The organism is Solibacillus silvestris, from assembly GCF_051967575.1.
GTDB classification, from domain to species: domain Bacteria; phylum Bacillota; class Bacilli; order Bacillales_A; family Planococcaceae; genus Solibacillus; species Solibacillus silvestris_B.
This window is the reverse complement of record NZ_JBQCJW010000008.1, coordinates 1-57,671: the sequence shown is the minus strand read 5'-3', so window position 1 is coordinate 57,671 and position 57,671 is coordinate 1. Positions and strand designations below refer to the sequence as shown.

65 protein-coding genes, 1 pseudogene and 1 other annotated feature (1 of these 67 running past the window's edge) are annotated in these 57,671 nt (G+C 40.9%); of the genes and pseudogenes, 59 read left to right on the top strand and 7 right to left on the bottom strand.

Going from position 1 to position 57,671, the window contains the following annotated elements:
• The 13 genes and pseudogenes from rplA to ACTHOQ_RS07270 all read left to right on the top strand — a co-directional run.
• A protein-coding gene (gene rplA, locus ACTHOQ_RS07330) for a 50S ribosomal protein L1 (RefSeq protein ID WP_440495161.1) crosses the window boundary here: on the top strand, nt 1–460 show its 3' portion. Its footprint begins 239 nt before the window's first position; only the last 460 of its 699 coding nucleotides appear in the window; its start codon lies off the left edge, out of view; it ends in the stop codon at nt 458–460.
• Nucleotides 461–535: 75 nt separating this feature from the next.
• Nucleotides 536–681: a sequence feature (ribosomal protein L10 leader region), on the top strand.
• Between the two features lie 32 nt (nt 682–713).
• Nucleotides 714–1,214, top strand: a complete 501-nt coding sequence (gene rplJ, locus ACTHOQ_RS07325; protein WP_440495159.1) for a 50S ribosomal protein L10 — start codon at nt 714–716, stop codon at nt 1,212–1,214.
• Between the two features lie 73 nt (nt 1,215–1,287).
• Entirely contained in the window at nt 1,288–1,650 is a 363-nt protein-coding gene (gene rplL, locus ACTHOQ_RS07320) for a 50S ribosomal protein L7/L12 (protein ID WP_440495158.1), read from the top strand.
• 195 nt (nt 1,651–1,845) lie between these two features.
• A complete protein-coding gene (locus ACTHOQ_RS07315) occupies nt 1,846–2,448 on the top strand; it encodes a class I SAM-dependent methyltransferase (RefSeq protein WP_440495157.1) in 603 nt (200 codons plus the stop codon).
• A gap of 254 nt (nt 2,449–2,702) precedes the next feature.
• Nucleotides 2,703–6,260: a DNA-directed RNA polymerase subunit beta gene (gene rpoB / locus ACTHOQ_RS07310; protein WP_440495156.1), complete on the top strand. Its 3,558-nt coding sequence runs from the start codon at nt 2,703–2,705 to the stop codon at nt 6,258–6,260.
• Nucleotides 6,261–6,416: 156 nt separating this feature from the next.
• The gene (gene rpoC, locus ACTHOQ_RS07305; RefSeq protein ID WP_440495155.1) at nt 6,417–10,097 is read left to right on the top strand and encodes a DNA-directed RNA polymerase subunit beta'; all 3,681 of its coding nucleotides are present in this window, start codon (nt 6,417–6,419) and stop codon (nt 10,095–10,097) included.
• Nucleotides 10,098–10,276: 179 nt separating this feature from the next.
• A complete protein-coding gene (locus tag ACTHOQ_RS07300) occupies nt 10,277–10,528 on the top strand; it encodes a ribosomal L7Ae/L30e/S12e/Gadd45 family protein (protein ID WP_440495154.1) in 252 nt (83 codons plus the stop codon).
• Between the two features lie 100 nt (nt 10,529–10,628).
• Nucleotides 10,629–11,048: a 30S ribosomal protein S12 gene (rpsL, locus tag ACTHOQ_RS07295; RefSeq protein ID WP_008406983.1), complete on the top strand. Its 420-nt coding sequence runs from the start codon at nt 10,629–10,631 to the stop codon at nt 11,046–11,048.
• A 41-nt stretch (nt 11,049–11,089) separates the two neighbouring features.
• Nucleotides 11,090–11,560, top strand: coding sequence for a 30S ribosomal protein S7 (gene rpsG / locus ACTHOQ_RS07290; protein ID WP_191701146.1), 471 nt, complete (start codon nt 11,090–11,092; stop codon nt 11,558–11,560).
• 81 nt (nt 11,561–11,641) lie between these two features.
• The gene (gene fusA, locus ACTHOQ_RS07285; protein ID WP_440495153.1) at nt 11,642–13,720 is read left to right on the top strand and encodes an elongation factor G; all 2,079 of its coding nucleotides are present in this window, start codon (nt 11,642–11,644) and stop codon (nt 13,718–13,720) included.
• Nucleotides 13,721–13,856: 136 nt separating this feature from the next.
• On the top strand, nt 13,857–15,044 hold the full coding sequence (gene tuf / locus ACTHOQ_RS07280) for an elongation factor Tu (RefSeq protein WP_440495152.1): 1,188 nt from the start codon (nt 13,857–13,859) through the stop codon (nt 15,042–15,044).
• Between the two features lie 969 nt (nt 15,045–16,013).
• The gene (locus ACTHOQ_RS07275; protein ID WP_440495151.1) at nt 16,014–18,188 is read left to right on the top strand and encodes a malate synthase G; all 2,175 of its coding nucleotides are present in this window, start codon (nt 16,014–16,016) and stop codon (nt 18,186–18,188) included.
• A 630-nt stretch (nt 18,189–18,818) separates the two neighbouring features.
• A pseudogene (locus tag ACTHOQ_RS07270) lies at nt 18,819–19,440 on the top strand (methyl-accepting chemotaxis protein); the annotation flags it as partial.
• A 227-nt stretch (nt 19,441–19,667) separates the two neighbouring features.
• Here the strand turns inward: ACTHOQ_RS07270 and ACTHOQ_RS07265 are convergent.
• Nucleotides 19,668–20,555, bottom strand: coding sequence for a LysR family transcriptional regulator (locus tag ACTHOQ_RS07265; RefSeq protein WP_440495149.1), 888 nt, complete (start codon nt 20,553–20,555; stop codon nt 19,668–19,670).
• A 91-nt stretch (nt 20,556–20,646) separates the two neighbouring features.
• On the opposite strand from ACTHOQ_RS07265, the gene ACTHOQ_RS07260 reads away from it, so the two are divergent.
• The 40 genes from ACTHOQ_RS07260 to rpsI all read left to right on the top strand — a co-directional run bounded on the left by ACTHOQ_RS07260 (nt 20,647) and on the right by rpsI (nt 46,159).
• A complete protein-coding gene (locus tag ACTHOQ_RS07260) occupies nt 20,647–21,327 on the top strand; it encodes a response regulator transcription factor (RefSeq protein WP_440495148.1) in 681 nt (226 codons plus the stop codon).
• The gene (locus tag ACTHOQ_RS07255) at nt 21,324–22,295 is read left to right on the top strand and encodes a sensor histidine kinase (RefSeq protein ID WP_440495146.1); all 972 of its coding nucleotides are present in this window, start codon (nt 21,324–21,326) and stop codon (nt 22,293–22,295) included. Before ACTHOQ_RS07260 ends, ACTHOQ_RS07255 begins: the two co-directional genes overlap by 4 nt.
• Nucleotides 22,296–22,392: 97 nt before the next feature.
• Entirely contained in the window at nt 22,393–23,154 is a 762-nt protein-coding gene (locus ACTHOQ_RS07250) for an ABC transporter ATP-binding protein (protein WP_440495144.1), read from the top strand.
• The gene (locus tag ACTHOQ_RS07245; RefSeq protein ID WP_440495143.1) at nt 23,144–25,135 is read left to right on the top strand and encodes an FtsX-like permease family protein; all 1,992 of its coding nucleotides are present in this window, start codon (nt 23,144–23,146) and stop codon (nt 25,133–25,135) included. The genes ACTHOQ_RS07250 and ACTHOQ_RS07245 overlap by 11 nt, the downstream gene beginning before the upstream one ends.
• 115 nt (nt 25,136–25,250) lie before the next feature.
• On the top strand, nt 25,251–26,570 hold the full coding sequence (locus tag ACTHOQ_RS07240) for a Na+/H+ antiporter family protein (RefSeq protein WP_440495142.1): 1,320 nt from the start codon (nt 25,251–25,253) through the stop codon (nt 26,568–26,570).
• A 364-nt stretch (nt 26,571–26,934) separates the two neighbouring features.
• Entirely contained in the window at nt 26,935–27,243 is a 309-nt protein-coding gene (gene rpsJ, locus ACTHOQ_RS07235) for a 30S ribosomal protein S10 (protein ID WP_008406970.1), read from the top strand.
• 51 nt (nt 27,244–27,294) lie between these two features.
• Nucleotides 27,295–27,924, top strand: coding sequence for a 50S ribosomal protein L3 (gene rplC, locus ACTHOQ_RS07230; protein WP_440495141.1), 630 nt, complete (start codon nt 27,295–27,297; stop codon nt 27,922–27,924).
• 27 nt (nt 27,925–27,951) lie between these two features.
• A complete protein-coding gene (gene rplD / locus ACTHOQ_RS07225; RefSeq protein WP_440495140.1) occupies nt 27,952–28,575 on the top strand; it encodes a 50S ribosomal protein L4 in 624 nt (207 codons plus the stop codon).
• Nucleotides 28,575–28,859: a 50S ribosomal protein L23 gene (gene rplW, locus ACTHOQ_RS07220; protein WP_008406966.1), complete on the top strand. Its 285-nt coding sequence runs from the start codon at nt 28,575–28,577 to the stop codon at nt 28,857–28,859. Before rplD ends, rplW begins: the two co-directional genes overlap by 1 nt.
• Before the next feature lie 43 nt (nt 28,860–28,902).
• Nucleotides 28,903–29,733, top strand: coding sequence for a 50S ribosomal protein L2 (gene rplB / locus ACTHOQ_RS07215; RefSeq protein WP_440495139.1), 831 nt, complete (start codon nt 28,903–28,905; stop codon nt 29,731–29,733).
• A gap of 60 nt (nt 29,734–29,793) precedes the next feature.
• Complete coding sequence (gene rpsS / locus ACTHOQ_RS07210; protein ID WP_004233637.1) at nt 29,794–30,072, top strand: 30S ribosomal protein S19; 279 nt, start codon at nt 29,794–29,796, stop codon at nt 30,070–30,072.
• Nucleotides 30,073–30,094: 22 nt separating this feature from the next.
• On the top strand, nt 30,095–30,439 hold the full coding sequence (gene rplV / locus ACTHOQ_RS07205; RefSeq protein ID WP_340777383.1) for a 50S ribosomal protein L22: 345 nt from the start codon (nt 30,095–30,097) through the stop codon (nt 30,437–30,439).
• A gap of 3 nt (nt 30,440–30,442) precedes the next feature.
• Entirely contained in the window at nt 30,443–31,099 is a 657-nt protein-coding gene (rpsC, locus tag ACTHOQ_RS07200; protein ID WP_440495137.1) for a 30S ribosomal protein S3, read from the top strand.
• 1 nt (nt 31,100) lies between these two features.
• Entirely contained in the window at nt 31,101–31,535 is a 435-nt protein-coding gene (gene rplP, locus ACTHOQ_RS07195; RefSeq protein WP_066542810.1) for a 50S ribosomal protein L16, read from the top strand.
• Nucleotides 31,525–31,725 (top strand): 50S ribosomal protein L29, encoded by a 201-nt coding sequence (rpmC, locus tag ACTHOQ_RS07190; protein ID WP_004233646.1) that lies wholly within the window; start codon nt 31,525–31,527, stop codon nt 31,723–31,725. Before rplP ends, rpmC begins: the two co-directional genes overlap by 11 nt.
• Before the next feature lie 18 nt (nt 31,726–31,743).
• Nucleotides 31,744–32,007: a 30S ribosomal protein S17 gene (rpsQ, locus tag ACTHOQ_RS07185; RefSeq protein ID WP_079523483.1), complete on the top strand. Its 264-nt coding sequence runs from the start codon at nt 31,744–31,746 to the stop codon at nt 32,005–32,007.
• Between the two features lie 46 nt (nt 32,008–32,053).
• Nucleotides 32,054–32,422 (top strand): 50S ribosomal protein L14, encoded by a 369-nt coding sequence (gene rplN / locus ACTHOQ_RS07180; RefSeq protein ID WP_008406955.1) that lies wholly within the window; start codon nt 32,054–32,056, stop codon nt 32,420–32,422.
• Nucleotides 32,423–32,562: 140 nt separating this feature from the next.
• Nucleotides 32,563–32,871, top strand: coding sequence for a 50S ribosomal protein L24 (rplX, locus tag ACTHOQ_RS07175; protein ID WP_057986278.1), 309 nt, complete (start codon nt 32,563–32,565; stop codon nt 32,869–32,871).
• Nucleotides 32,872–32,899: 28 nt separating this feature from the next.
• Entirely contained in the window at nt 32,900–33,439 is a 540-nt protein-coding gene (rplE, locus tag ACTHOQ_RS07170) for a 50S ribosomal protein L5 (RefSeq protein WP_440495134.1), read from the top strand.
• A gap of 23 nt (nt 33,440–33,462) precedes the next feature.
• Complete coding sequence (locus ACTHOQ_RS07165; protein WP_079523481.1) at nt 33,463–33,648, top strand: type Z 30S ribosomal protein S14; 186 nt, start codon at nt 33,463–33,465, stop codon at nt 33,646–33,648.
• Nucleotides 33,649–33,678: 30 nt separating this feature from the next.
• Nucleotides 33,679–34,077, top strand: a complete 399-nt coding sequence (gene rpsH / locus ACTHOQ_RS07160) for a 30S ribosomal protein S8 (RefSeq protein WP_079523480.1) — start codon at nt 33,679–33,681, stop codon at nt 34,075–34,077.
• Nucleotides 34,078–34,108: 31 nt separating this feature from the next.
• A complete protein-coding gene (rplF, locus tag ACTHOQ_RS07155; RefSeq protein WP_440495131.1) occupies nt 34,109–34,648 on the top strand; it encodes a 50S ribosomal protein L6 in 540 nt (179 codons plus the stop codon).
• A 41-nt stretch (nt 34,649–34,689) separates the two neighbouring features.
• A complete protein-coding gene (rplR, locus tag ACTHOQ_RS07150; protein WP_440495130.1) occupies nt 34,690–35,049 on the top strand; it encodes a 50S ribosomal protein L18 in 360 nt (119 codons plus the stop codon).
• 21 nt (nt 35,050–35,070) lie between these two features.
• Entirely contained in the window at nt 35,071–35,571 is a 501-nt protein-coding gene (gene rpsE / locus ACTHOQ_RS07145) for a 30S ribosomal protein S5 (RefSeq protein WP_251690860.1), read from the top strand.
• Between the two features lie 13 nt (nt 35,572–35,584).
• The gene (rpmD, locus tag ACTHOQ_RS07140) at nt 35,585–35,764 is read left to right on the top strand and encodes a 50S ribosomal protein L30 (protein ID WP_008406936.1); all 180 of its coding nucleotides are present in this window, start codon (nt 35,585–35,587) and stop codon (nt 35,762–35,764) included.
• 33 nt (nt 35,765–35,797) lie between these two features.
• Complete coding sequence (gene rplO / locus ACTHOQ_RS07135; protein WP_440495129.1) at nt 35,798–36,238, top strand: 50S ribosomal protein L15; 441 nt, start codon at nt 35,798–35,800, stop codon at nt 36,236–36,238.
• On the top strand, nt 36,238–37,533 hold the full coding sequence (gene secY, locus ACTHOQ_RS07130; protein WP_440495128.1) for a preprotein translocase subunit SecY: 1,296 nt from the start codon (nt 36,238–36,240) through the stop codon (nt 37,531–37,533). Before rplO ends, secY begins: the two co-directional genes overlap by 1 nt.
• 64 nt (nt 37,534–37,597) lie before the next feature.
• The gene (locus tag ACTHOQ_RS07125; RefSeq protein ID WP_440495126.1) at nt 37,598–38,251 is read left to right on the top strand and encodes an adenylate kinase; all 654 of its coding nucleotides are present in this window, start codon (nt 37,598–37,600) and stop codon (nt 38,249–38,251) included.
• A gap of 416 nt (nt 38,252–38,667) precedes the next feature.
• On the top strand, nt 38,668–38,886 hold the full coding sequence (gene infA / locus ACTHOQ_RS07120) for a translation initiation factor IF-1 (protein ID WP_016839390.1): 219 nt from the start codon (nt 38,668–38,670) through the stop codon (nt 38,884–38,886).
• Between the two features lie 37 nt (nt 38,887–38,923).
• Nucleotides 38,924–39,037, top strand: coding sequence for a 50S ribosomal protein L36 (gene rpmJ / locus ACTHOQ_RS07115; protein WP_000868344.1), 114 nt, complete (start codon nt 38,924–38,926; stop codon nt 39,035–39,037).
• 24 nt (nt 39,038–39,061) lie between these two features.
• Nucleotides 39,062–39,427, top strand: coding sequence for a 30S ribosomal protein S13 (gene rpsM / locus ACTHOQ_RS07110; protein WP_440495122.1), 366 nt, complete (start codon nt 39,062–39,064; stop codon nt 39,425–39,427).
• 26 nt (nt 39,428–39,453) lie between these two features.
• Nucleotides 39,454–39,843 (top strand): 30S ribosomal protein S11, encoded by a 390-nt coding sequence (rpsK, locus tag ACTHOQ_RS07105; RefSeq protein ID WP_008406718.1) that lies wholly within the window; start codon nt 39,454–39,456, stop codon nt 39,841–39,843.
• A gap of 145 nt (nt 39,844–39,988) precedes the next feature.
• Nucleotides 39,989–40,933 (top strand): DNA-directed RNA polymerase subunit alpha, encoded by a 945-nt coding sequence (locus ACTHOQ_RS07100; protein WP_440495119.1) that lies wholly within the window; start codon nt 39,989–39,991, stop codon nt 40,931–40,933.
• 56 nt (nt 40,934–40,989) lie between these two features.
• A complete protein-coding gene (gene rplQ / locus ACTHOQ_RS07095) occupies nt 40,990–41,367 on the top strand; it encodes a 50S ribosomal protein L17 (RefSeq protein WP_008406715.1) in 378 nt (125 codons plus the stop codon).
• A gap of 453 nt (nt 41,368–41,820) precedes the next feature.
• A complete protein-coding gene (locus tag ACTHOQ_RS07090; RefSeq protein WP_440495117.1) occupies nt 41,821–42,666 on the top strand; it encodes an energy-coupling factor ABC transporter ATP-binding protein in 846 nt (281 codons plus the stop codon).
• Complete coding sequence (locus ACTHOQ_RS07085; RefSeq protein WP_440495115.1) at nt 42,642–43,514, top strand: energy-coupling factor ABC transporter ATP-binding protein; 873 nt, start codon at nt 42,642–42,644, stop codon at nt 43,512–43,514. Before ACTHOQ_RS07090 ends, ACTHOQ_RS07085 begins: the two co-directional genes overlap by 25 nt.
• A complete protein-coding gene (locus ACTHOQ_RS07080; RefSeq protein ID WP_440495113.1) occupies nt 43,511–44,308 on the top strand; it encodes an energy-coupling factor transporter transmembrane component T family protein in 798 nt (265 codons plus the stop codon). The genes ACTHOQ_RS07085 and ACTHOQ_RS07080 overlap by 4 nt, the downstream gene beginning before the upstream one ends.
• 12 nt (nt 44,309–44,320) lie before the next feature.
• Nucleotides 44,321–45,070: a tRNA pseudouridine(38-40) synthase TruA gene (gene truA / locus ACTHOQ_RS07075; protein ID WP_440495111.1), complete on the top strand. Its 750-nt coding sequence runs from the start codon at nt 44,321–44,323 to the stop codon at nt 45,068–45,070.
• A gap of 229 nt (nt 45,071–45,299) precedes the next feature.
• Nucleotides 45,300–45,737, top strand: coding sequence for a 50S ribosomal protein L13 (gene rplM, locus ACTHOQ_RS07070; RefSeq protein WP_440495109.1), 438 nt, complete (start codon nt 45,300–45,302; stop codon nt 45,735–45,737).
• Between the two features lie 29 nt (nt 45,738–45,766).
• Entirely contained in the window at nt 45,767–46,159 is a 393-nt protein-coding gene (gene rpsI, locus ACTHOQ_RS07065; protein ID WP_440495107.1) for a 30S ribosomal protein S9, read from the top strand.
• 395 nt (nt 46,160–46,554) lie between these two features.
• Here rpsI and ACTHOQ_RS07060 read toward each other — a convergent pair whose 3' ends face one another.
• The 4 genes from ACTHOQ_RS07060 to ACTHOQ_RS07045 form a co-directional block, all read right to left on the bottom strand.
• A complete protein-coding gene (locus ACTHOQ_RS07060; protein WP_440495105.1) occupies nt 46,555–47,211 on the bottom strand; it encodes a GAP family protein in 657 nt (218 codons plus the stop codon).
• Between the two features lie 33 nt (nt 47,212–47,244).
• A complete protein-coding gene (locus ACTHOQ_RS07055; protein ID WP_440495103.1) occupies nt 47,245–47,982 on the bottom strand; it encodes a MerR family transcriptional regulator in 738 nt (245 codons plus the stop codon).
• A 17-nt stretch (nt 47,983–47,999) separates the two neighbouring features.
• On the bottom strand, nt 48,000–48,143 hold the full coding sequence (locus tag ACTHOQ_RS07050) for a hypothetical protein (protein WP_440495101.1): 144 nt from the start codon (nt 48,141–48,143) through the stop codon (nt 48,000–48,002).
• Nucleotides 48,144–48,391: 248 nt separating this feature from the next.
• Complete coding sequence (locus ACTHOQ_RS07045) at nt 48,392–49,216, bottom strand: methyl-accepting chemotaxis protein (protein ID WP_440495099.1); 825 nt, start codon at nt 49,214–49,216, stop codon at nt 48,392–48,394.
• Between the two features lie 190 nt (nt 49,217–49,406).
• On the opposite strand from ACTHOQ_RS07045, the gene ACTHOQ_RS07040 reads away from it, so the two are divergent.
• From ACTHOQ_RS07040 to salA, 5 genes are all read left to right on the top strand, one after another.
• On the top strand, nt 49,407–49,682 hold the full coding sequence (locus ACTHOQ_RS07040) for a 2-keto-3-deoxygluconate kinase (protein WP_440495097.1): 276 nt from the start codon (nt 49,407–49,409) through the stop codon (nt 49,680–49,682).
• Nucleotides 49,683–49,807: 125 nt separating this feature from the next.
• Nucleotides 49,808–51,547 carry an ABC transporter ATP-binding protein gene (locus tag ACTHOQ_RS07035; RefSeq protein WP_440495095.1) on the top strand — a complete coding sequence of 580 codons (1,740 nt, stop codon included), beginning with the start codon at nt 49,808–49,810 and terminating at the stop codon, nt 51,545–51,547.
• A complete protein-coding gene (locus ACTHOQ_RS07030; RefSeq protein WP_440495093.1) occupies nt 51,540–53,345 on the top strand; it encodes an ABC transporter ATP-binding protein in 1,806 nt (601 codons plus the stop codon). The genes ACTHOQ_RS07035 and ACTHOQ_RS07030 overlap by 8 nt, the downstream gene beginning before the upstream one ends.
• A gap of 61 nt (nt 53,346–53,406) precedes the next feature.
• Nucleotides 53,407–54,120 (top strand): N-acetylmuramoyl-L-alanine amidase, encoded by a 714-nt coding sequence (locus tag ACTHOQ_RS07025; protein ID WP_440495090.1) that lies wholly within the window; start codon nt 53,407–53,409, stop codon nt 54,118–54,120.
• 72 nt (nt 54,121–54,192) lie between these two features.
• Nucleotides 54,193–55,248: an iron-sulfur carrier protein/transcriptional regulator SalA gene (gene salA, locus ACTHOQ_RS07020; protein WP_440495088.1), complete on the top strand. Its 1,056-nt coding sequence runs from the start codon at nt 54,193–54,195 to the stop codon at nt 55,246–55,248.
• A gap of 47 nt (nt 55,249–55,295) precedes the next feature.
• Here salA and gerD read toward each other — a convergent pair whose 3' ends face one another.
• Nucleotides 55,296–55,910, bottom strand: a complete 615-nt coding sequence (gene gerD / locus ACTHOQ_RS07015) for a spore germination lipoprotein GerD (protein ID WP_440495086.1) — start codon at nt 55,908–55,910, stop codon at nt 55,296–55,298.
• 148 nt (nt 55,911–56,058) lie between these two features.
• On the opposite strand from gerD, the gene ACTHOQ_RS07010 reads away from it, so the two are divergent.
• Nucleotides 56,059–56,739, top strand: a complete 681-nt coding sequence (locus ACTHOQ_RS07010; RefSeq protein WP_440495084.1) for a KinB-signaling pathway activation protein — start codon at nt 56,059–56,061, stop codon at nt 56,737–56,739.
• A 79-nt stretch (nt 56,740–56,818) separates the two neighbouring features.
• Here the strand turns inward: ACTHOQ_RS07010 and ACTHOQ_RS07005 are convergent, their stop codons facing one another.
• Entirely contained in the window at nt 56,819–57,463 is a 645-nt protein-coding gene (locus tag ACTHOQ_RS07005) for a hypothetical protein (protein ID WP_440495082.1), read from the bottom strand.
• Between the last annotated feature and the right edge of the window lie 208 nt (nt 57,464–57,671).

Sequence of the window (57,671 nt, the reverse complement as noted above, 5' to 3'; positions counted from 1 at the left end):
AGGCGAAAAACTTAAAGAAGCGGAAGCTGCTGGCGCTGACTATGTAGGCGATGCAGAATACATCCAAAAAATCCAACAAGGTTGGTTTGATTTCGATGTAATCGTTGCAACTCCTGACATGATGGGTGAAGTTGGTAAATTAGGTCGTGTATTAGGTCCTAAAGGTTTAATGCCAAACCCTAAAACAGGCACAGTTACATTTGACGTAACAAAAGCAATCGAAGAAATCAAAGCTGGTAAAGTAGAATACCGTGCTGAAAAGTCTGGTATCATCCACGCTCCAATCGGTAAAGTTTCTTTCGATACAGAAAAATTAGTAGAAAACTTCTTAGCTGTATTTGAAGTAGTTCAAAAAGCTAAGCCAGCTGCAGCAAAAGGTACTTACATGAAGTCTGTAAACGTTACAACTACAATGGGCCCTGCTGTAAAAGTTGACGCTGCTAACGTTACAATCAAGTAATTTCCGATTTTTTTTAAAATCGTAAAATAAAATTTGTTGACAACACGCCCCTTACTTGGTAAGATGAGTGCTGTTGTGAATCATCCATTTGTACCGTAGACAGTAGGAGTGCCATATGCACTTAATATTCCTACCGAGGACATAGGAGTTCGGATTCTTTTTAAGATGATGTACTTTCAGCCTCTATGTCTATTTTGATGTAGAGGCTTTTCTTTGTCGGTATAAATGACTCATTCTAATAGGAGGTGTCATCATGAGCAAAGCAATCGAATCTAAAAAAGTTCAAGTTCAAGAAATCGCTGACAAATTCTCAGCTGCTGCATCTGTAGTAGTAGTAGATTACCGTGGTTTAACTGTAGCGCAAGTAACAGAATTACGTAAGCAATTACGTGAAGCTGGTGTAGAGTTCAAAGTTTACAAAAATACTTTATCTCGCCGTGCTGCCGAAACTGCTGGTTTAGAAGGAATCAATGAATTCTTAACTGGTCCAAATGCTATCGCATTCTCTAACGAGGACGTAGTAGCTCCAGCTAAAATCATCAACGAATTCGCTAAGAAAAACGAAGCGTTAGAAATTAAAGCTGGTATCATTGAAGGTACTGTGGCATCAGTTGAAGACGTTAAAGCTCTTGCAGAACTTCCATCACGCGAAGGTCTATTATCAATGCTTTTATCTGTACTTCAAGCTCCAGTGCGCAACTTCGCACTTGCAACAAAAGCAGTTGCAGAACAAAAAGAAGAGCAAGGTGCTTAATATTAGCCTCTTAACTTCAACAATCAGGCAAATCGCCTAAAACTAATAAAACATTCCATAGGAGGAAATTAAAATGAACAAAGAGCAAATCTTAGAAGCTATCAAAGCTATGACAGTTCTAGAATTAAACGATTTAGTAAAAGCAATCGAAGAAGAATTCGGTGTAACAGCTGCTGCTCCAGTAGCAGTAGTTGCTGGTGGTGCTGCTGGCGCTGCTGAAGAAAAAACTGAGTTTGATGTAGTATTAGCTTCTGCTGGTGCAGAAAAAATCAAAGTAATCAAAGTGGTTCGTGAAATCACTGGTTTAGGTTTAAAAGAAGCTAAAGAGGTTGTTGACAACGCTCCTAAAGCTCTTAAAGAAGGCGTTTCTAAAGATGAAGCTGAAGAAATCAAGTCTAAACTTGAAGAAGTTGGCGCTTCAGTAGAAGTTAAATAATTTCAGTTTAACTTTAATGGCTAAGTTTCGCGCTTAGTTTAATAAGGTAAGCTCGTCACAATTTTGCGGCGGGCTTTTCTTTATTTCAAATTCTTTAGTCGATAAGAAAGTATAATTTTTTAGAAAATCCATATAAAAAGGACATCATTTCGCGCTGATTGGCGCAAAATGCGTTTTTCTAAGGAGGCGTGTCGCATGTCTGAACATTATTATTCAAATAAGCCTCAAACTGAGAGTAAACCACGCCAATGGAAATTTACTTTATTAGGCAATACATTTACGTTCGAAACGGATGCGGGTGTATTCAGTAAAAGCGAAGTAGATTTTGGTTCCCGTGTGTTAATTGATGTGTTTGAAATGCCTGAAATTGAAGGTGTTTTACTTGATGTTGGCTGTGGCTATGGACCAATCGGATTGTCGGTTGCAAAAAACAACCCTGATCGTGAAGTATTTATGATGGACATTAATTCACGCGCAGTTAGTTTGTCTCAAAAAAATGCCCAACTAAACGGGGTTCAAAATGTACGTATTTTTGAAAGCGATGGGTTAGATGCCGTAGAAGCTGGAACTAAAGTAGCTGCAGTATTAACAAATCCGCCAATTCGTGCTGGCAAAGAAACGATTTTTAAATTTTATGATAGTGCATATGAATTGTTGGAGGAAAATGGTGAGCTATGGATTGTTATTCAGAAAAAGCAGGGTGCGCCATCAACAATGAGTCATTTAGAAGGAATGTTTTCAGAAGTAGAGATTGTGGAGAAGAAAAAAGGATATTGGATCATCCGTGCAAAAAAATAAGTAAGATCTGTATCAAATATTGACTTGACAAATCGAGTATGATAACATTATAAAATGCAAAATTATTATTTTGAGGTAGTATGCCCTTTTGCATAAATTAAACAAATTTACGGGTATACTTACTAAGAATAAGTTAAGTTTAACCGAAAATGAGATCTTATAAAAAGTCTCGTTTTCTTTTTGTCTTTCGAAATCATACACTATTTGTAAGGTTTTGCAAAGACCTATTATCGCTTTATTGAGGGGTGAATGAGTTGACAGGTCAACTAGTTCAGTACGGACAACACCGCCAGCGTAGAAGCTTTGCGCGTATTAGTGAGGTGCTGGAACTTCCGAATTTAATCGAAATCCAAACAGCATCTTATGAGTGGTTCCTTGAAGAAGGATTGCGCGAGATGTTCCACGACATTTCTCCAATCGAAGATTTTACAGGTAATCTTTCATTAGAATTCGTCGACTATACTTTAGGAGAGCCTAAATATGATGTGGATGAATGTAAAGAACGTGACGTAACTTACGCTGCGCCATTGCGTGTGAAAGTACGTTTGCACAACAAAGAAACAAACGAAGTAAAAGAGCAAGATGTCTTTATGGGCGATTTCCCATTAATGACAGAGACAGGCACGTTTATTATTAACGGTGCTGAGCGTGTTATCGTTTCTCAGTTAGTTCGTTCTCCGAGTGTATACTTCCACGAAAAAACGGATAAAAACGGTAAAAAGGGCTTTGGTGCAACCGTTATTCCTAACCGTGGCGCATGGCTGGAATATGAAACAGATGCAAAAGATGTCGTTTATGTACGAATCGATCGCACACGTAAATTACCAGTTACAGTGCTGTTACGTGCATTAGGCTTCGGCTCGGACCAAGAAATTTTAGATATCATTGGCGACAATGAATATTTACGTAATACGTTAGAGAAGGATAACACAGAAGGCACTGAAAAGGCGCTTCTTGAAATCTATGAACGTTTACGTCCAGGTGAACCGCCAACAGTTGAATCTGCGAAGAACTTATTATATTCTCGCTTCTTTGATGCAAAACGCTATGATTTAGCGAATGTTGGCCGTTACAAAATGAATAAAAAGCTTCACATTAAAAATCGTTTATTCAACCAAACGATTGCAGAGACGCTTGTAGATCCTGATACAGGGGAAATTATCGTAGAAGCGGGTACATTGTTGGATCGTCGCAATTTAGATAAGTTAATCCCTTATTTGGAAAGCGGTGTTGGATTCCGTACGTTAAACCAAGTTGGTGGCGTACTAGAGGATGATATTACAATCCAATCAATCAAAATTTACGCCCCAAATGATGAAGCGCAAAAAGAAATCAATGTTATTTCCAACGCTTATGTAGAAGAGGAAGTAAAAAATATTACACCAGCTGATGTTTTAGCTTCTGTTTCGTACTTCTTCAATTTATTATATGACGTAGGTAACACAGATGATATTGACCATTTAGGAAACCGTCGTTTACGTTCTGTTGGCGAATTATTGCAAAACCAGTTCCGTATCGGTTTGTCCCGTATGGAGCGTGTCGTACGTGAACGTATGTCAATTAATGATACAGCGGCTATCGTACCACAGCAATTAATCAATATCCGTCCAGTTATCGCATCAATTAAAGAGTTCTTTGGCAGTTCTCAATTATCTCAATTCATGGACCAAACAAACCCATTAGCAGAGTTGACGCACAAACGCCGTCTATCTGCATTAGGACCCGGTGGTTTAACACGTGAGCGCGCAGGTATGGAAGTACGTGACGTTCACTACTCACACTATGGCCGTATGTGTCCGATTGAGACGCCGGAGGGACCAAACATTGGTCTGATTAACTCATTATCTTCATTCGCAAAAGTTAATAAATTCGGATTCATTGAAACACCGTACCGCCGTGTTGATCCAAATACGGGTACCGTAACAGATGAGATTCACTATTTGACTGCGGACGAGGAAGATAACTATGTAGTGGCACAAGCGAACTCTGAGTTAAATGATGATGGCACATTCGCAAAGGAAGAAATCGTAGGACGTTTCCGCGGCGATAACACAGTATTTAGCAAAGACCGCATCGACTACATGGATGTATCTCCGAAGCAAGTAGTATCTGCTGCCACTGCATGTATCCCGTTCTTGGAAAACGACGACTCAAACCGTGCGTTAATGGGAGCGAACATGCAACGTCAAGCTGTTCCATTACTATATCCAAATGCACCATTTGTCGGTACAGGTATGGAGCATGTGGACGCGCGTGATTCAGGTGCTGCTGTCGTAGCAAAGTATGATGGAATCGTAGAGCATGTGGAAGCACGTTCAATTCACGTACGTCGTATTGAATTAGTAGATGGCAAAGAAGTTAAGGGCGACTTAACGAAATATAAACTGCAAAAATTCATTCGTTCAAACCAAGGTACATCTTATAACCAGCGCCCAATCGTAAAAGTTGGTGACCGTGTAAAACCTCGTGATATTTTAGCTGATGGTCCATCTATGGAAAAAGGCGAATTAGCACTTGGTCAAAACGTACTTGTTGCGTTCATGACATGGGACGGCTTCAACTACGAGGATGCTGTAATTATGAGCGAACGCCTTGTTAAAGACGATGTATATACTTCTGTTCATATTGAAGAATATGAATCGGAGTCTCGTGATACGAAGCTTGGACCTGAAGAAATCACTCGTGATATTCCAAACGTAGGTGAAGATGCACTTCGTAACCTGGACGACCGCGGAATTATCCGTATCGGTGCAGAAGTTCGCGATGGTGACATTCTAGTAGGTAAAGTTACGCCTAAAGGGGTTACAGAGTTAACTGCGGAAGAGCGTTTATTACATGCTATCTTCGGTGAAAAGGCGCGTGAAGTACGTGATACGTCTCTACGCGTACCACACGGTGCTGGCGGTATCATTTTAGATGTAAAAGTATTCAACCGTGAAGACGGCGATGAATTACCACCAGGTGTAAACCAGTTAGTTCGTGCTTATATTGTTCAAAAACGTAAAATCCGCGTTGGTGACAAAATGGCCGGACGTCACGGGAACAAAGGTGTAATTTCACGCATTTTACCAGAGGAAGATATGCCATTTATGCCGGATGGAACACCAGTAGATATCATGCTTAACCCACTGGGCGTACCTTCCCGTATGAACATCGGACAAGTTTTAGAGCTTCATTTAGGTATGGCTGCACGCTATTTGGGCGTACACATGGCTACACCAGTATTTGACGGAGCGAACGAAGAAGATGTTTGGGAAACGATGGAAGAAGCTGGTATGAACCGTGATGGTAAAACAATCCTTTATGATGGACGTTCAGGTGAACCGTTCGACAGCCGCGTTTCCGTTGGTATCATGTATATGATTAAGTTAGCGCACATGGTTGACGACAAACTTCATGCACGTTCAACGGGACCTTATTCATTAGTAACGCAGCAGCCACTTGGTGGTAAAGCGCAATTCGGCGGTCAGCGTTTCGGTGAGATGGAAGTTTGGGCACTTGAAGCGTACGGTGCTGCTTACACGTTACAAGAGATTTTAACAGTAAAATCCGATGACGTTGTAGGTCGTGTGAAAACATACGAAGCAATCGTAAAAGGTGAAAGTGTTCCAGAGCCAGGCGTTCCAGAATCATTCAAAGTATTAATTAAAGAACTTCAATCATTAGGTATGGATGTGAAGATGCTTACAATCAATGACGAGGAAGTGGAATTACGCGACCTTGACGATGAGGAAGAAGTAGCTGCACCAGTTTCAGAAATGGAACGCCCTTCTAGTGATAAAGAAGAAGACCCAGTAGAATCATTTGAATAATTTCAAATTGAATCGGGCAGGTATATGCCCTGCCCGATTTTTACTTATTTAAAGAATTGAAAATGCAAGTTTCATTATGGCCTAATATGAAATTTTGTAAGTGTAGAGCTACATTAAAAGTCATTTACGACTTATAACTAAAGGGAGGTAGGCTCCTTGATCGATGTTAATGAATTTGAATATATGAAAATTGGTTTAGCTTCACCTGACAAGATCCGTTCTTGGTCATACGGAGAAGTAAAAAAACCAGAAACAATTAACTACCGTACATTAAAACCGGAAAAAGATGGTCTATTCTGTGAACGTATTTTTGGACCGACGAAAGACTGGGAATGTCACTGTGGTAAATATAAGCGTGTACGTTATAAAGGTGTCGTTTGTGACCGCTGTGGCGTAGAAGTAACGCGTTCGAAAGTTCGCCGTGAACGTCAAGGACATATCGAACTAGCTGCACCTGTATCACATATTTGGTACTTCAAAGGTATCCCAAGCCGTATGGGTCTTATTTTAGATATGTCACCACGTGCATTGGAAGAAGTAATTTACTTTGCTTCATATGTAGTGATCGAGCCAGGTCAAACGTCTTTAGGCTATAAAGACTTACTTTCTGAAAAAGAATACCGCGCATACCGTGAAAAGTATGGCAGTGAATTCGAAGCAGCAATGGGTGCTGAAGCGATCAAACGTCTTTTAGAGAAAATTGACTTAGAAGATGAAACACAAGTTTTAAAAGAAGAGTTAAAATCAGCACAAGGCCAACGCCGTACACGTGCGATTAAACGTTTGGAAGTGGTAGAGTCATTCCGTAACTCAGGCAACAAACCGGAGTGGATGATTTTAGATGTACTACCGGTAATTCCGCCAGAGCTTCGTCCAATGGTGCAATTAGATGGCGGGCGTTTTGCGACTTCTGACTTAAATGACCTTTACCGTCGTGTTATTAACCGTAACAACCGTTTAAAACGTTTACTTGATCTTGGTGCACCAAGCATTATCGTTCAAAACGAAAAACGTATGCTGCAAGAAGCGGTTGACGCTTTGATCGATAATGGTCGTCGCGGTCGTCCTGTAACAGGTCCTGGTAATCGTCCTTTAAAATCACTTTCACATATGCTGAAAGGGAAACAAGGTCGTTTCCGTCAAAACTTACTTGGTAAACGTGTAGACTACTCTGGTCGTTCGGTTATCGTAGTAGGTCCTAACTTAAAAATGTACCAATGTGGTCTTCCTAAAGAAATGGCGATCGAACTATTTAAACCTTTCGTAATGAAAGAGTTAGTAGAACGTGGTCTTGCCCATAACATTAAGAGTGCAAAACGTAAAATTGAGCGTTTACACAATGAAGTTTGGGACGTATTAGAAGATGTAATTCGTGAGCATCCGGTATTGCTTAACCGTGCACCGACATTGCACCGTCTTGGTATCCAAGCATTCGAGCCTACACTAGTAGAAGGTCGTGCAATCCGTCTTCACCCATTAGTATGTACAGCATATAACGCTGACTTCGATGGTGACCAAATGGCCGTGCACGTTCCATTATCAGCTGAAGCACAAGCAGAAGCTCGCTTACTTATGTTGGCAGCTCAAAACATCCTGAACCCGAAAGACGGAAAACCAGTCGTAACACCATCTCAGGATATGGTATTAGGAAACTACTACTTAACGCTCGAGCGTGAAGATGCCCGTGGTGAAGGTTCGGTATTTTATGATTCAAACGAAGTGTTAATCGCCTACCAAAATGGCCATGTACATTTACACTCTCGTATTGCGATTAAAGCAAGCTCATTGAACAATCCAACATTTACTGAAGAACAAAACAAAATGTTCTTATTAACGACTGTAGGTAAAGTTATTTTCAATGAGATTTTACCAAGCTCATTCCCTTACATTAATGAGCCGACTTCGGTAAACTTAGAGCAAAAAACGCCTGAGAAGTATTTCGTGAACTTAACAATCGGCGAAGAATTACTAAAAGAAATCGAAGCTACAGAAGGCTACGCAGATTTATCTGAAGCAGAGCAAATTGAAGCACAGCGTCGCGCTATATTAGCGAAGCATTTCACAAATGTTCCTGTAGTAGATCCTTTCCGTAAGAAATTCTTAGGAAATGTTATTGCCGAAGTATTTAAAGAGTTCCATATTACAGAAACTTCTAAGATGCTTGACCGCATGAAAAACTTAGGATTCAAATATTCTACTCGTGCAGGTATTACGGTAGGTGTATCTGATATCGTCGTATTACCGGACAAAGGCGTAATTTTAGATGAAGCCCAAGGTAAAGTAGATAAAGTAATGATCCAGTTCCGCCGCGGTTTAATTACTGAGGAAGAGCGTTATAACCGAGTGATTAACGTATGGACAGCTGCGAAAGATGAAATTCAAGGCAAGCTGATGAAATCTTTACAAAAAACTAACCCGATCTTCATGATGTCTGACTCTGGTGCCCGTGGTAACGCATCGAACTTTACACAGTTAGCTGGTATGCGTGGTCTGATGGCCAACCCGGCTGGTCGAATTATCGAGTTGCCGATCAAGTCTTCATTCCGTGAAGGTTTAACAGTATTAGAGTACTTCATCTCTACACACGGTGCGCGTAAAGGTCTTGCCGATACAGCGCTAAAAACTGCCGATTCTGGTTACTTAACTCGTCGTTTAGTAGACGTAGCACAAGATGTTATCGTTCGTGAAGACGACTGTGGCACAGATCGCGGCTTATTAATCGGTTCATTAATGGAAGGCAACGAATTGATCGAAGCGCTGGACGAACGTATTGTTGGTCGTTATGTGAAGAAAACAGTTCGCCACCCGGAAACAGGAGCGGTTATCGTTGAGAGTGATGGTTTAATTACACAAGATATTGCACGTGCAATTGAAGATGCAAATATTGAAGAAATTACAATCCGTTCAGCATTCACATGTAATACAAAACATGGCGTATGTAAAAAATGCTACGGCATGAACTTAGCTACTGGCGAAGAGGTGGAAGTTGGTGAAGCGGTAGGTATTATCGCTGCTCAATCTATCGGTGAACCAGGTACACAGTTAACGATGCGTACATTCCACACGGGTGGGGTAGCAGGTAACGATATTACACAAGGTCTTCCACGTATCCAGGAGATTTTCGAGGCGCGTAATCCGAAAGGTCAGGCGGTTATCTCTGAAATCACTGGTACAGTAATTGAAATTGACGAAATTCGTGAAGGCCTAAAAGAAATTACAATCCAAGGTGATGTGGAAACACGTAAATACCAAGCACCATATAATGCACGCCTGAAAGTATCGGAAGGCGACACGATTGTTGCGGGTCAAACATTATCTGAAGGTTCGATCGATCCGAAACAATTATTAAAAGTTAAAGATGTATCGACAGTTCAAGAGTATTTATTAAAAGAAGTACAAAAAGTATACCGTATGCAAGGGGTAGAAATCGGAGACAAACATATCGAAGTAATGGTTCGCCAAATGCTTCGCAAAGTGCGTGTAATCGAAGCAGGCGACACGGAGTTACTACCAGGATCACTGCTTGATATCCACCAGTTCTCTGAGGCAAATGCAGATGCCGTTCTTAACGGAAAAACACCAGCAACTTGCCGTCCTGTCATTTTAGGTATTACGAAAGCTTCTCTTGAAACAGAATCATTCTTATCTGCTGCATCATTCCAGGAAACAACACGTGTGTTAACGGATGCTGCAATCAAAGGTAAACGTGATGAGCTTCTAGGTCTGAAGGAAAACGTAATTATCGGTAAACTAGTTCCGGCTGGTACAGGTATGCAACGCTACCGTCAAATTCGCATGGAGCAAGAAGAGACAGCAGAAGTAACTACAGCTGAATAACAGTCTTTCAACAATCAATTCCGGTAGAGAGCATTCTTTGCCGGAGTTTTTCTAAGAAATTTTCTTGATTTAAAAATTAATCAATATTCTTTCATAAGATATTGGTTGACAGTGTAAGTTTGGAATGATAATATATTGAAGGTTGATAGTTAACTGTCTGTACTTAGGAGGATATGTAAATGTCTTACGATCAAGTAAAACAGGCCAGTCAAACAATCATAGGTATAAAGCAAGCAGTGAAAGCAATGCATGCTGGACAAGTAACAGCTCTTTTTGTCGCAATCGATGCAGACAATTGGGTAACCGATCCGGCCATTCTTCTCGCGAAAGAAATCGGTGTACCAGTTTATTACGTCGATTCAAAGAAAGAACTTGGTAAAGCTTGCGGCATTCATGTTGGAGCTGCAGTTGTTGCGATTACTGCGATGTAGTTTTTGTGTAAAATACACAAAGACTTTGTTTTTACCCAAAAAATGAACCACCTGGATGTGTGGTATTGAAACAAGGAAAAAATGAAGGGAGGACAAATCGATGCCTACAATTAACCAATTAGTACGTAAGCCTCGTCAATCTAAAAGCACGAAATCAAAATCTCCAGCGTTAAACAAAGGATACAACTCATTTAAAAAATCTTTAACTGACGTTAAATCTCCTCAAAAACGCGGAGTTTGTACTCGTGTAGGTACAATGACACCACGTAAACCGAACTCGGCTTTACGTAAATACGCTCGTGTACGCTTAACTAACCAACTTGAGGTTACTGCGTATATCCCAGGTGAAGGCCACAACTTACAAGAGCACAGTGTAGTTCTTATCCGTGGCGGACGCGTAAAAGACTTAGCTGGAGTACGTTACCATATCGTTCGTGGTGCACTTGATACAGCTGGTGTTAACGGTCGTTTACAATCTCGTTCTAAATACGGTACTAAACGTCCTAAAGAGAAAAAATAATTTTAGTTTAAATAGACAATGATTTGAAAGGAGGAAAACACATGCCTCGTAAAGGTCCTGTTTCCAAACGTGACGTGTTACCAGATCCAATTTATAATTCAAAACTAGTAACTCGTTTAATCAACAAAATGATGATTGATGGTAAAAGAGGTACTTCTCAAAAGATTTTATACGGAGCTTTCGAATTAGTTCAAGAGCGTTCGGGTCAAAATGCTTTAGAAGTATTCGAAGCTGCATTAAACAACGTAATGCCTGTACTTGAAGTACGTGCTCGCCGTGTTGGTGGTTCTAACTACCAAGTACCTGTAGAAGTTCGCCCAGAACGTCGTACAACTTTAGGTTTACGTTATTTAGTAAACTATGCTCGTCTTCGTGGAGAAAAAACGATGGAAGAGCGTTTAGCTAACGAAATCTTAGATGCATCTAACAACACAGGTGCTTCAGTTAAGAAACGTGAAGATATGCATAAAATGGCAGAAGCGAACAAAGCATTTGCTCACTACCGTTGGTAATTTAATCTTTGCTCTAGCATTGCTGGGGCTAAGATTTTTACCATCTATACAGTTAACCCAATATGGAAGGAGAAATTTCCTATGAAACGCGAATTCTCTCTAGAGAATACTCGTAATATTGGGATCATGGCTCACATTGATGCTGGTAAAACAACAACAACTGAGCGTATCCTTTATTACACTGGTAAGATTCACAAAATCGGTGAAACTCACGATGGTGGAGCTCAAATGGACTGGATGGAGCAAGAGCAAGAGCGTGGTATCACAATCACTTCTGCTGCAACAACAGCACAATGGGCAGGTCACCGTATTAACATCATCGATACTCCAGGGCACGTAGACTTCACTGTTGAAGTTGAACGTTCTCTACGTGTACTTGATGGTGCAGTAACAGTTTTAGATGCTCAATCAGGTGTTGAGCCACAAACTGAAACAGTATGGCGTCAAGCTACTACTTACGGGGTTCCTCGTATTGTATTCATCAATAAAATGGATAAAATGGGTGCAGACTTCTTATATTCTGTAGGTACATTACATGAGCGCTTACAAGCAAATGCTCACCCAATCCAATTACCAATCGGTGCTGAAGACGAGTTCCGTGGAATTATCGATTTAATCGAAATGAACGCTACTATGTACGGCAACGATGAAGGTACAGCTCTTACGGTGGAAGAAATTCCAGCAGAATATAAAGAGCAGGCTGAAGAGTACCGTGAGAAACTAATCGATGCTGTTGCAAGTGTTGATGAAGATCTTATGGAGAAATACTTGGAAGGCGAAGAAATTACTAAAGAAGAATTAAAAGCGGCTATCCGTAAAGCAACTATCGCGGTAGAATTCTACCCAGTTCTTTGTGGTACAGCATTCAAACATAAAGGTGTTCGTAAAATGCTTGATGCAGCTGTTGAATATCTTCCAGCTCCAACAGATGTTCCTGACATTAAAGGTACTGACGTTGACGGCGACGAAGAAATCGTACGCCATTCTTCTGATGATGAGCCATTCTCAGCTCTTGCATTCAAAGTAATGACAGACCCATTCGTAGGTAAGTTAACATTCTTCCGTGTGTACTCAGGTACATTAGAATCAGGTTCTTACGTACAAAACTCTTCTAAAGGCAAGCGTGAGCGTGTAGGTCGTATCCTGCAAATGCACGCAAACTCTCGTGAAGAGATTTCACAAGTTTTTGCTGGTGATATCGCTGCTGCTGTAGGTCTTAAAGATACTACAACAGGTGACACTTTATGTGACGAGAAAAACCTTGTTATCTTAGAGTCAATGGATTTCCCAGAGCCAGTTATCTCTCTTTCTGTAGAACCAAAATCTAAAGCTGACCAAGATAAAATGGGTCAAGCATTAGCAAAACTACAAGAAGAAGATCCAACATTCCGTGCACATACTGACACTGAAACAGGTCAAACAATCATCTCTGGTATGGGTGAGCTTCACCTTGATATCTTAGTTGACCGTATGAAACGTGAATTTAAAGTTGAAGCTAACGTGGGTGCTCCAATGGTATCTTACCGTGAGACATTCCGTGGCGAAGCGAAAGTTCAAGGTAAATTTACTCGTCAATCTGGTGGTCGCGGTCAATACGGTGACGTAACGATCGAGTTCTCTCCAAATGAAGAGGGTAAAGGTTTCGAATTCGAAAACGCTATCGTTGGTGGTGTTGTACCTCGTGAATACATCCCTGCAGTAGAAGCGGGTCTACGTGACTCTCTTGACCGCGGTGTAGTTGCCGGTTACCCATTAATCGACATTAAAGCAAAATTAGTATTCGGTTCTTACCATGACGTCGACTCAAGTGAGATGGCGTTCAAAATCGCTGCATCTATGGCACTTAAAGAAGCTGCTAAGAAATGTAATCCAGTTATCTTAGAGCCAATGATGAAAGTAGAAGTTGTAATTCCAGAAGAGTACCTTGGTGATATTATGGGTAACATTACTGCTCGTCGCGGTCGCGTAGAGGGTATGGAAGCTCGTGGTAACTCTCAAGTAGTACGTGCTATGGTTCCACTATCTGAAATGTTCGGATATGCTACAACTTTACGTTCTGCAACTCAAGGTCGCGGTGTATTCTCAATGGTGTTCGATCACTATGAAGAAGTACCAAAATCGATTGCAGAAGAAATCATCAAAAAAAATAAAGGTGAATAATTGAAATTTCACCTTGCATCAAGTATAAATAATTTGTAAGCTATGATTGACTGGCTATAGATGGGGCCCGTTTGTAGCCGGCAATCTTAGAATAAATTTAAAAAAATAAAACATATCTCTGAGGAGGCATTTTCTAATGGCTAAAGAAAAATTCGACCGTTCTAAAACGCATGCTAACGTTGGTACAATCGGACACGTTGACCATGGTAAAACTACTTTAACTGCTGCAATCGCAACAGTTCTTTCAAAAAAATTAGGTGGAGAAGCTAAGTCATATGCTGACGTAGATAACGCACCAGAAGAAAAAGAGCGCGGTATCACAATCAATACTTCACACGTTGAGTATGAAACTGAAACTCGTCACTATGCACACGTTGACTGCCCAGGACACGCTGACTATGTTAAAAACATGATCACTGGTGCTGCTCAAATGGACGGCGGTATCTTAGTAGTATCTGCTGCTGATGGTCCAATGCCACAAACTCGTGAACACATCCTTTTATCTCGTCAAGTAGGTGTTCCTTACTTAGTAGTATTCATGAACAAATGTGATATGGTAGACGACGAAGAATTATTAGAATTAGTTGAAATGGAAATTCGTGACTTATTATCAGAATATGAATTCCCAGGCGACGATATTCCAGTAATCAAAGGTTCTGCTCTTAAAGCTCTTGAAGGCGAGCCAGAGTGGGAAGAAAAAATCATCGAATTAATGGACGCTGTAGATTCTTACATCCCAACTCCAGAACGTCAAACTGACAAACCATTCATGATGCCAGTAGAGGACGTATTCTCTATCACTGGTCGTGGTACAGTAGCAACTGGCCGTGTTGAACGTGGTCAAGTTAAAGTCGGTGACGTTGTAGAAATCATCGGTATTGAAGAAGAAGCAAAAACTACAACTGTAACTGGTGTAGAAATGTTCCGTAAATTATTAGATTATGCTGAAGCTGGTGACAACATCGGTGCTTTATTACGTGGTGTTGCTCGTGAAGATATCCAACGTGGTCAAGTATTAGCTAAACCAGGTTCAATCACTCCACACACTAACTTCAAAGCAGAAGTTTATGTATTATCAAAAGAAGAGGGTGGCCGTCATACGCCATTCTTCTCTAACTACCGTCCTCAGTTCTACTTCCGTACAACTGACGTAACTGGTATTTGTATGTTACCAGAAGGCGTAGAAATGGTTATGCCTGGCGACAACATCGAAATGACTGTTGAATTAATCGCTCCAATCGCTTTAGAAGAAGGTACTAAATTCTCTATCCGTGAGGGTGGCCGTACTGTAGGCGCTGGCGTAGTAGCATCTATCCAAAAATAATTTTAGCTAATCGCTAATATTCAAAACATCTTGCAGGGACGCTTGCAAGATGTTTTTTTATTGTTAAAAAAACTATAGATTTTGGCATTGGAGATAACTTTACAAAAAAAGTGTTGTCCCCGTCCAGGCAAACCGCGCCAATTCCTCGCACCATTAGACCCCACCGCGCAAAAGAAGGGCAATGAAAATCCACGGTTATTTAAAATCCACTATTATTTTTAATAAGGGCTTCTCTTTTGGATTGGATTGGGCAAAATTCACATCTCCTGATAGAAATTCCGGCTCTTAATTAAATTGATCAAAAAAATAACCGGAGATTTTCCGGTTATTTGCGCAATATGGCTCTTTTTGGAGTAAATAAGAGGAAAATTTCCGGTTATCCAAAGAAAAATACTCCATTTTCATGTTTTTTAGGTCAATAGGCGGAATTTCTCCGTCTATTGAGGCCATTTTTTATTGTATTTTTTAAATAAGGAGAATTTTTCCGTCTATTTCTTAAAGAGGCACTTAAATGGAACGCCCCCCGTTAATAGCGGATCCCTCTTCATCCCAGTTGCGGGAATCTGTCTCTTTTTTGCCATCAAGCCGCTTCGCTGAAAATATGCTTAGATTTCCTCGGGGATTTTCAGCTGGGAATAAAATAGACAGACATATTAACTGAAGAAACGGGATTGGCAGTTGTGCCCATAAAAACTGTTAATTGAAATGAAAGCCCAAAATTAAAAAGACAGATCTTCAGCGCCCGCTGCAAAAGTGGTGGAACGTTTACTTTTGCAGCGGGTCCTCCAATGTCTGTCGGAGTTGAACGGGCGGTTTAACGCTTTTGTTCCTTGCTTTATAACTAAAATGCATAATGTTTATTCGAATTATGTATTTCATTTATACATAGGTTTTCCAGTATAATCGAATGTAAGAACAGGGGACTCTAACCTAATTGTTAGAAATGTTCATTCGAAGGGGGATTTTATTATGACAAACTATGTACAAACGGGGAATTTACAAGTTGCGGATATTTTATTCAACTTTATAAATGACCTTGTGTTACCAAACAGCGGTGTGGATCAGCAGGCATTTTGGAATGGCTTTGACGATTTAATCCATGAGTTGGCACCAGAAAATAAAGCATTACTTGCTAAGCGTGAGGTATTGCAGCAGCAAATTAATAATTGGCATAAAGAAAATAAGGGGGATTTCAATTTTGCCGATTACAAAGCCTTTTTGCAGGAAATAGGTTATCTAGAGCCGAAAGTAGCTGATTTCCAGGTAGAGACAGAAAATGTTGATGAAGAAATCGCATTCCAGGCTGGCCCGCAATTAGTAGTACCGGTGAGCAATGCGCGCTATGCAATCAATGCAGCGAATGCACGGTGGGGAAGCTTCTATGATGCCCTTTACGGGACGGATGTTATTAGCGATGAAGAGGGTGCGGAAGCGGGCAAAGGATATAACCCTATCCGCGGCAATAAAGTAATTGAGTATGCGAAAAGCTTTTTGGATAGAACAGTGCCGTTAAACGGTGCCTCACACAAGGATGTAACAAGCTATGCAATTGTCGATGGCCAATTGGAGGCAAGGCTAGCAAATGGCGAAACAGCTTTAGCTGAACAGGAAAAATTGGTTGGTTACCAAGGGACAGCACAAGAGCCAACAGCAATATTACTGAAAAATAACGATTTGCACATTGAAATTCAAATCGATCACAATCATCCAATAGGCAAGGACGACCAGGCCGGTGTAAAGGATATTTTCCTGGAGTCTGCGATTACGACAATAATGGATTGCGAGGATTCCGTTGCAGCAGTGGATGCGGAGGATAAAGTGGAAGTGTATGCGAACTGGCTAGGCTTAATGAAAGGCGACTTATCGGCAACATTTGAAAAAGGCGCAAAGACAATGACACGTACATTAAATGCAGACAGAGTATACACGGGGATAGATGGCGAAACAGTGACACTAAATGGCCGCTCCTTAATGTTCATTCGCAATGTTGGCCACTTAATGACAAACCCGGCGATTTTGGATAAAGCTGGTGACGAAGTGCATGAAGGGATTATCGATGGGGTTATGACGAGCTTAATAGCAAAGCACGAAGTTTTAGGTAACGGACAATATAGAAATTCTCAAAAAGGTTCTGTTTATATCGTAAAGCCAAAAATGCATGGTTCAAAAGAAGTCGCTTTTGCGAATAAATTATTCGAGCGTATAGAAGATTTAATCGGATTAGAACGCTTTACATTAAAAATCGGCGTAATGGATGAAGAACGTCGCACATCTCTTAACTTGAAAGCATGCATTCATGAAGTGAAAAATCGTATAGTATTCATTAATACAGGCTTCTTGGATCGTACGGGTGACGAGATTCATACATCTATGGAAGCGGGCCCGATGATTCGAAAAGGAGAAATGAAAATATCGACTTGGCTTACTTCATATGAAAAATCAAATGTTGTCGTTGGTTTGGATACAGGGTTACAAGGCCGTGCACAAATCGGTAAAGGGATGTGGGCGATGCCGGATTTAATGGCGGAAATGATCCAGCAAAAAATCGGCCATCCAAAAGCAGGGGCGAATACAGCTTGGGTACCTTCACCAACAGCAGCTACTTTGCATGCGACACATTATCATGAAGTGAATGTAAAAGCTATTCAAAAGGACATTTCGACTTCGGGAGACTTACAGGACGCGATTTTGGAAATTCCAGTGGCGCCAAATACAAATTGGACGCCAGAGGAAATCCAAAATGAGCTTGATAACAATGCACAAGGTATTTTAGGCTATGTTGTTCGTTGGGTAGAGCACGGTGTAGGATGTTCGAAAGTGCCTGATATTAATAACATCGGTTTAATGGAAGACCGGGCAACATTGCGTATTTCGAGCCAGCATGTAGCAAACTGGCTGCATCATGGTATTTGTACGAAAGAGCAAGTGGAAGAAACATTGAAGCGTATGGCGAAAGTTGTAGACGAACAAAATGCCGATGATCCGGAATATTCGCCAATGGCAGCAGACTTTGAAGCGTCTGTAGCTTTCCAAGCGGCGAGTGACTTAGTGTTCAAAGGTTATGACCAGCCAAGCGGATATACAGAGCCGATTTTACACAAAAAACGTTTAGAGGCAAAGGCAAAGCAAAAAGTAAACGCTTAACAGCTTCTAAGTTACTACTATTTCTTTTGAAATAGTAGTATTTTTCATTGTTAAGTCACCGGGGCACGATTCCCGCAATTGAGATGTAGAGATTCGCTATTGTCGATTGGTAGATCTGTTTTATTGCCTGCTTCCATCTATAGATGGAAAAATTCCCCTTATTTGAAAAATACAACGCAAAACGGACTAATTAGACGGAGAAATTCCGCCTATTGACCAAAAAAACATGGAAATGGAGGATTTTCCTTTGCATAACCGGAAAATCTCCGCTTATTTCTTCAATACTAAATTAGGAGCCATAAACCCTATCCGCAAAAGTGAATTCATTTCCATGCAAGAGAGGGCTGTTATTAAAAATAAAACTGGATTTTTAATAGCCGTAGTTTTTCAGTGCCCTTTGCAAAAATGGTGAAGCGTTTACTTTTGCGTCGGGCCCCTAGTCTTGCGGCTCACACGATTTGAATCATTGGGGGCATGCTACAAGGACGCGGCGTTTTGCTCACTTGGAGCTGAACGGGCGCTTTAGCACTTTTGTTCTTTACGCGCCGCAAATTAATATAAATTTACTTATTTCAGATTAAAAACTGTATAATAGCATAATATAGTAACAACGAAAGAAGAGAGTTATACATGTTAAACAAAATTGATTCCTTAGATGCGCTTATTTCAATGATACCGATTATGAAAGAAGCCATTTCAACAGACCTATCAATCGCGGTTTGCGATCTGGAGAAGTTTGCAGCCTATTTTCCGGCGAAAAATTTAGACCTGAAAATACGAGCTGGTCAACATTTGTATTATGAAGAGCCGTTAATGATCGCATTGAAGAAACATCGCCGTTTAGAGGCTGTTGTACCGGCCGATTATTATGGCTTTGAATTTATCGGTACAGCGACACCATTATATGATAGAGCAGGTAAACTGATAGGGGGAATGGCTGTCCAAGTACGCAAGCATTCGGAGCTAGTAAATATATCCAAAGCGATGACCGGATCTTTAACAGAGGCGAATAAACAAATCAGCAGTATTGCGGAAGGTTCTATAAGACTGATAGAATCAGCAAATGAGTTATTGAATCAATCAATGCAAGCTAAAAAGAATGTCCAACAGACCTCGGATATTTTAACATTGTTAAAACGCATGGCAGACCAAACGAACTTGCTCGGTTTAAATGCAGCAATCGAAGCTGCCCGTGCAGGTGAAAAAGGAAAAGGCTTTGAAGTGGTCGCAACAGAAATACGAAAGTTCTCGAAAGAAACAATTGAATCCACACAAAAAATAAGAGATATAATGGCCGAAATAAATGAGGCAACACAGGAAATCGCAAATTCTATCATTCAAATTTCCGCTGTTGGAACATCACAAAGCGAATCCATTCAACAAGTTTCGGATTTTGTAAAGGAAATTCAAGGAATGTCTGCTCAGTTAAATGAGTATGCAAATAAATTATAGTTGCCTAGAAATTCTAGGCAACCTTTTTTATTTTGAAACAAATTCATGTGCTAGTTTAATGAATTCCCGTACGGAAAAAGACAAGTATTTATTTTTCTTCCAGGTGATCCCTAGTTCAAGATAGATTGACTTCTCTTGAAAAGGAATATGTTTGATCGAAGTATACGTAATTTTTTCGGCAAGCTTTTCCGGAAGGAGTGCGATGCCCAATTTTGCCTGAACCATTTCGATAAATAAATCTTTTTGGGTTGTTTCACAGGCAATCGCAGGAGAAAAACCGTTTTTTGAACATTCCTCGATAATGCGGTCATATAAGATAAAATCTTTTCGGTAAATAATAAAAGTCTCGTTCGCCAAATCACTTAGCTGTATGGATTCCTTTGTTGCTAAAGGATGACTTTCATGTACGATCAAGACTAACGGATCTTTTAAAAATCGGATCGTTTCCAAAGATTCATTCGATGAATTCACACTACATACTAATCCGATATCAAGCTCCCCTCCATCGATTTCCTGGCGGATTTTTTTAGTCCCCACTTCCGTCAATTCTATTTCAATATACGGAAATTGTTCTTTATAATGGCTAATGAGTTTCGAAAAAAACTCGGCTCCGACAATTGGAGGAATGCCGATTCGGATTTGCCCCTTTTTCAGCTCCATTAAATCGGTTAGCTCTGAACGCAAATTCTGGAAGGATTCAAGCACTTGGAGAGCATTTACAAGCACCGCTTCCCCGGCATCTGTCAATTCCAGCTGTTTGGACGAGCGGTAAAAAAGCGAGACCCCTAATTCCGCCTCGATGTTTTGAATGGCTTTACTAATGGAAGGCTGTGAAACGTGTAGATTGGCGGCAGCTTTTGTGAAGCTTAAATGTTTTGCCACCTCCACGAAATATTCTATTTGTCGAATGTCCATGCCTATCACCCCACATATATCATTGAACTGATTATAGCATATGGCAAACAGCCAATTTATGTATAATAATATGAATAGGAGGGGATAAAACGTGAATATCCTATTGATTGAAGATGATCAGGCAATTTTCGAACTTATCGAAGAACGTTTTGGGCAATGGGGAATCAATGTAAGCGGACCGAAAGATTTTCAGCAAGTGATGGACGTATTTGCTGACAAGAAGCCGCAGCTTGTGATGATAGATATACAGCTACCCGCATTTGACGGTTTCCATTGGTGCCGTGAAATACGGGCGGTTTCCAATGTGCCGATTTTGTTTCTTTCGTCGCGTGATCACCCGATGGATATGGTCATGGCAATGCAAATGGGGGCGGACGATTTCGTGCAAAAGCCATTTCATATGGAAGTGTTGATTGCAAAAGTCCAGGCTTTGCTGCGCCGTGCCTACAATTATCAAGAACCGATGCAAAGTGATCTAGAAAAGTGGGGCGGTGCGGAAATTCATTATGACCGGGCGATTGTCCACTATAATGGCGAACAAGTTGAATTGACGAAAAATGAGCTGTTCATTTTAAAAGTGCTCGTAAAAGCGAAAGGGCAGATTGTGTCACGCGATGAGCTGATGCGCAAACTGTGGGATGATGAGCGTTTTGTTAACGACAATACATTGACGGTCAATGTGAATCGGCTGCGCCAGCGCTTGGAGGATATAGGTTTAGTGGAAGTCATTTTGACGAAAAAAGGGCTTGGCTATATGGCGGCGGACTTATGATGAAGCTATTTTTAAGACAGTATTTTTCGCTCATACTATTTATAATAGCGCTCCAATTAACGCTGAATTTAATTTTATTTTTAGATAGTGGTTTCCAAGGAATTTCAATTATCTATGTGAATATTGTGTGGTTTGTTCTCGGTATGTGTTATTTTAGTTGGCGCTATATGAGGGATCAGGCAAGGATGAAAGTGTACAAAGGACGCGACGGTGATTATTTGGCGGCTGTTCAGGAAGATTACGAGGAACAATTGGCTAAAAAGCATGCACAAATACAGGAGCAGAAATTAATTGTTTTAGAGAGCCAGGACGAGCTTCTAGCATGGGTCCATGAAATGAAGTCACCATTAACCGCACTGCAATTGCTCATAGAAAAAGTTGAGCAGACTGATCTACAGGAACGCATCGAAAATGAATGGCTTCGGCTATATTTATTGTTGGACCAGCAGCTCCATGCGACACGTCTTATGACGATCGAAATGGACAATCGAATGGAAAAAGTGCAACTGAAAAATATACTTATACAAGAGATAAAGGCATTGCGCAGCTGGTGCTTTGAAAAGCATATTGCAATCGAGCTGGAATTTGTTGATGTAACAGTACAGACAGATGCAAAGTGGCTGAGCTTCATTATACGCCAAATTTTATCGAATGCGGTTAAATATAGTGAAGTCGGGGGAGAAATAAGAGTATCGACTGCTGTTATCGAGGAACAGATCGTCCTGCAAATCCACGATGACGGTATTGGCATTAAGCGCGAAGACTTGCCGCGTATTTTTCGTAAATCGTATACAGGAACAATCGGGCGGGAGACAAGTGCAGCTACAGGGATGGGGCTCTATTTGGCAAAGCAAGCGGCGGATTCCCTCCACATACTTTTAGCAATCGAATCAACAGAGGGGATAGGCACAAACGCAAAGATCACTTTCCCCAAAATGAATGCTTATATGAAAACGCTAGGAATGTGACGAACTTGTCACTTACCGAGCGTTTTTGTCATGTAAAACGAACGATTCCTTCAAGCAGAGCGTGTAAAATAAGAAACAACAAGAAAGGGTGGAATCAATGAGTATATTAATCGCACGTAAAGTCCGAAAAACATATGGGAAACGCATGCTCACACAGGAAGTTTTAAAGGGCATTGATTTAGAAGTGGAAAAAGGTGAATTTGTAGGCATTATGGGTCCTTCAGGTTCAGGGAAAACGACATTGCTGAATGTACTTTGTTCGATTGACCAAGTGACGGACGGCTTCGTGGAAATCAACGGGCAAAAGCTTCAAGGCATGAAGGAGCGGGCATTGGCAAAATTCCGCCGCGATGAGCTCGGCTTCATATTCCAGGACTATAATCTGCTTGACACATTGACTGTAAAAGAAAATATACTGCTTCCATTAGCACTTAGCTCCATTCCAAAGGCAGCGGGTGAAAAGCGGCTGCAGGAGCTCGTGTCGATATTGGGGATAGCGGATATTTTATCGAAATATCCAAATGAGATTTCAGGCGGGCAAAAACAGCGCACATCAGCGGCGCGGGCACTTATTTCAAATCCTTCTTTAGTGTTTGCGGATGAGCCGACAGGAGCGCTTGATTCAAAGTCGGCTACTGCTTTACTCGATAATTTATCGAAAATTAATCAGACTAAAAAGGCTACGATTATGATGGTTACACATGATGCCGTCGCAGCGAGCTTCTGTTCCCGTGTTTTGTTTTTAAAGGACGGGCAAATTTATACAGAACTATATAAAGGGGATAAATCACGCACTGATTTCTTCCAGCAAATTCTAAGTACGCAAAGTGTTTTAGGCGGTGAGCACAGTGAAGCTTAGTCAGCTCGTATTGAAAAGTATGAAAAAAAATATGAAGCATTATTATTTGTATTTTTTTGCGCTTATTTTTAGTGTGACGCTATTTTTCTCGTTCGTGACACTGCAATTCAATGAATCGATTATGGAAGCGACAAAAGCAAGCGGGACAGCTGCAGCAGGGTTTGAAGCCGCTTCTTATATGCTGTATTTCATCGTGCTGTTTTTTGTACTGTATGCGAATCATTTGTTTATTAAGCGCCGCAGTAAAGAAATAGGCCTTTACCAACTTATCGGTATGACAAAAGGGTTGGTCATCCGCTTAATTGCATTTGAAAATATTCTGCTATTTGTCGGTGCCGTGGCAATAGGGATGATGGCTGGATTATTAAGCTCCCGTTTATTTGCAATGATTTTATTGAAAATTTTACAGTTCGATGCGGTTGTATCAATGACATTCAGCAAAGTCGCAATTGTGAATACCCTTTTAACATTCGGTATTTTACTCGTCATTATTTTAGGACAGATGGCAATCATCGTCGGACGCACGACGCTTTTGTCCCTGTTCAATGCTTCAAAGCAAGCAGATGAACGCGTAAAACGTTTTAGCGCGCTTCCGATGATTGTTGGTGCGCTTGGTCTGGCGCTTATCATTTACGGCTATTACAAAAGCACAAAGCTATTTTCCCCGGAAACAGGCCAGGATCTTTTCTTGGTCATGATCATTATTTTAGTGACTACGATTGGCGGCACGTATTTAGTGTTCCGCTACTCGGTATCGTTTTTGCTGAATTTAGTGCGTTTAGGGAAAAAAGGGCATTTGAATTTGGCGGATGTGCTGGCGGTGACACCGATTATGCACCGCATGAAAGGCAATGCGAAATCATTGACCCTTATTACGGTGCTGACTGCGGTTTCCTTGGCGATTACCACTTTATCTTATATTAGCTATTATTCAGCGAAGAGCTCTGCGTATGACCAAGTGCCGGCGGATTATATTGCGGTCGATGGACGTGAAGCCGCATTTTTAAAGAAGCTTGATGAAGAGGGAATCAGCTATGAAACGAATCATTTTGACATTACGAATGCACAAATAGATTTAGCGGAGTTTTTGCCGACGGATGTTGTGCAAATATTCCAAGGAGAAACGGTCAGCGAGACAACTGTAATCCCATTATCCCAATACAAGCAATTACAGCCGGATTTGCAGTTGAAGGATGGTGAAGTAATTATTTCTTCCTACAACGGGGTTATGGCAAATATGCTCCCGCTGGAAGAGCGTTTTAATTTGACGCTGCTGCATGAAGAGGAAAAGTTCCCGGTCAGAGTCAAACAGGTAGACGAAGAATCTGTATTGGCGTGGCGCATTACTGGGGGAGGGTTTAATGTTGTTGTAGAAGATGCCCTGTTTGAAAAATTCCAGCAGCTAAATAAAGTTTATGATGTAGGAACTGAGGCGACGCCAAAGCAGCAAACATCGATTAATTTGGTAGATGCATCGGACGAAACATATAAAAAGGTGGAAAAGCTTTATAAACAAACGGGTGCGAATATTTATTACAAGGCAGAGCTAGGCGAAAACTTGAGTAAAATCAGCTCATTGTACGCCATGACTCAAAGCAATTTGAATTCGTTCGGTATCATGATTTTCACGACAGCCTTTTTAGGTTTAGCGTTTTTATTGGCGACAGGAAGCATTTTGTACTTCAAACAAATGTCTGAAGCAGATGAAGAAACCGCTTCTTATATGATTTTACGCAAAATTGGGTTCACACAGCAGGAAATTATGCGGGGTATTGTAGTTAAACAACTCTTCAATTTCGGTGTCCCGCTCTTAATCGGGCTCCTGCACAGCTATTTTGCGGTAAAATCAGGATGGTTCCTATTCGGGAATGAACTTGTAACACCATTAGTAATAACGATGGCGCTTTATATTGCGCTATATAGTGTCTTTGCTCTGCTATCGCTTAAATATTACAAAAAAGTGATTAAACAAGCGTTATAATGCTGAAAAACCGTCAATTATAAAAAAATTGATGGTTTTTTGCATTGACGAAGCATTCTTTTTCTTGTAACTTTAACACATTAGTAATTTAGCATACGAAAGTGAAGTGTACAACATGAATGCTGTTTTAGTGGCGGTAGGAATTATGCTCGTTTTAAGCCTGCTGCGTATAAATGTCGTTTTGTCACTAACAATTGGCGCCCTTGCCGGGGGACTGGCGAGCGGCTTAAATATTAAAGCTACAATTGATGCATTTGTCGGAGGACTAGGAAGTGGTGCAACGATTGCGCTCAGCTATGCAATGCTCGGAGGTTTTGCACTGGCCATTTCCCGTACAGGAATTCCCGAAGTACTAGTTAAAGCAATTTTGAAGCTAGTACAGCGTGAAGGGGATTCACAGAAAAAAGGGTTGGCAAAAGCGCTCATTTTTCTCGTACTATTGGCGCTTGCGATAATGTCTCAAAATTTGATCCCGGTGCATATCGCCTTTATCCCGTTAATTGTACCGCCAATGATCCGGCTAATGAATATGCTGGAAATTGATCGCCGTTTAATCGCATGTATTTTAACGTTTGGTTTGATTATGCCGTATATGTTCATACCGGCGGGATTCGGTTTAATTTACCAGGATCTCATCGTGACACAGATGGGGCTTGCAGGACTTGAAGTTGCGATGCAGGATGTTCCGAAAGCGATGGCCATTGTTGCATTAGGAATGGCTGCAGGGCTTGCAGGAGCATTTATCGCATACCGCAAACCGCGCAAGTACAAGCAAGTTGAAGTGGAAAATACGAATGAATTAGAAAAAGAAATGAAAACACGCAATATCATTTTTGCGGTGATTGCACTAGTCGTATCACTTGCCGTGCAAATTCCTACAGGGTCCATGATTATCGGTTCGCTTGTCGGGATTATAATTTTGTATGCAACAGACGCTTTAAAATGGAAAGAAGCGGATAATGTACTTTCTGATGGTATGCGTATGATGGCGTTTGTCGGCTTTGTTATGATTTCCGCAAATGGCTTCTCTGCTGTAATAAATACTACAGGAGATGTAGAGCCGCTAGTGGCAAATGCAATGGAACTATTTGGCGGCAATGTGAGTATAGCGGTTTTCGTGATGCTTGTAGTAGGTTTGATCGTAACGATGGGTATTGGTTCCTCATTTGCGACAATTCCAATCATTGCGGCGATTTTCGTGCCATTAGCAATGGAATTAGGATTAAGCGATTTAGCGATTATTTGCTTAATAGGCACAGCGGGGGTACTGGGAGATGCGGGTTCACCTGCGTCTGATTCCACATTGGGCCCGACAGCAGGATTGAATGTGGACGGTCAGCACAATCATATTTGGGATACATGTGTTCCAACATTCGTATTCTACAATATACCGCAAGTGATTTTTGGATGGCTTGCAGTCGTTTTCTTCCTATAATATAGTCGTCACCTTCAGCAAATTGAAGGCGACGACTTTTTGTTTCTTTGCCGCTATCGTTTTCAGAATAATTTATTTTAGGCATATTCATCCCTTTTCTGTTGCTTTCAAGTTCATACTCTTATATACTAGATAACGGCTCAAAAAAAGAGCGAACTTAAATAATAAAGAATAAAACATTATTAAAAAGAATTTTGCTAAAAGACTTGCGAACTTCTTTTTTATTGTATATAATGTTGAATGTTGGTCTTTGACTGCGATGAAGCGAGAGGTTGCCGACACACCCGGCCGCTTTGCCATGGCGGTGTGTAGGAGAAATTTTCGTGGAGAATGTCTAGAAAATAGGCGAGAAGGAGGGAAAGTAATGGCAAAACAAAAAATTCGTATTCGTTTAAAAGCGTATGATCACCGTATCCTTGATCAATCTGCTGAGAAAATCGTTGAAACTGCGAAACGTTCAGGTGCTGGAGTATCGGGTCCGATCCCACTACCAACTGAAAGATCTGTATACACGATCTTACGTGCGGTTCATAAGTACAAAGATTCTCGTGAGCAATTTGAAATGCGCACACATAAACGTCTTATCGACATCGTTAACCCGACACCACAAACTGTTGACGCGTTAATGAAGCTTGATTTACCATCTGGCGTTGATATCGAGATCAAACTTTAATGGTAAAAACAAATATAAAACTTTTCTTAAATTTAACAGGAGGTGTGACAAATGACTAAAGGAATCTTAGGTAGAAAAATTGGTATGACTCAAGTTTTCGCTGAAAACGGAGATCTTATCCCAGTAACAGTAATCGAAGCTACTCCAAACGTAGTTTTACAAAAGAAAACTGTTGAAACTGATGGCTACGAAGCGATCCAATTAGGTTTCGAGGACAAGCGCGTTAAGCTTGCCAACAAACCTGCACAAGGTCACGTAGCAAAAGCAAATACTGCTCCTAAGCGCTTCATCCGTGAGTTCCGCAACTTAGAAGCTGCGACTTACGAAGTTGGTCAAGAAGTCAAGGTTGAAATTTTCGCTGAAGGCGATGTAATCGATGTAACAGGTGTAACAAAAGGTAAAGGTTTCCAAGGTGCTATTAAGCGTCATGGACAATCTCGTGGTCCTATGTCTCACGGTTCTCGTTATCACCGTCGTGTTGGTTCTATGGGTCCAGTAGCTCCGAACCGCGTATTCAAGCAAAAGAAATTACCTGGTCAAATGGGTGGCAACGTTGTAACAATCCAAAACCTTGAAATCGTTAAGGTTGATGTTGAACGTAACCTATTATTGGTTAAAGGTAATGTTCCTGGTTCTAAAAAAGCATTAGTAACAGTTAAGACTGCTATTAAATCAAAATAATTCTCTTAAAGAAAGGAGGAAACAGGAATGACAAAGGTTTCAGTACTTAGTCAAACAGGTGCTTCAGTTGGCGAAATCGAATTAAACGATGCGATTTTCGGAATCGAGCCAAACGAAGCTGTATTATTCGACGCAGTTGTTGCTCAACGCGCATCTTTACGTCAAGGTAATCACAAAGTTAAAAACCGTTCAGAAGTTGCTGGTGGTGGTCGTAAACCATGGCGCCAAAAAGGAACTGGTCGTGCTCGTCAAGGTTCGATCCGCTCTCCACAATGGCGTGGCGGTGGTATTGTATTCGGTCCTACTCCACGTAGCTACGCTTACAAACTACCTAAGAAAGTTCGCCGCTTAGCGATTAAGTCTGCTTTATCTGCGAAAGTATTAGAGCAAAACTTAGTAGTGCTTGATGCATTAACATTTGATGCACCAAAAACAAAAGATTTCAAAGCAGTATTAGCTGCATTGGAAATCGGTAAAAAAGCATTATTCGTAACTGCTGAAATTAACGAAAACGCTATTTTATCTGCACGTAACATCCCAGGTGTTACAGTGTTAACAGCTTCTGGAATCAACGTTCTTGATCTTTTAGGTCACGATAAAGTTGTATTCACTCAAGATGCTGTAAAAAAAGTTGAGGAGGTGCTTGGATAATGGAAGCACGTGATATCTTAAAACGTCCGGTCATTACTGAGCGTTCTTCAGAAATTATGGCAGAGAAAAAGTATACTTTCGAAGTAGACACTCGCGCTAACAAAACTCAAGTTAAAGACGCTGTTGAAGAAATCTTCGGTGTTAAAGTTGAGAAAGTAAACGTAATGAACTACAAAGGTAAGTTCAAACGCGTTGGTAAATTCGGCGGCTACACAAACAAACGTCGTAAAGCGATTGTTAAATTAACTGCTGATTCAAAAGAAATCGAATTATTCGAAATCTAATTTCAAATTTATATAAGTAACCTTAAAGAAGGAGGGAATACAAATGGCGATTAAAAAGTATAAGCCAACCTCAAATGGTCGTCGTAACATGACATCATCTGACTTTGCTGAAATTACTACTAATAAACCTGAAAAGTCTTTATTAGAACCGACTAAACGCAAAGCTGGTCGTAACAACCAGGGTAAAATTACTGTTCGTCATCACGGTGGCGGTCACAAGAAACAATACCGTGTTATCGATTTTAAACGTCTTAAAGACGGCATTCCAGGACGCGTTGCTACAATCGAGTACGATCCAAACCGTTCTGCGAACATCGCTTTAATTAACTACGCTGACGGTGAAAAACGTTATATCTTAGCTCCGAAAGGTCTTGAAGTAGGTCAAACTATTCATTCAGGTCCAGAAGCGGACATCAAAGTAGGTAACGCTTTACCATTAGCAAATATTCCAATGGGTACTACAATCCATAACATCGAAATGAAACCTGGCAAAGGTGGACAATTAGTACGTTCAGCTGGTACTTCTGCGCAAGTATTAGGTCGTGAAGGTAAGTATGTAATCGTTCGCTTACAATCTGGTGAAGTACGTTTAATCCTTGCTACTTGCCGTGCAACAATCGGTCAAGTTGGTAACGAGCAACACGAACTTATCAACATCGGTAAAGCAGGTCGTTCTCGTTGGTTAGGTAAACGCCCAACTGTACGTGGTTCTGTAATGAACCCTAACGATCACCCACACGGTGGTGGTGAAGGACGTTCTCCAATCGGACGTAAATCTCCAATGACACCATGGGGCAAACCAGCTCTTGGTTACAAAACTCGTAGCAAGAAAAATAAATCATCTAAATTTATTATTCGTGGACGTAAAAAATAATGTGGTAAAACTACGGTTCAGTTCGAGAGCCGTGGTCGTATCACGGAGGGAGGTTCCTAAATGGGTCGCAGCTTAAAGAAAGGACCTTTTGTTGATGACCACCTAATGAAAAAGGTGGAAGCACAAGAGGCTTCTGAGAAAAAACAAGTTATCAAGACTTGGTCTCGCCGTTCTACTATCTTCCCAAACTTCATCGGTTTAACAATCGCTGTATATGATGGACGTAAACACGTTCCTGTATACGTGACAGAAGATATGGTAGGTCACAAACTTGGTGAGTTCGCACCGACACGTACTTATAAAGGTCACGGTGCAGATGACAAGAAAACAAGACGCTAATTTTGAGAGGAGGTAAATCCTAATGACACAAGCTAAAGCTATCGCTCGTACAGTTCGTATCGCTCCTCGTAAAGTACGTCTAGTAGTAGACTTAATCCGAGGCAAGCAAATTGGTGAAGCAGTTGCAATTTTACGTCATACTCCAAAAGCGGCGTCTCCAGTCGTTGAGAAAGTATTAAAATCTGCAGTTGCTAACGCTGAACACAACTACGAGTTAGATATTAATAACTTAGTTGTATCTGAAATCTTTGTTGATGAAGGTCCAACATTAAAACGTTTCCGCCCACGTGCACAAGGTCGCGCATCGGCAATCAACAAACGTACAAGCCACATTACAGTTGTGGTATCTGAGAAGAAGGAGGTTTAATCCGTGGGTCAAAAAGTACATCCAATAGGACTACGTGTTGGTGTTATTCGTGACTGGGAGTCAAAGTGGTTCGCTGAGAAAGACTACGCAAACTTATTACACGAAGACATCAAAGTACGTAAATATATCGAAACGAAACTTAAAGATGCATCTGTATCTAAAGTAGAAATCGAACGCGCTGCAAATCGCGTGAACATCACTATTCACACTGCGAAACCAGGTATGGTAATCGGTAAAGGTGGTACGGAAGTAGAAAACTTACGTAAACATTTATCTGATGTAACTGGTAAACGTGTGCATATCAATATCATTGAAATCAAACGTGCAGATCTTGACGCTAAATTAGTAGCTGAAAACATCGCTCGTCAACTTGAGAACCGCGTATCATTCCGTCGTGCTCAAAAACAATCTATCCAACGCACAATGCGCGCTGGTGCAAAAGGTATTAAAACACAAGTATCTGGTCGTTTAGGTGGCGCTGATATCGCGCGTGCTGAACACTATAGCGAAGGAACTGTTCCTCTTCATACATTACGTGCTGACATTGATTATGCACATGCTGAAGCAGACACAACTTACGGTAAACTAGGCGTTAAAGTTTGGATCTACCGTGGTGAAGTCCTTCCTACTAAAAAGAACTCTGTGGAAGGAGGCAAATAATATGTTATTACCTAAACGCGTAAAATATCGTCGTGAACACCGTGGTAACATGCGCGGAGAAGCGAAAGGCGGCAAAGAAGTAACTTTCGGTGAGTGGGGCTTACAAGCTACTACAGCATCTTGGATTACTAACCGTCAAATCGAATCTGCTCGTATCGCAATGACTCGTTACATGAAACGTGGCGGTAAAGTTTGGATTAAAATCTTCCCACATAAACCTTATACGAAAAAGCCTCTAGAAGTCCGCATGGGTTCTGGTAAAGGTTCTCCTGAAGGTTGGGTAGCAGTAGTAAAACCAGGAAAAGTAATGTTCGAAATCGCTGGTGTATCTGAAGAGATCGCACGTGAAGCACTTCGTTTAGCATCACATAAACTTCCTGTTAAATGTAAGATTGTAAAACGTCAAGAAACTGGTGGTGAATCTAATGAAAGCTAATGAAATCCGTGACCTTGCCACTTCTGAAATCGAATTAAAAGTGAAATCACTGAAAGAAGAGCTTTTCAACCTTCGCTTCCAATTGGCGACTGGTCAATTAGAAAACACAGCTCGCATCCGTGAAGTTCGCAAAGCGATCGCACGTATGAAAACTGTGATTCGTGAAAGAGAAATCAGTGCAAATAACTGATAAAGGAGGGTTTTAAGTATGACTGAGCGTAACCAACGCAAAGTTTACACGGGCCGTGTTGTTTCAGACAAAATGGATAAAACAATTACTGTTTTAGTTGAAACTCACAAAAAGCACAAGCTTTATGGCAAGCGTGTAAAATACTCGAAAAAGTTTAAAGCTCATGATGAGCAAAACACTGCGAATATCGGTGATATCGTACGTATCATGGAAACTCGCCCGCTATCAGCTACTAAACGCTTCCGTTTAGTTGAAGTTGTAGAAAAAGCGGTTATTATTTAATAACACATTTCGGAATACAATATATTTCCGAAGGGAGGTAACCTAAGTGATTCAACAAGAAAGTCGTATGAAAGTTGCTGACAACTCAGGTGCACGTGAAGTTTTAACTATTAAAGTACTTGGTGGTTCTGGACGTAAAACTGCAAACATCGGTGATATCGTTGTTTGTACAGTTAAGAAAGCAACACCAGGTGGCGTTGTCAAGAAAGGTGACGTTGTTAAGGCTGTTATCGTTCGCACAAAATCAGGTGCACGTCGTAAAGACGGTACTTACATTAAATTTGATGAAAATGCTTGCGTAATTATCAAAGATGATAAGTCACCACGCGGAACTCGTATTTTCGGACCAGTTGCACGTGAATTACGTGATGGCAACTTCATGAAAATCGTTTCTTTAGCTCCAGAAGTTCTTTAATTTCGTTGAAATTAAAGCCCCGGCGGATGCCACAGATTTTTAATTGTTATTTTCGAGCAGGCTCGAAAAAATCTGGGCGCACATTTGCCCTGGCAAATGTGATTTACATGACAGTACCAATCAAGGAGGTGCGACACATAATGCATGTTAAAAAGGGCGACAAAGTAAAAGTAATTACTGGTAAAGACAAAGGTAAAGAAGGCGTAATCTTAGCTGCTTTCCCAAAACAGGACCGCGTTCTTGTTGAAGGTGTAAACATCGTTAAGAAACACGTTAAACCTAACCAACTTAACCCACAAGGTGGAATTGTATCTCAAGAAGCTGCAATCCACGTTTCGAACGTAATGCTAATCGATCCTAAATCTGGCGAGCCGACTCGTGTAGGTTATGAGATCAAAGATGGCAAAAAAGTTCGTGTTGCAAAAAAATCAGGTGTAGTAATCGACTAATAAGTAAATTGAGAAGGGAGGTATACACATGAGCCGCCTAAAAGAAAAATATTTAAACGAAGTATCACCTGCTCTAATGAGCAAGTTCGAATATAAATCAGTTATGCAATTGCCTAAAGTGGACAAAATCGTAATCAACATGGGTGTTGGTGACGCTGTTCAAAACTCTAAAGCTCTTGATGTAGCTGTTGAAGAATTAACTATAATCACTGGTCAAAAACCAGTTGTAACTAAAGCGAAAAAATCTATCGCAGGTTTCCGTCTACGTGAAGGTCAAGCGATCGGTGCTAAAGTTACATTACGCGGTGAGCGTATGTATGAGTTCCTGGATAAATTAATCTCTATCGCACTTCCACGTGTACGTGACTTCCGCGGTGTTTCTAAAAAAGCATTCGACGGTCGCGGTAACTACACATTAGGTGTTAAAGAACAATTAATTTTCCCAGAAATCGATTACGATAAAGTTTCAAAAGTACGCGGTATGGACATCGTGATCGTAACTACTGCGAATTCTGACGAAGAAGCTCGCGAGTTATTAACACAGTTCGGTATGCCGTTCCAAAAGTAATTTAAACAAGGAGGGCGAAAAACTTGGCTAAAAAGGCAATGGTTGTTAAACAACAACGCAAACAAAAGTTCAAAGTACAAGAATATACACGCTGTGAACGCTGTGGTCGTCCACACTCTGTATACCGCAAATTTAAACTTTGCCGTATTTGTTTCCGTGAACTTGCATATAAGGGACAAATTCCTGGCGTTAAAAAAGCCAGCTGGTAATCCCCTAATTTGGGAAGGAGGTAAATTTTCATGACAATGACTGATCCGATTGCAGATATGCTTACACGCATTCGTAATGCGAACATGGTACGTCACGAGAAGTTAGAAGTTCCTGCTTCTAACGTGAAGAAAGAAATCGCTGAAATCTTAAAGCGTGAAGGTTTCGTACGTGACGTAGAATATGTAGAAGACAACAAGCAAGGTATCATCCGTATCTTCTTAAAATACGGTAAAGATAACGAGCGCGTAATTACTGGTCTTAAACGTATCTCTAAACCAGGTTTACGTGTATATGCTAAAACAAATGAAGTACCAAAAGTATTAAACGGTCTTGGTATCGCTTTAGTATCAACTTCAAATGGTTTATTAACTGACAAAGAAGCTCGCGCTAAACAAGTTGGCGGAGAAATCTTAGCATACATTTGGTAATTAGTAAGAAAAGAACGGAGGTGCAATATATATGTCTCGCGTAGGTAAAAAAGTTATCGAGGTACCTGCTGGCGTAACAGTTGAAGTCGGTGCCGACAACACTGTTATCGTTAAAGGTCCTAAAGGCGAATTAACTAATCAATTCCATCAAGATATGAAAATCGAGCAAGAAGGCAACATCATTACTGTTGTGCGCCCTTCTGAGTCTAAAGAACACCGCACTAACCACGGTACAACTCGTGCGTTATTAGCTAACATGGTAACAGGTGTTTCTGAAGGTTTCACTCGCTCTCTAGAACTTATCGGTGTAGGTTACCGTGCACAATTACAAGGCAACAAACTTGTATTGAACGTTGGTTACTCTCACCCAGTTGAGTTTACACCAGAGCAAGGTTTAGAGATCGAAGTTCCTTCAAACACGAAAATCATCGTTAAAGGTATTTCTAAAGAGCGTGTTGGTGCATTAGCATCTAACATCCGTGACGTACGTCCACCAGAGCCATACAAAGGTAAAGGGATTCGTTACGAAGGTGAATTCGTTCGCCGTAAAGAAGGTAAAACAGGTAAATAATGCGGCCTAAAATCGCATTAATCTAGAAAGGAGTGACCTCTGTGATTACGAAACAAGACAAAAATCAAGTTCGTAAAAAACGTCATGGGCGTGTTCGTTCTAAAATTTCGGGTACTGCACAACGTCCTCGTTTAAACGTATTCCGTTCTAATAAGAACATTTATGCACAACTAATCGACGATGTAGCTGGCGTAACTTTAGTTTCTGCTAATACTCAAGAAAAAGCTTTCGAAGGTATGGGCTCAAACGTAGAAGCTGCTGCTAAAATCGGTGAAACAATCGCTAAACGCGCTGCTGAAAAAAATATTGCTTCTGTGGTATTTGACCGTAGCGGTTACTTATATCATGGACGTGTGAAAGCTTTAGCTGAAGCTGCACGTGAAAACGGCTTAGAATTTTAATAAGAAGGAGGGACATACTTCATGAGTCGCATTGACGCAAACAAATTAGAACTTGAAGAACGCGTAGTTACAATTAACCGTGTTGCTAAAGTTGTTAAAGGTGGTCGTCGCTTCCGCTTCTCTGCTCTAGTAGTAGTAGGAGATAAAAACGGTCATGTAGGATTCGGTACTGGTAAAGCTCAAGAGGTTCCAGATGCAATCCGTAAAGCTGTTGAAGACGCGAAGAAAAACTTAATCGAAGTACCACGCGTGGGTGGAACTACTCCACACTTAGTGCAAGGTCGCTTCGGTGCAGGTTCAATCTTAATCAAACCTGCAGCTCCTGGTACAGGAGTTATCGCTGGTGGTCCGGTACGTGCTGTACTAGAACTAGCTGGTATTACTGATATTCTTTCAAAATCTCTTGGTTCAAACACACCAATCAACATGGTGCGTGCAACTGTAGCAGGTTTAACTGAATTAAAACGCGCAGAAGAGGTAGCAAAACTACGCGGTAAATCAGTGGAAGAGTTATTAGGATAAGGGGGGAATTATAATGGCTAAATTACAAATCACCCTTAATAAATCTGTCATCGGTACTAAACCGAACCAACGTAAAGTTGTTGAGGCTTTAGGATTACGTAAATTAAACCAAACTGTGGAACAAGCAGATAATGCTGCTATCCGTGGGATGATTACAAAAGTAGCTCACTTAGTTACTGTTAAAGAAATTTAATTTCAATTATACGAACAAGGAGGTGCCACCCAAATGAAACTTCATGAGTTAAAACCAGCAGAAGGTTCACGTAAAGTACGTAACCGCGTTGGTCGTGGTATCGGTTCTGGTAACGGTAAAACTTCTGGTAAAGGTCATAAAGGTCAAAACGCTCGTTCTGGCGGCGGCGTTCGCCCAGGATTTGAAGGGGGTCAAAACCCACTTTTCCGTCGTTTACCTAAACGTGGCTTTACGAACATTAACCGTAAAGAATACGCTATCGTTAACCTTGATGCGTTAAACCGTTTTGAAGATGGTGCAGAAGTAACACCTGCATTATTATTAGAAACTGGTATCGTGAGCAACGAAAAAGCCGGAATCAAGATTCTAGGTCATGGTACTTTAAGCGTTAAGCTTAATGTAAAAGCTCACAAATTCTCAGCTTCAGCAAAAGAAGCAATCGAGAGCGCTGGCGGAACAACTGAGGTGATCTAATGTTTCAGACAATCTCTAACTTTATGCGCGTTCGAGATATACGAAATAAAATCATCTTTACACTTTTAATGTTAATCATTTTTCGTATCGGGACATTCATCCCGGTACCAAATGTTAACGCGGATGTATTAAAGGCAACTGATGAGTTTAGCTTAGTAGGTTTCCTTAATACGTTTGGCGGCGGTGCATTGGCAAACTTCTCGATCTTCGCGATGGGGATTATGCCGTACATCACAGCCTCAATCATTGTCCAGTTGCTCCAAATGGATGTCGTTCCTAAGTTTGCAGAATGGGCGAAACAAGGTGATGTCGGGCGACGCAAACTTGCTCAATTCACTCGTTACTTCACGATTATATTAGCATTTATTCAATCTTTCGCGATGAGCTTCGGGTTTAACCAATTTTATGGCGGATCATTGATTACTGATACTAGTATCCAATCGTACTTAACGATCTCTGTCGTGCTGACTGCAGGTACAGCATTCCTATTGTGGCTATCTGAACAAATAACTGCATATGGTGTCGGTAATGGTATTTCCATCATTATCTTCGCTGGTATCGTAGCTGCGATTCCTAATGCAGTAAACCAAATTTATGCACAACAAATCGAGGGAGCGGGAGATCAATTATTCATTAATATTGCTATCTTAGCTTTATTGGTTTTAGTGCTGCTTGCTGTTATAGTTGGAGTTATTTACATTCAACAAGCGTTGCGTAAAATTCCAATTCAGTACGCAAAACGAGTTGCTGGGAATTCACCTAAGGTTGGTGCACAGCAAACGCATTTACCGTTAAAAGTAAATGCTGCAGGGGTTATTCCGGTAATCTTCGCATCAGCGTTCCTAGTAACACCTCGAACACTGGCTACATTCTTTGGCCAAAATGATGTAACTGCATGGATTATCAAAATATTCGATTTTTCGAATCCAATTGGTATGATTATATATGGTACATTAATCGTTGCCTTCACATATTTCTATGCATTCATTCAGGTGAATCCGGAAAATGTGGCAGACAACTTGAAAAAGCAAGGTGCCTATATCCCGGGTATTCGCCCAGGCAATGACACACAAGCTTACTTAACAAAAGTTCTTTATCGTTTAACATTTGTTGGTGCTTTATTCTTAGTAGTCATTTCAGTAATGCCAGTTTTATTCATTAACTTCATGAACCTGCCAGCTTCGGCTCAAATCGGGGGAACAAGTATGATTATCGTAGTTGGTGTTGCGCTTGAGACGATGAAACAGTTAGAGTCCCAATTAGTGAAACGCCATTATAAAGGCTTTATGAAATAATGCAGGTTTAGGAAACATTTTTCGTTTCCTTGCCGGCTTATGCTATAAAGGGGGAGCATTACGTATGAATATCGTTTTAATGGGTCTTCCAGGTGCCGGCAAAGGTACCCAGGCTGACAAAATTGTTGAGAAGTACGCAATCCCTCATATTTCTACAGGCGATATGTTCCGTGCCGCTATTAAAGAAGGCACAGAATTAGGTTTACAGGCAAAATCGTTTATGGATCAAGGCGCATTAGTGCCGGATGAAGTAACGATTGGCATTGTTCGTGAACGTCTTTCACAAGCGGACTGTGAAAAAGGATTCTTATTAGATGGATTCCCGCGTACAGTTCCTCAAGCAGAAGCTTTAGATAGCATTCTTGATGAATTAGGTCGTCCAGTTGAGCATACAATTAATGTTCAAGTTGAAAAAGATGAATTGATCGCACGTTTAAGTGGTCGTCGTATTTGTAAAGTTTGCGGCACATCTTATCACTTAGTGTTCAATCCTCCAAAAGAGGAAGGCAAATGCGATAAAGATGGCGGCGAGTTATACACACGTGCGGATGATAATCCTGACACTGTTGCAAACCGTCTGGAAGTAAATATGAACCAAGCACAACCTTTACTTGATTTCTATGAAGCAAAGGGAGTACTTACAAATATTAATGGACAGCAAGAAATTTCTAAAGTATTTGCTGATCTTGATGCTCTATTGCAGGGCAGCCGCAGCTGATATCCGTCCGGGCGCTAGACAGCTTCCGCGGGAGTCATGCGGAGGCAACAACGAAACATAATTTTTTGAGAGTTGCAAAAGCATATTGTGCCCGGTATATACTATAAAGGTTGAGCACTTAATTCGTGTGATGAAATCTTTGTAACGTATAATGGGTTTCGTGGAAGCATCTGTGTAACGGGTATGAATCTCTCATCAAGACATTCCGGCTATCGTGTTAACATAAGGGATGCGGTTCCTTATAGGATACTGTTTCCATGGATTGTGTGAAGCGAAACCAGACGAGCGTCTTACTTGTACATCTCTCATGCAATCCAAAACATATGTTGAAACGAGTTGCTTCTTAAATAGGAGAAACAGTTGCAAGAGCTCGCATGAGTTTTTTGATAATAGCATATAGAAGGGAGACTTGGAAGATGGCGAAAGACGATGTAATTGAAGTCGAAGGGACAGTTGTTGAGACTTTGCCAAACGCGATGTTTAAGGTAGAATTAGAAAATGGGCACACTGTGCTTGCACACGTTTCTGGAAAGATTCGTATGCACTTTATCCGTATCCTACCTGGAGATAAGGTTACTATTGAGTTATCTCCTTATGATTTAACTCGCGGTCGTATCACATACCGTTTTAAATAATCTTTTGCACTCCGGACTATTAAGGAGGTTAGGTTAGATGAAAGTGAGACCATCTGTGAAACCGATCTGCGAAAAATGTAAAGTAATTCGCCGACGCGGTAAAGTAATGGTAATCTGTGAAAATCCTAAACACAAACAAAAACAAGGATAATTAATCAAGGAGGTGCACTAACGAATGGCACGTATTGCTGGTGTTGATATTCCTCGCGACAAACGCGTTGTAATTTCATTAACTTACATTTACGGTATTGGTAAAACGACTTCTCAAAAAGTATTAGCAGGTGCAGGTATTGACGAAAATACTCGCGTTAAAGACTTAACAGAAGATCAATTAAACCAAATTCGTGAACAATTAGATTCATACAAAACTGAAGGTGATTTACGTCGTGAAGTTTCTTTAAACATTAAACGTTTAATGGAAATCGCTTCATTCCGTGGTATCCGTCACCGTCGTGGTTTACCAGTTCGTGGTCAAAATACGAAGAACAACGCTCGTACGCGTAAAGGTCCTCGTAAGACTGTAGCGAACAAGAAAAAATAATTAAGTAAAGGAGGTTCCTTCTTAACATGGCTCGTAAACAACAAACTCGTAAACGTCGTGTGAAAAAGAACATCGAATCTGGTGTTGCTCACATCCGTTCTACATTCAACAATACAATCGTAACGATCACTGATATGCAAGGTAACGCATTATCTTGGTCTTCAGCTGGTGCTTTAGGTTTCCGTGGTTCACGTAAATCAACTCCATTCGCAGCTCAAATGGCTGCTGAAACAGCTGCAAAAACTTCAATGGAACATGGTTTAAAAAACATTGAAGTAACAGTTAAAGGTCCTGGTTCAGGTCGTGAAGCTGCAGTACGTGCACTTCAAGCTGCTGGATTAGAAGTAACTGCTATTAAAGACGTTACTCCAGTTCCTCATAACGGTTGCCGTCCGCCAAAACGTCGTCGTGTGTAATGGGTGCAGCTTAGGGGTATAATTACTCCTACGTACATCATGTTACTTTGTACAAAAGTCTTGTGCATTTTATAGTCTAACTCAGATTAACAACTATGATGATAAGAACCTATACATTAGATGTTTTGAAGGAGGGTAAATTGGAATGATCGAAATTGAAAAACCAAAGATTGAAACAGTGGAGATTAGCGAAGATGCCAAATACGGCAAGTTTGTTGTAGAACCGCTTGAACGCGGTTATGGTAATACTTTGGGGAATTCTCTACGTCGTATCCTTCTGTCTTCATTACCTGGAGCTGCTATAACGTCAATTCAAATTGACGGCGTGCTACACGAATTCTCAACTGTAGAAGGCGTTGTGGAAGATGTTGCTTCAATCATCTTAAACGTGAAAAAGCTGGCTTTAAAAATCTACTCTGACGAAGAAAAAGTTATTGAGATTGATGTAAAGGGTGACGGAACGGTTACTGCAGCTGACATTACACATGACAGTGATGTAGAAATTTTAAACCCTGATTTATATATCGCAACAATCGCTAAAAACGGTCATTTACGTATGCGTATGTACGCACAGCGTGGCCGCGGTTATACTCCTGCTGATCAAAACAAACGTGAGGATCTTCCTATCGGCGTGATCCCGATCGACTCTATTTACACTCCAGTTTCACGCGTCAACTTCCAAGTAGAGAACACTCGTGTTGGACAAAATTCTGACTACGACAAGTTATCACTTGATGTATGGACAGATGGAAGCATCGGTCCTAAAGAGGCGATTTCACTTGGAGCGAAAATTTTAACTGAACACTTAAATATCTTCGTAGGCATGACGAACGAGGCACAAACTGCTGAAATCATGGTCGAAAAAGAAGAAGACCAAAAAGAAAAAGTATTAGAGATGACTATCGAAGAGCTTGATCTTTCTGTTCGTTCTTACAACTGCTTAAAGCGTGCTGGTATCAACACGGTGCTGGAATTAGCGAATAAGTCAGAAGACGATATGATGAAAGTGCGAAACCTTGGTCGTAAGTCTCTTGAAGAAGTTAAGCATAAGTTAGAAGAGCTTGGTTTAGGATTACGTAAAGAAGACTAAGCGAAAAATTATAAAATTAAGCTAGATCAGATATATTTAAAAGGAGGGAAACGTCCATGGGTTACAGAAAACTTGGTCGTACAAGTTCTCAACGTAAAGCATTATTACGCGACTTAGCTACTGATTTAATCATCAACGAGCGCATCGAAACGACTGAAGCGCGCGCTAAAGAAACTCGTAAAGCTGTTGAGAAAATGATTACTTTAGGTAAACGCGGTGATTTACACGCTCGTCGTCAAGCGGCAGCATTCATCCGTCGTGAGCTAGTAACAGTTGGAGAAGGCGAAGAAGAAAAAACTGTTTTCGCACTTCAAAAATTATTTGATGACATCGCACCTCGTTATGCGGAGCGTCAAGGTGGTTACACTCGCATTCTTAAAGTAGGTCCTCGTCGTGGAGACGGCGCACCAGTAGTAGTTATTGAATTAGTTTAATTCTTAACAACCTACAGGTGGATGAAGAGGGGTGTCCGGTTCACCGGTTGAACCCGCACTCCTCTTTTTTATAACGTAACAACAATGATTTATACGACAATAATTAAGCTGAGCGTTATGATGAGCGGGGTAGTCTACTACTGGCGTCTCGTTTAGCTCTCCGCACCTCATTCAACGAATTTCCGGGCTTGAGCACCCGTAAATTTTGTAAATGTAACGACAAGCGCATTTCTCTGAATGAGGTGCGCGCTTTTTTATTTACGGAATGAAGGGTTGAGCACCTAAATTCCCAATACATATGCAAACATAAAGTACGTTTAAATAGGTGGCCGTTCGCGCAAAACTTGTTTGAGAACGTGCTTTATTTTTATATATGTATCATTTCCCAGGAAATTCAGGTTGTTTCATATAAATGTGGAATACAGTGCCATGGCAGAGAGGAGAAAGCTGAACATGAGTGAAATTTTATCATTTAATCATGTAACATTTTCATATACACCAGATGACGCAAATGCCCGCAATGCAGTTGAGGATGTATCATTTGCGATTAGTAAAGGCGAATGGATTGCGATTGTCGGCCATAATGGCTCCGGCAAATCGACAATGGCAAAATTGATGAGCGGGCTATTATTGCCGCAGCAAGGGGAAGTCCGTATTAAACGTGATATACTTACGGAAGAAAACTTATGGGAAATCCGCTCGCAAATTGGTATCGTGTTTCAAAATCCGGACAATCAGTTTGTCGGCGCCACTGTGCAGGATGATGTTGCGTTTTCGCTGGAAAACAACGGTGTTCCTCATGAAGAGATGGTAGAACGTGTACACAATGCACTACGGCAAGTGAAGATGGAAGACTTTATCAACCATGAGCCCCATCATTTATCAGGCGGGCAAAAGCAGCGTGTGGCGATTGCCGGGGCATTGGCGATGCATCCTCAGATTTTAATATTGGATGAAGCGACTTCGATGCTCGATCCACAAGGCCGGGAAGAAGTGTTGACGATCGTCGAAGTGCTGCGAAAAGAAATTGGCTTAACCGTTTTGGCGATTACCCATGATTTAGAAGAGGCGCTATTGGCGGACCGCATTATTTTTATGAATGACGGCAAAAAATATGCGGAAGGAATCCCTTCAGAAATTTTCGCATTAGGAGATGAACTTGTGCAGTTTGGTCTCGATATGCCGTTTGCAATGAAAATGACAAAGCTGCTGCAAGCTGAAGGAGTTCAGCTTGTAGGACAACATATGACAGAAGAAGAGCTGGTGAATGATTTATGGACATCCAACTTCAACAAGTAAGCTATGCCTATTCAAAAGGCACACCATTTGAAAAAAGTGCCCTCCATGAAGTCGATTTAACGATAAAAAGCGGGACATATCAAGCGATCATCGGACATACAGGCTCTGGAAAGTCGACAATTCTCCTACATTTCAACGGGTTATTAAAGCCATCGAGCGGTACGGTGAAAATTGGAGACCGATTGATTGAGGCAGGGAAAAAGGCGAAAGATTTAAAATCCATACGCCAAAAGGTTGGGATTGTATTTCAATTCCCGGAACACCAATTATTTGAGGAGACTGTATTAAAGGATATTATGTTCGGCCCGATGAATTTTGGGGTGTCCGAGGAAGAGGCGGAGAAGCGTGCACGTGAATTGATCTCGCTAGTAGGATTGCCTGAGGACATACTCGAAAAGTCCCCATTTGATTTATCAGGCGGGCAAATGCGTCGTGTGGCCATTGCAGGCGTTTTGGCAATGGACCCTGAAGTAATCGTTTTGGATGAGCCAACAGCGGGTCTTGATCCACGTGGTCAAAAGGAAATTATGGACTTATTTTATAAGCTACATAAAGAGCGCGGTTTAACGACGATTCTTGTTACACATAGTATGGAAGATGCAGCGCGCTATGCGGATTCGGTTGCCATTATGCATGAAGGCCGCTGTGTTTCAACAGGTGAGCCGCACGATATTTTTAGCGATGCTGCAATGCTTGCCAAGTTTCGTCTGGAACCGCCGCGCGTTGTTCGCTTCCAACGTCAATTCGAGAAAATGATGGGGAAAGCCTTATCGAAAGTTTGCTTGACAGAAGAGGAGCTCGCAGCGGAAATCGGACAGGCGATTCAAAAGGGGCGTGATGGACAATGATGGAAAAAATGATTTTCGGACGATATATTCCTGGCAATTCATTTGTCCATAAGCTTGACCCGCGCTCAAAACTGCTCTTTGTATTCGCATTTATTATTGTCGTTTTTTTTGCCAACAACACTGTAACGTACGGAATATTACTGGCATTTACATTGATCGTCATTTTGCTGTCAAGAATCCGTCTTTATTTTTTGATCAATGGATTAAAGCCTGTCATTTTCTTAATGCTCTTTACACTGCTTTTGCATCTGTTCATGACAAAAGAAGGGGCTGTATTAGCTGATCTTGGCTTCATGAAAATATATGAGGAAGGCTTGCGTCAAGGTGTGTTTATTTCAATGCGCTTTTTAATGCTTGTGTTTATGACATCCATCCTAACATTAACGACGTCGCCAATTTCAATTACAGACGGGCTGGAAGTGCTTTTAGACCCATTCAAGAAGCTGAAATTGCCTGTGCATGAGCTTGCATTGATGATGTCCATTTCCTTGCGCTTCATCCCGACATTAATGGATGAAACGGATAAGATCATGAAAGCGCAAATGGCACGCGGTTCGGATTTAAGCGCCGGCCCGATTAAAGATCGTCTAAAGGCGGTAGTCCCATTATTGGTTCCGCTCTTTGTCAGTGCATTTAAGCGTGCGGAAGATTTAGCGACTGCGATGGAAGTGCGCGGCTACCGCGGAGGCGAGGGGCGAACGAAATATCGCCGGCTCAAATGGGATGCAAAAGATACGATTAGTTTAGTTGTACTTGTAATTCTTGCAGTATTATTATGGATGCTGCGCAGTTAAAGGAGTAAAGACATGGCGAGACTAAAAGCAACGATCAGCTATGATGGTACGGCCTTCGCCGGTTATCAAGTACAGCCAGGCGAGCGTACCGTGCAGCTTGAAATAGAAAAAGTATTGGCAAAAATGCATAAAGGGCTTCATGTAAAAATCACAGCAAGCGGACGCACAGATGCGCGTGTCCACGCAACAGGCCAAGTTATCCATTTTGACACGGATTTAATGATCCCGCCTGAGAAATATATGAAAGCATTAAATGTGCAGCTGCCACGCGATATCCGTGTATTGCAGGTGGAACAAGCAAGCGATGATTTTCATGCGCGCTACAATGTGTCGGGCAAATGTTATCGGTATATATGGGACTGCAGTATGATTCAAAGCCCGTTTAGACGCCATTATACGGTGGAGACAGGCGGTATAAAGCCAAATGTCGAGGCGATGCGTGAAGCGGCAAAAGCGATTGTCGGGACACATGACTTCAGCTGCTTTTGCGCGGCAAATACGAGTGTCGTCGATAAAGTCCGTACTGTACATGCGCTGGAGCTTGGCTGGCATGGTGACGAGCTGCATATGACAATAAGCGGAAACGGCTTTTTATACAATATGGTCAGGATTATCGCGGGGACGTTATGGGAAGTTGGCATAGGGAGAAGAGAAGCCGCTTCACTAACACATATAATTGCATCTATGGATCGTACGCAAGCAGGCAAAACCGCCCCTGCACACGGTTTATATTTAGAACAGGTTTTTTATGAAAGTTTGTAAAAAATTTTTGAAATATTGTTCTTTATTCGGGGAATTACGAGGAAAATAGCCTTCTGAAAAGGGTTAACAACCTCTCCAGGTGTTCAATTAAATATCTTGACTTTAAATGCGATTCAGTATATGATGATGTATGGTATTTTCATTACCACCACAAAAATAAGCCCCGAAACTTATAAAGTGTATATAATGAAAAATAACGGTAATTCATATCGATTAGGAGGATACAAACATGCGCACAACTTTCATGGCTAAAGGTCAAGAAGTAGAACGTAAATGGTTAGTAGTTGACGCAGAAGGCCAAACATTAGGTCGTTTAGCTTCTGAAGTAGCTGCTATCTTACGCGGTAAACATAAACCAACTTTCACACCAAACGTTGATACAGGAGATCATGTGATCATCATCAACGCTGATAAAATTGAGTTAACAGGTAACAAATTACAAAAGAAAATTTACTACCGTCACACTCAGTTCGCTGGTGGTTTAAAACAACGTACAGCTGGCGAAATGAAGGAAAAATACCCAACTCAAATGCTTGAGTTAGCAATTAAAGGTATGCTTCCAAAGAACTCTTTAGGTCGTCAAATGTTCTCTAAATTGAACGTTTACACTGGTTCTGAGCATCCACACGCTGCACAAAAACCAGAAGCTTACGAGTTACGTGGTTAATCAATAAACTATAATAGGAGGAAATAACTTTGGCACAAGTACAATACATCGGCACAGGTCGCCGTAAAAGCTCAACTGCTCGCGTACGTTTAGTACCAGGCGAAGGTAAAGTAGTAATCAACAACCGTGATGTTGCGGATTACCTACCATACGAAACTTTACACTTAATTATCAACCAACCATTAGTAGCTACAGAAACTAAAGGTTCATATGACGTTCACGTTAACGTAAACGGCGGTGGATTCACAGGTCAAGCTGGAGCAATCCGTCACGGTATCGCACGTGCATTATTACAAGTTGATCCAGACTTCCGTGGCGCTTTAAAAGCAGCAGGTCTATTAACTCGTGATTCTCGTATGAAAGAGCGTAAAAAACCAGGTCTACGCGGCGCTCGTCGTGCACCTCAATTCTCAAAACGTTAATTTTTACAAATTGCTCAATGCAACAAAAAACCCTGCAACCATTGCGTTTGCAGGGTTTTTTTCCATATTTCAATTCATGGGAAAGTTGTATAAAAACCTGTGGATAAGTACACGTAATACACAAGTAATATACAAATTTTCGGGTAATAATGGCTGCTAGATTAAATCGACAGCATCCAATAATTGTGCAATATCTGTGTGAGAGTATATACCTTGTCCGTACTATCTTGCTATGAAAGTATTTAGGTGAGTTGCTCATACACGGAAATTTTTTAATTCCCAACACGTCGAATTTTATGATGATGATTTTGCGAAATTGCAAAACCCTTTCCCAAAATTTTTTTCGGGAAAGGGTTTTGTATAAGAAAGTTTTTGTTGAGCTGCATCAAAATTCATTATAAATAATCGACTGTGTAAAATATTAATATTATCCCAACTATACACATCATCCAAGATAGAGTCGAATTTGAACTGCTCGATATTTTATTGCGTAGATTAACTAAATTAGGATTTATCCACTTATTTAATAATTTAAAGCTTAAGAAAATGAGCAGAGCTGGCAAAATCATAACAATATTATATCCCGCTATAATCGAAATCCGCTCATACGGGGGTATATCAATTGTAGTTAATAAACCGAGAGCGGTGAAATACGGTAGAGCTGTACCTGCTTCAATGATAAATGTAGTAATGCCAATAAATACAATTGAAAGATAGCTCTGGGTTTTAGGCTCTGGAATATTGCCTTTTTTATTTGCGGGAATAAAAAAGCTAGCAGTAAATAAGATAGCCCCTATACTGAAGATAAGCCAGCTGAATATTCTGTTTTGAAAAATATCGGAAAATGTCTCAATAATATAATTTAAGCCTGACATCATTATTAAACCTAATGAAAAATACAAAATTGCCACTGTAAAGAGATATGCCAATAATCTTGTTGTTAGATTTTTATTATCTTTTAAAACAAGAAATAAAGTAACACCAATTATTGTAGGGCTCAACGTATCTAAAAGAGCTAAGCCACCCAAATAAATTAATATATTAATACCCATCTTTCCCTCCATATGAATCATCGTATTCAGAAATCAGATTTGATTATCGAGATAATAAAGATAAGCTTTTTCCATAAATTCAAGGACATCTTGGTCCAGTGGGTAGAGATTGTAATTATTCGAATCCTCAGGCGATTTCCTAATATCCCAAAGTTTATCTAAAAATGTATCTTCTCCTTCAAAATCCTCACCTTTTTTTATATCCATTCTTCTAATGATATTTTGTATTCGTGCATTATCATAATTAAGATGCATATATTTTTTCAATTGGCCTACTAAAGCAATCCACTCTAAAGAATCGGGATCGCTGCTGGACATATTTGGCAGTTTACCCAGAACCTTTATGTTTTTAATATTTAATGTATCGAGCTTATAATTTAAAGTTTCTTTGGAATTTCTGTTATAGAGCTCCATAATTCTTTTAATCTCGAATTCTTCCCCATCAATTGCTATACCATTTATTAGCCCTCGTAAACTCGCTTCTATTTTTGAAAGCCGGTCCTTTTCACTTAAGACGTAGGAAAGCTGTTTCGTTAAACTATTGGACCAATCCCATTCGTCGGATTCCAACATGTTTTTAATCTCGCCTAATTTAAATCCAATCGTTTTTAAAAATTGTATCAACTGAAGCTTCTTCAACTCGCTGTTTGAGTATAATCGATGTCCTCCATCAGTTTTTGAAACAGGTTTAAGCAGTTCTATTTTGTCGTAATATCTTAAGGTTCTAACAGATACACCGCCTAGCTTTTTAAACTCATTAATATGAAACAATACTAAAACCTACTTTCTTACTCATCTTTAAATAACATAGTTTTAAATACGTAGCCAATACCTAAGCCGATTAGCACCCCGGGCAGCGCGTGATCAAAAAGCAAACCTACACCTGCTCCCACAACAACGAGTGCGTAAATAACAATATCGCCCTTTTTCAAAGCTGCATTCTCCTTTTAAGTTCGTCATGGAATGGATCATTTATTGACAGTATATAAGATGACGTTAGGTCACTTTCAACTGATTTGAATCGTATAAAACCCTTTCCCAAAGATTCTTTCCGGGAAAGGGTTTTGCGAAAAAATTATTATCAAGTCATTTGCAGCAGCGGGCTTTTCTGCTGTGCAAAAGGTTTATCATTATAAAAAGCGTTTGCAAGGAAAGGGCTTTCCTTTTCAAACGCTAAAAGCTAATGTTCGATTTCGCCCAGCTCCAAAAGTCTTTGTCCCATTTCGTTAATGCTGCCATATCCGTTGCTCATCTCGTGCATGCTTGTTGTGTATTCCTCTGTAAATGAGGAAATTTGTTTCGTGTAGGCATTAATATGCTCAATGGAATCCGTAATATCGATAAGTTGCTTTGCAATATTATCGGCACTGTCGGTACTATTTTGGGCCATTTTCTGTATTTCGTTTGCTACAACCGCAAACCCCTTTCCATGTTCGCCTGAGCGGGCGGCTTCGATGGAGGCATTTAATCCTAAAATTTTCGAATGCATGGCGATATCTTTTACAGCTGCTACAATGGAATTAATCTGCATAATATTGTTGTGCATTTGCTCGGCGTATTTTGAAAGTTCTTCGAGGCGCATGGAAACATCGGTGCTCGCATTGGCCAATTGCTCTGTCGTAGCCGACATTTCCTGTACAGCCCCGGAAAGCTCTTCAGCAACGAATCGCATATTGCTCACACGGTAATTGGAAATAACACCTGTCACAACACCGACAACTTCGCCATTATCATATATAGGAACAGAAGAGGCGATATAAGGGAAGCCAAATCCTTCCGCACTGCGCTCCTCACGCAGGAACTTCCCGCTTTTCATGGCCCGTACGCTTGTTGTATTGAGATGTTTTTCAACACTTTCGCCCAATTGAATTTTTAGATCGATTTTGTTTCCTCTTTTATATCCGACAACTTTCTCCGTATCAAATATTAATATGCATGCATCTTCTGGATATGTAGATTGGTAGAAATCAATCGAATCAACAATTACTTGCAGCTTTGGATTCATAGTAAACCACCTCTTATCACTTATTTCATAAAAATACAAATAGTTCGAACAATATACATATTTCTTTTACTATATACTAAATTTTCATAAGAGGGAATGGATTATTGAATTTTCTGACAAATTTGAAATAAAGGTAGAAATTGTGTATACATTAGTATACAATTGTATTCAGAGTTGTGAGGTGAATAATATGAGAACAGAGGGTAGAGGTAGACGTAGCGGAGAAGGAGCTTATGGAAGCCGCCGTCCAAAAGGTGCGCAAACATTCCGTCGCGGGCGCGCACTCGAGTTTTACCGCCAGCTGGAAACAAAACGTTTGACATTGAAACAGCAATTGGAATCAGAGGAGCTACAGTCGATTCATCCAGTTATTGCAGGAGAGCTAAAAGCAACAGAAGCGATAATGAATGATTTTGTAAGGTTGTTCCAGCTAGATGAACTATTGGAGGAAATGGAAGAAGGATAGTTTTCAGCTTCTTTCAGTGTGTGCAAAAACAAACGCCCACTGAAAGAAATGGGGGGTTCCCGGCGGAAATTGGACGCAGTTATGCCAAGACATAGCTGATTTATATAAGGAAGTGAATATGTTTAATGCAAGCAGTATGGAAATTATCCAAATATATAAAGCCATATATACTATTTGCTATTATTGCCCCTGCCATGATGATCATAGAAGTTAGTATGGATCTGTTACAGCCGACGATTTTACAGCATATTATTGATGATGGTATCGCGGAAAATGATACATCCTATATTTTTAAAATGTTCGGTCTCATGATCGGCACGTCACTTATCGGCTTGATCGGGGGCATAGGCTGTTCAATTTATGCATCGCGCACAGCGGTAAACTTTTCGACAGATCTTCGCCAAGACTTATATGAAACGATTACGTATTTTTCGAATAGTAGTAAAGACAAATTTACGCTTGGAAAACTCGTGACGAATTTAACGAGTGATATTGAAATGCTTCAGCGGGCATTGACAATGCTGCTGAAGGTTTTTGTGCGCGGACCGATGATGTTTATCGGAGCAGTCGTAATAGTATTTATTACAGCAGGGGAGTTATTCCCGATTTTATTGGTTGTTGTGCCGATTTTAGCGTTTTGCATGTATTATTTCACGGCACTTTCAGGGAAGCTTTTTCATAAAGTCCAAAAGGTTGTCGATGATGTAAACACGAAAGTACAGGAAAACTTGGCTGGCATTCGCGTCATTAAAGCATATAATCGAAAAAATCATCAAATCGAACAGTTTACCGACACGAATACACAATTGATGAAGCGTTCGATGACAGCAGACCAAATTATCGGTGTGCTCGCGCCATTGACGATGTTTGTCGTGAATATGGGGATTGTTGCAGCATTGTGGATGGGTGCGATAAAAGTTGATGACAATACATTGCAAGTTGGAGTCATTTTGGCATTCATCAATTATTTAATGATGGTAATGCAAGGGTTGATGAGTTCATCGATGGTACTTGTCCAACTTGCACGGGCGATACCGAGTGCAGGGCGTATCGTGGAAGTCCTGGAGGAAAAAACAGAGCTTGATGATCCCTCAAACCCAGAAGAAAAAGCAATTCAGGGAAGTGTTACGTTTGAAAATGTCAGCTTCTCCTATTTAAAAGGGACTGAATCGGTGCTTAAAAATATAAGCTTCCATGTAAATGCCGGGGAAACTGTCGGCATTATAGGGATGACGGGCAGCGGGAAGTCCACTTTAGTGAAAATGATCCCGAGGCTGTTTGATGTCGACAACGGAGCAATAAAAATTGATGGCATGCCGATTAGGCAATACGGGCTTGAACATTTGCGCCAGTCGATTGGCTTTGTACCTCAAAAGGCGACATTATTCTCTAAAACAATTGCCGAGAATCTCCGCTATGGACGTGCCGATGCGACAGAGCAGCAAATTTCCGGAGCATTGCAGGCGGCAAATGCGAAAGAGTTCGTCGATAAGCTTGAAACAGGGACAGAGCATGAGCTGACACAAGGAGCCACGAATTTGTCTGGCGGGCAAAAACAGCGTCTTGCAATGGCGCGTGCATTTATCCGAAAGCCGAGTATTTTGGTTTTGGATGATGTGACAAGCGCGGTTGATAGCATTTCCGAAAAGATGATTCAGCGAGCGATTGAAGATCAATTCAGTGATGCTACGAAATTTATCGTTTCATCCAAAATTTCCTCCATTCGTCATGCAGATCAAATTTTCGTAATGGATGATGGGGAGATTGTTGCCAAAGGGACACATGAGCAATTATTAAAAACGAGTGAGCTATATGAAGAAATGTCGAAAACACAAGCGGAAAAAGGGGTGACCTTAAGTGAGTAGACAACAAGGGGAGCCACCCATTCCAATGAGGCATCCTGGAGGGCGATTTAATGGTCCTGTTGTGAAGCCTAAAAATCAAAAGGAAACATTGCTCCGTATATGGGGGTATTTGCGCATTCAAAAGCTTGAGCTTGTCAGTGTTGTGATTTTTGTTGTTATTAGTACGCTTTTAAGTTTAGTTGGTCCTTTTTTGATCGGGAAAACGATTGATGATTATATTGTGAAGCTTGATGTAACGGGAGCCATTCGCATGGCGCTTATTTTAGCTGGTGTATATGTCGCATCTTCATTGCTTACATGGTTTCAAACATTTGTCATGATTCGTGTTTCTCAAAAGACGATCCGCCGTTTGCGCCAGCAATTATTTGAACAATACCAATCATTGCCGTTAGCATTTTTTGATAAAAAGCAACAGGGCGACTTAATGAGCCGTATGACGAATGATATCGAAAATCTGAATGCGGCATTATCGCAAAGTGTCATTCAAATCGTCTCAAGCTTTTTGACAATTGTCGGTACGGCATTTGCCCTGTTTTATCTGGACTGGCGCTTGGCGCTTGTCACACTTATTATTATTCCGCTCATTGTATTTGTGACGAAACAGATTATTAAACGAAGCAGTGTGAACTATAAAGCGCGCCAACGTGATCTAGGAAACTTAAACGGCTATATTGAGGAAACGATCTCGAATGCGGATATTATTACGCTTTTCGGGAAAGAAAGCTCGACAGTGGCGGAATTCAAAGAAGCAAATGAAAGATTGCGTGGTTCCGCGATGCGGGCGGATATTATTTCCGGCTTCATGGGGCCGATCAATAACTTCATGAACAATCTAGGTTTAAGTTTGGTCATCGGTGCAGGCGCGGTAATGGCTGTGACGAGCGGTCTAACGATTGGAGTCATTGCATCATTTGTTACGTATACGCGCCAATTTTTCCGACCGATCAACCAGCTTTCAAACTTGCTGAACACATTCCAATCCGCTATTGCAGGGTCCGAGCGTGTATTTGAAGTATTGGATGAAGCGACAGAAGCGGCGGATATCGAAAATGCCAAAACGAAAAATCGATTTAACGGGGATGTAGCGTTTGACAATGTGGAATTCGCCTATGAAGCCGGAAAGCCTGTGCTGCATGGAATTGATTTTAAAGCAAAAGCTGGGGAAACAATTGCCATTGTTGGTCCGACCGGTTCAGGGAAGACGACGATCATTCAGCTATTAACGCGATTTTACGATGCAACAGGGGGCCGTATTTTATTGGATGGAGAGCCGATCGAACATTATAAAATGGCTAATGTGCGGGATCATGTCGGTGTCGTACTGCAGGATACGTACTTATTTTCCGGGACGGTACGGGAAAATATCCGTTTCGGTAAGCTGAATGCCACGGACGAGGAAATTGAGCAAGCGGCGAAAATCGCATATGCCCACAATTTCATCAAGTATTTGCCGGAGCAGTACGATACGGTGCTATCAAGCGGAGGTCTGAATTTAAGTCAAGGGCAGCGTCAGCTTATCGCCATAGCCCGGGCGATTTTGGAAGATCCCGATATTCTGATATTGGATGAAGCGACATCGAGTGTAGATACGATGACGGAAGTCCATATTCAAAAAGGCTTGAATAATTTGATGAAGGGCCGTACAAGCTTTGTTATTGCACATCGTTTGAAAACAATTGAAAAGGCAGATCAAATTCTCGTAATTAAAGATGGACGAATATTGGAACAAGGCAATCATCATTCACTAATGAACGCGCAAGGATTTTATGCAACATTGCAGCGCCAGCTCATGGCCTGATTGATCGAGTGAATAAACGACCGCCCTTTTGCGTATAGTAGGCAAAAAGGGCGGTGTTTTTTTGAGGCGTTGGCTTGCACTTATATTCGTTATTTTTTGTTCGATGCTCGTTGTTGTATATGAAACGAATGCTTCCGACCGGCGATTTTTTTTGCCAGAGCCATTAGGCGGGTTGAAAATTGTATTGGATGCTGGTCATGGAGGGCTTGATGGTGGTGCTTCAAATGGAAATGTAATTGAAAAAGAGATTACACTAGCGATTACAAAAAAGGTAGAGCGTCAACTAACACGCTTAGGTGCGGAAGTCATTTTAACGCGTTCAACAGATGGCGATGTATTGAGTGAACATGCGCCGAGCGAGAAGTTTCCGACAAACCGTGAGCGTAAAAAGCAGGACATCTTTTTGCGCGAGGCATTAGTGGAAACACATAAGCCGGATCTATTTATTACGATTCATGCAAATGCGATTCCGAACAGTAAATGGAGAGGTGCGCAAATATTTTATCATCACGATGGGCACCCGAACAGTGAAGCGCTTGCACATGCAATCCAAAACTCGATTCGGGATACGATGGAAAACACAGATCGCGAAGCATTATCGATCAAAAATGTCTATTTGCTGAAAAAGGTGGAAGCACCGGCAGTTTTAGTGGAAACGGGCTTTATCAGTAATGAAGAAGAACGGAAACTACTCGCTTCCGAAAGCTATCAGGAGAAAATGGCATTTGCGATTGCGCGAGGCATTGAAAATTATATTCACGTGAAATTTGACTAGGCACATGTAATAGCAATACGAAACGATTATGATATACTAACAATGGATATTTCATTCAGGGGAGTGTTTGATGTGTTAAATGAGCAACAAGTTCGAGAACTATTAGGCGAATTACAAGATCCGTTTTTACATAAATCATTGGCAGAAACAAAAGGTGTAACAAACGTTTCGATTAAAGCAGAAAAAGAGCATGTCAGTGTTCGTATTGCCATTGCAAAAATAAACACGCCAGAACAAATGGCGCTTCAAATGAAAATTGTGGAAGTACTGAAGGAAAATGGCGCAGCTTCGGTGGGGATTCGATTTGAAGAATTGCCGCAAGAAGTTTTGCAGTCTTTCCGTGGACAAGCAACAGAATCAGAAGCGCAAGATATTTTATCGCCGTTATCAAGCGTGCAATTTATCTCGATCGCTTCTGGTAAAGGCGGGGTCGGTAAATCGACGGTATCCGTGAATATGGCAGTTGCATTAGCCCGTCTAGGCAAAAAAGTAGGGTTGATCGATGCTGATATTTATGGCTTCTCTGTACCGGACATGATGGGAGTAACCGAAATGCCGGTCGTAAAAGAGGACCGTATTTATCCGGTAGAGCGTCTCGGCGTAAAAGTCATTTCAATGGGCTTCTTCGTGGAAAACAATGCGCCGATCGTATGGCGTGGGCCAATGCTTGGCAAAGTTCTGGATCAGTTTTTCCGCGATGTAGAGTGGGGCGATTTAGATTACCTACTATTGGATTTACCGCCAGGCACAGGAGACGTTGCGCTTGATATACATCAAATGCTGCCGTCTTCAAAGGAAATTGTTGTCACAACACCACACCCGACAGCGGCATTCGTAGCAGCTCGCGCAGGTGCGATGGCGCTGCAAACAAATCATGACATTTTAGGCGTTATCGAAAACATGGCTTGGTATGAAAGCAAAACCGGCGAAAAAGAATTTGTATTCGGCCAAGGCGGCGGTCCAAAACTGGCTGAGGAATTACGCACAAAATTACTCGGTCAAATTCCATTAGGCCAGCCAGATTGGACAGACGAAGACTTCGCACCATCTATTTACGCAGAGAATCATCCAACAGGTCAAATTTACTTGCAAATCGCAGAGGAAATTATTTCGGCGTTAAATAAATAAGCATATATACTTTCAACCAGTTGCCAAAAATATGGCGACTGGTTGTTTTATTGTGAGCCACCGCCGTCTTGTCCACCGCCGCCGCTTTCCTTCTTGGAACCAGATTCAGATCCGGAACCGGACTGGCTTTCAGACGAAGCTTCACCACTCTTTTTAATAAGCTCCTGCCATTTTGACTGCAAAAGCGGGTTTTCGATCGTTTCCATTACAACCTTTTCAAGTTCTTTCCGCATTGTTGCCCCTTTTAAAATGGACTCAAGCTGTTTTTGCATATCAGGCTGACCAAAAAACGATATTAAATCTTCTTGATACGAGGCATCGTTCAATAAGCTTTTCATCAAATCCTTTTGTTGATCCTGCATGCTTTTCGCGAATGTTTCCTTGAATTTGGGATCTTCGAATGTTTTGACCCAAAAGTCCATCGCTTCTTTGGAAAGCATCGTTTCCTCGGTAGCTTTTTTGACTTCTTCTGTATCTAAAATAAGTAACTCCCGAAAGCTCTTATCTTCAAACAATTGTCGGATTGCCTTTTTTCCGTCTTCTGTTTGTATAGCATCAACCATGATTTTCTTTACTTCATCATAGGAAAGTGTCGTTGATTTAGAGTCATTACAACCAGCAATTAGAATGATTGAAAAGGCAAGGATTAATAAACGTTTCACTTTTTCTTCAGTCCTTTCTTCACTTGAGCACTTTCATTTATTGTTCACAATTTTACAAAATATATGTAACAACTTTGGGTAGAGGTCGCTTTTTCCAAACCAAGTTGATAAAATATACAAGTATATTAAAAAATGGAGGAATATGTTCGTGACGATACGAAACTGGGTTAAATTTGCTTTTTGGGCATTATTAATTGGCGGTTTAGTTAATGCAGTTGCCTCGTTAATTATTCGTTGGGACTTTTACCAGCCATACTTAACGAACGGAGAGATTTCAGAGTTTTTAGCAGCGGTTATTTGGAATATCGTACTAGGGATGACAATGAGCGTCATGGCCCAAGCCGGATTTTTCGCATATTTAACGTTACATCAAGTTGGTGTAAATATATTTAGAACATTGACACTTTGGAATTGGATACAAGTTTTATTGATTATTATTGTTCTTGTGGATATTGTCATTTTCCGATTTGCACCAGACGCCGATACAGCAGGGGATTGGCTGATGTATGGTTTCTTGCTGGCCGTGCTAGTCGGTGCTGCGATATTGACGGCGATAAAGAAAATAAAAATGACGCAAAAGCCGCATGTTTTAATTTCGACGCTATTCTTTATGATTGTCGTCACTTCATTGGAATGGCTTATCGCTTTAATGGGGCGCCAGGATAATATCGATATATATGTAGCACTATTATTATTCCCATTAGTGGCGGTCAATGCATACCAAATTTTGATGTTGCCAAAATACAATGCACAATCCGAAGCAGATCGAAAAAAATTGGAAGAGCGTCGCAAAGCAAGAAAAGAAGCGGCAAAAACAGCGAAGGCATGAAGAACAAAGGGCGATCACAAAAGTTAAAACTTTTGCGGGCGCCCTTTGTTTTCTATTTCAAATAGTAGATTCGCATCTTTTAAGGGAAACGCTTCGTCGAAATTTCATAGCCGAATATATTTTGCTCAATAGAAACAAAACTATGCTCGCTTATAAATTGATTAATGTCTTCGAAGGAAATCGCCTCATTCCGGTGCAGAGGAATACTTACAAACGCGCCTTCGGAAATTTTCTTTTCTTCCATAGGGTAGGAATGTGTAGGAGCGATTAAGTTAATGCCGAGCTGGTGTAAATTACTTTGCATGGATGCGTCCATTTTATAATCGGCTGTCGCAAACCAAAGCGGCTTTTTGTAAAATGTTTTCTCATAAATAGCAAGCTGCTTTTTTAAAAGACCTTCATCTTCATACTGATCACTCGGCGAACCAAGCAATCCGACCCGTACATTTTTTTCTATTAATAATTTTACTAAATCCGGACTGCGCAATAGCCAATCACTGTCAGCCAAAAAAAGTGGATATGGTTCACGGAGATTTGTAATCCAATCACTAAAACCTTCATGTGAATAGCTAAGCTCGACGATTAAGCTTTTTCCGAATTGTCCTTTTGTAATGATCGCTGGAGTTTCGGTTAGTTGAAATACAGGTGAAACAATACTTTTTTCATCAAAAAAAATGAATACCAAAAATAAGCATAAAATTAGTGATACCAACGTTTTGAACATGCATTAATACCCACTTTCTAATAGATTTAAACATGATTCTATAAAAAACTTATGAAAAAGTGTTGACGGATATAACAAGGGGGTGTTACTATAAGTGAGTCGCCAAGAGATGACGCGATAAACGAAACAACATGAACCTTGAAAACTGAACAAGCAACGTTAATGAAACAAGCTTCTTAAATGAAGCAAACAATAGATTTCAGCTTTT

Excerpts from the sequence above, each read along its gene's own strand:
- rplJ (WP_440495159.1), top strand. The coding sequence starts at position 714 with ATGAGCAAAGCAATCGAATCTAAAAAAGTTCAAGTTCAAGAAATCGCT.
- rplL (WP_440495158.1), top strand. The coding sequence starts at position 1,288 with ATGAACAAAGAGCAAATCTTAGAAGCTATCAAAGCTATGACAGTTCTA.
- ACTHOQ_RS07315 (WP_440495157.1), top strand. The coding sequence starts at position 1,846 with ATGTCTGAACATTATTATTCAAATAAGCCTCAAACTGAGAGTAAACCA.
- ACTHOQ_RS07300 (WP_440495154.1), top strand. The coding sequence starts at position 10,277 with ATGTCTTACGATCAAGTAAAACAGGCCAGTCAAACAATCATAGGTATA.
- rpsL (WP_008406983.1), top strand. The coding sequence starts at position 10,629 with ATGCCTACAATTAACCAATTAGTACGTAAGCCTCGTCAATCTAAAAGC.
- rpsG (WP_191701146.1), top strand. The coding sequence starts at position 11,090 with ATGCCTCGTAAAGGTCCTGTTTCCAAACGTGACGTGTTACCAGATCCA.
- fusA (WP_440495153.1), top strand. The coding sequence starts at position 11,642 with ATGAAACGCGAATTCTCTCTAGAGAATACTCGTAATATTGGGATCATG.
- tuf (WP_440495152.1), top strand. The coding sequence starts at position 13,857 with ATGGCTAAAGAAAAATTCGACCGTTCTAAAACGCATGCTAACGTTGGT.
- ACTHOQ_RS07275 (WP_440495151.1), top strand. The coding sequence starts at position 16,014 with ATGACAAACTATGTACAAACGGGGAATTTACAAGTTGCGGATATTTTA.
- ACTHOQ_RS07265 (WP_440495149.1), bottom strand. The coding sequence starts at position 20,555 with ATGGACATTCGACAAATAGAATATTTCGTGGAGGTGGCAAAACATTTA.
- ACTHOQ_RS07255 (WP_440495146.1), top strand. The coding sequence starts at position 21,324 with ATGATGAAGCTATTTTTAAGACAGTATTTTTCGCTCATACTATTTATA.
- ACTHOQ_RS07250 (WP_440495144.1), top strand. The coding sequence starts at position 22,393 with ATGAGTATATTAATCGCACGTAAAGTCCGAAAAACATATGGGAAACGC.
- ACTHOQ_RS07240 (WP_440495142.1), top strand. The coding sequence starts at position 25,251 with ATGAATGCTGTTTTAGTGGCGGTAGGAATTATGCTCGTTTTAAGCCTG.
- rpsJ (WP_008406970.1), top strand. The coding sequence starts at position 26,935 with ATGGCAAAACAAAAAATTCGTATTCGTTTAAAAGCGTATGATCACCGT.
- rplC (WP_440495141.1), top strand. The coding sequence starts at position 27,295 with ATGACTAAAGGAATCTTAGGTAGAAAAATTGGTATGACTCAAGTTTTC.
- rplD (WP_440495140.1), top strand. The coding sequence starts at position 27,952 with ATGACAAAGGTTTCAGTACTTAGTCAAACAGGTGCTTCAGTTGGCGAA.
- rplW (WP_008406966.1), top strand. The coding sequence starts at position 28,575 with ATGGAAGCACGTGATATCTTAAAACGTCCGGTCATTACTGAGCGTTCT.
- rplB (WP_440495139.1), top strand. The coding sequence starts at position 28,903 with ATGGCGATTAAAAAGTATAAGCCAACCTCAAATGGTCGTCGTAACATG.
- rpsS (WP_004233637.1), top strand. The coding sequence starts at position 29,794 with ATGGGTCGCAGCTTAAAGAAAGGACCTTTTGTTGATGACCACCTAATG.
- rplV (WP_340777383.1), top strand. The coding sequence starts at position 30,095 with ATGACACAAGCTAAAGCTATCGCTCGTACAGTTCGTATCGCTCCTCGT.
- rplP (WP_066542810.1), top strand. The coding sequence starts at position 31,101 with ATGTTATTACCTAAACGCGTAAAATATCGTCGTGAACACCGTGGTAAC.
- rpmC (WP_004233646.1), top strand. The coding sequence starts at position 31,525 with ATGAAAGCTAATGAAATCCGTGACCTTGCCACTTCTGAAATCGAATTA.
- rpsQ (WP_079523483.1), top strand. The coding sequence starts at position 31,744 with ATGACTGAGCGTAACCAACGCAAAGTTTACACGGGCCGTGTTGTTTCA.
- rplX (WP_057986278.1), top strand. The coding sequence starts at position 32,563 with ATGCATGTTAAAAAGGGCGACAAAGTAAAAGTAATTACTGGTAAAGAC.
- rplE (WP_440495134.1), top strand. The coding sequence starts at position 32,900 with ATGAGCCGCCTAAAAGAAAAATATTTAAACGAAGTATCACCTGCTCTA.
- rpsH (WP_079523480.1), top strand. The coding sequence starts at position 33,679 with ATGACAATGACTGATCCGATTGCAGATATGCTTACACGCATTCGTAAT.
- rplF (WP_440495131.1), top strand. The coding sequence starts at position 34,109 with ATGTCTCGCGTAGGTAAAAAAGTTATCGAGGTACCTGCTGGCGTAACA.
- rpsE (WP_251690860.1), top strand. The coding sequence starts at position 35,071 with ATGAGTCGCATTGACGCAAACAAATTAGAACTTGAAGAACGCGTAGTT.
- rpmD (WP_008406936.1), top strand. The coding sequence starts at position 35,585 with ATGGCTAAATTACAAATCACCCTTAATAAATCTGTCATCGGTACTAAA.
- rplO (WP_440495129.1), top strand. The coding sequence starts at position 35,798 with ATGAAACTTCATGAGTTAAAACCAGCAGAAGGTTCACGTAAAGTACGT.
- secY (WP_440495128.1), top strand. The coding sequence starts at position 36,238 with ATGTTTCAGACAATCTCTAACTTTATGCGCGTTCGAGATATACGAAAT.
- ACTHOQ_RS07125 (WP_440495126.1), top strand. The coding sequence starts at position 37,598 with ATGAATATCGTTTTAATGGGTCTTCCAGGTGCCGGCAAAGGTACCCAG.
- infA (WP_016839390.1), top strand. The coding sequence starts at position 38,668 with ATGGCGAAAGACGATGTAATTGAAGTCGAAGGGACAGTTGTTGAGACT.
- rpmJ (WP_000868344.1), top strand. The coding sequence starts at position 38,924 with ATGAAAGTGAGACCATCTGTGAAACCGATCTGCGAAAAATGTAAAGTA.
- rpsM (WP_440495122.1), top strand. The coding sequence starts at position 39,062 with ATGGCACGTATTGCTGGTGTTGATATTCCTCGCGACAAACGCGTTGTA.
- rpsK (WP_008406718.1), top strand. The coding sequence starts at position 39,454 with ATGGCTCGTAAACAACAAACTCGTAAACGTCGTGTGAAAAAGAACATC.
- ACTHOQ_RS07100 (WP_440495119.1), top strand. The coding sequence starts at position 39,989 with ATGATCGAAATTGAAAAACCAAAGATTGAAACAGTGGAGATTAGCGAA.
- rplQ (WP_008406715.1), top strand. The coding sequence starts at position 40,990 with ATGGGTTACAGAAAACTTGGTCGTACAAGTTCTCAACGTAAAGCATTA.
- ACTHOQ_RS07090 (WP_440495117.1), top strand. The coding sequence starts at position 41,821 with ATGAGTGAAATTTTATCATTTAATCATGTAACATTTTCATATACACCA.
- ACTHOQ_RS07085 (WP_440495115.1), top strand. The coding sequence starts at position 42,642 with ATGGACATCCAACTTCAACAAGTAAGCTATGCCTATTCAAAAGGCACA.
- ACTHOQ_RS07080 (WP_440495113.1), top strand. The coding sequence starts at position 43,511 with ATGATGGAAAAAATGATTTTCGGACGATATATTCCTGGCAATTCATTT.
- truA (WP_440495111.1), top strand. The coding sequence starts at position 44,321 with ATGGCGAGACTAAAAGCAACGATCAGCTATGATGGTACGGCCTTCGCC.
- rplM (WP_440495109.1), top strand. The coding sequence starts at position 45,300 with ATGCGCACAACTTTCATGGCTAAAGGTCAAGAAGTAGAACGTAAATGG.
- ACTHOQ_RS07060 (WP_440495105.1), bottom strand. The coding sequence starts at position 47,211 with ATGGGTATTAATATATTAATTTATTTGGGTGGCTTAGCTCTTTTAGAT.
- ACTHOQ_RS07045 (WP_440495099.1), bottom strand. The coding sequence starts at position 49,216 with ATGAATCCAAAGCTGCAAGTAATTGTTGATTCGATTGATTTCTACCAA.
- ACTHOQ_RS07040 (WP_440495097.1), top strand. The coding sequence starts at position 49,407 with ATGAGAACAGAGGGTAGAGGTAGACGTAGCGGAGAAGGAGCTTATGGA.
- ACTHOQ_RS07035 (WP_440495095.1), top strand. The coding sequence starts at position 49,808 with ATGCAAGCAGTATGGAAATTATCCAAATATATAAAGCCATATATACTA.
- ACTHOQ_RS07005 (WP_440495082.1), bottom strand. The coding sequence starts at position 57,463 with ATGTTCAAAACGTTGGTATCACTAATTTTATGCTTATTTTTGGTATTC.